Below are 44,192 nucleotides of genomic sequence, written 5' to 3' on the forward strand. Positions count from 1 at the left end.
AGCATGGCGCGACCCTGCGAATGGTTGTGGGCGAGAATGAATACAAGTTCGACAGCGATGCAGTAGGAAGGGGCGCAGAGCGCGCCAGCGGAACAGAGTTGGAGGAAGATGAGGCTACTATGGAGGGACAGCTTGCCGGCGTCCTCCCTGGCGCTCATCAATTCGAGTTTCGCCCTATAGGCGGAGATACGGTGAAGGGAAAAGTCGATACGTCATGGACGTCAGATGACCTAGAGCGCTGGAATCGCGAACTCGTTGGGGTTGATGCCACGATGACCGCGACGGTAAAGCGGGTGTTGCGCCATGGCCAAATTACCCGCGAAAGTTTGACGCTGGTTCGCGTGGATCCCAAGACCGCTGGTAAGCCTGCTCCTGAAAGTGCCTAAGGCGACCCGAGTCACCTGCCGCCACAATCGAAAGACCTTCAGGGTCTACCCGCCACGGCGCGTTCGGATGAAGTTGTCTACCGATGCCGTAGCGCTTGCACCATCTGGCAACCGTGTCAGGAGACACACCTGCAATGCCGGCAGCTTGTTTGAGGGTCAAAGGCCTACTCTGGTCCATGACCGCCTCCCGTGCCAGGCGCTGCGCTAGGCGGCTGTAGCTCATCTCTCCTATGCCCAATGGCGAGAACGGGTCGCGTTTCGCAAGCGTTGCCGGTTGGCTTTGTTGCGAATGCGAGAATGGTGGTCTCAAGGTCTTTTTTTGGGTTTTGTCTTGGTCTCTTCTCTGTCCAGGTCTCCCTCTGGGTCTCAGGTCTCAGGTCTCTGTCTCTATATATCGATAGGGTCTCGGTACCGTATGGAGAGGGTTTCAAAGTCTCACCCTCTCGCTAACGAGGCGACTATTCGCCAACGAGGATGAATTGAACCTCGCGTCCATCGGATTGACCCTCGCCAAGCGGGAGTCGTCGGCAGCCTGGAATTCCGCTTCGACCTTCTCTCTTACGATGTCGCTCTCTATGTTTTCGACGATGCGCCGAGTGCCAACGGCGTGCTTGTCGTTCATCGGCGGATTGTGCCGGAACCATCTATCGACGTAAATTTCGGCGGTTAAGGCATCGAAGGTGACCAACTCGGCGGCTACGAGCATGTCTCGTGCCTCTACATATTTCGGGGTTAGCCAGCCGAGATCCGAGCAGGCGTAACCATCGGGTAGCCGGAAGCAACCAGCGCTGTTTTGGTGTTCGCAAGTGAGGAAGTAGAGATACAGAACCTGAGCGGTGCTGCACTCCAGCCCGGTGAATCTCCCCGACCGCCATACGGCCGGGGAAACTTTGGAGAACTCGCGCCTGCTCATTTCAGGTAGCCCTTGGCCTTGGCCGTCATCAGCGCGGAGGCGACGGCTTCCGCGAAGCTCTCCAAGCACTCAAGGCGCAGCGCCAGCCCTGCCTTGCCAGGGCGCTTGGTGCCGTCGTCCGCCTCGTAATAGACGCGAGTGTTGAACAGTCGTCGACCGTGCATCACGTCGAGTGAGATGCGGACTTCCTCTGTCCGGTTCTTCTCGACAATGGCAATGGGGATTGAATCGCTCATGCCGCTGCCCTCTCTTGGTCAATGACGGTGACCGTCGAGCGCAGGACATAGCGGGCGTGATTCCCCGGAAAGTCGCCTTTGTGCCCTTCGTGGATCGTCTCAACGTACACCCCGGCCTTTCGGAGCTTGTGCACGTATCCGCTCCATCTGGGCGCCGGCTGATCGATGGGAGTGCATCCCCTCTCTCCGGCCTCAATGAGGCGCAGCAAGCACCACGCATCACGACCAATGAACGTCATGGGCTGGCCGTCCGGCTCGATGCGGATTCGAACCGTGAGCTTCGCATCCTTCATCATGCCAGCCTCCCGCCGATCTGTGCGAGTTCGCAAACTACGCGGGCAAGTGTGAGCGAGACGCGGAACCTGGCCGCTATGGCGGCGGCGGCGAATTCCGTTGCAGGAGCCGGGTGAATGCGGTAGTTCTGAGCCGTCACAGCTTTGGAAATACCGCCGCTCTCCGATGCCAGTCGGGGAGCGGTTTGCATTTGTACGTTCATGGCCGCCTCACTTCAAAACCGGGAGTGAGGACACATAGGCTTCAAGCTCAGACACAAGGACAAGCGTCCGCTTCCCATTCTTCCGAGGCGAGAGCTTGCCATCCTTGAAGAGCCTGTAGAGGCCTGAGCGGCTAATCCCGCTCATCTCGACAGCTTCTGGGATATCGACAGAGATTTTCATGGGTGGTTTCTCCTGAAACCAGATTGGCTATCGGCCAATCACGCGACACGGCTGGATGCCATGACGTCCCCTATTGTTCACACGAATGCTTTGGTCTCTAGAAAGCAACCAGAAGAATGATTTGCGGTCGTGTTTGCTCACTTGGGGAGCAAATCACCTTTCGGTTTGCTGCGTCACCTGCTCCCTTTTGCGCGTCTTAGCTTCCTGGCGGATGCGACGGAGCCGAGCGGCGACCGCGCCACTTGTCAGCTCTTTTTCACGGTAATCGGCCGGCGCGAGCTGCAATAGCAGTCGCAGAAAGTCGCTGAATCTCGTGGGCGCCTCCGTGAACGTGTCATAGGCCCCGAACGGCAAGCCAAAATCCCGCGCCCAATCGGTTACCCGGAGCAACATCCGCTGTTGGGCAGTCCAACTGTTTGAGGTCATGCCCTCAGCCGCCCGCTTCTCTATCTCCGAAGATGCCCTGTTCGCGGCAACCCGGAGGGCTTGGGCGAGGTTTTGTAGGACCTCTCGCGTCAACCGAAAACCGAAAGCTACCTCTGGTGGCTGATAGTAGTCGTCGAAGCGCTCCCACTCTGCCGGCTCGTGCTCTGGACGAAGGATTACCAAGTCTCCCCGCTGCGGCCTGATAGGAATAGCCTCCCTTTCTAGGAGCTGGTCCACGATCGAATCGAAGACGTAGGATGCGTCTCCACTCGCTGGTGGCGCTCCATATGCCAACTCCCACAGAGCCACAGCGGCCTGTTCGAGCGGGGCAAGGTTGCCTGCAACATCGCGCCAGGTTTGCCGGGCCAATTCAGTCCGCCTGTCCGACAGGTAGTTGTCGGCAATTTGACTCAGTGCGGCCCGCGCTGCGTCTGGGATCGGCTGACCATAGATAGCCTCAAGCTGTGCATACCCGCCATCCTCATCCAAGGAATAGGTTGGGTCGGGTCCGCTAAAGCTCACCCATGGGAGAGGAGTTTTCGGAATCACTCGCGCACCTCGCGAGCACCTAATAGGGCCGCAGGGAAACCGGGAGGTGCTATCCCCGGCTTGTCGGATGGCCGTCCTATCCCTGCGGTTTCTCTTATCCGCGAAGCTGGCGCACGTTGTCCTCGGCTGGCGGCATCAATGGCACCACCGCGCCGGCAGACAGGGCGTCGAGTGCGTCGATAATTGCGGCTGAATAGTGCGATTCAATCATGGTCGTGCTGGTGTCATGCAACGCCGCAACCAACCGGACAGGGAGGCCGGTTCGAAGCTGCCGGACAATGGACGAATGGCGGAGGGCATAGGGAACGACATCAGCCGGGAGGCCCGCCGCCGTGGTGATTGCCAGCCATGGGCGGGTCAATTCCGTCGCGTTGAGCCACGGCCCCCGTGTATCTCTGATCCACTGCGGCCCCTGGCTGTCGGTTCCCTTGCTCTGCTTGTGTCTCCACCGTTCCAGCAGCGGCTCTTTCGCGCGCCGGCCTGCAACGGCTGGTCGCAACGTCTCCAGCACGTCATCGCCCACTCGTGTCGCAATGTGAGAGGCCTTTTTCGTGCCCCTGCCTTTGCGGCTGGTCGGGACCATCAAGCGGCTTTGCGCCAACTGCACGTCACCAACCATCATGCGGCTGACTTGTGAAAAGCGGGCGCCAGTCGCCGCGAGCACGGCAACCATGCGCAGCAAATCACCGTCCCATCCGTCGCGGGCGTCAATCGTGGCTGTGGCTATGAGCATGCGGCGAATGTCGCCGTCAGGCAGTGCGGACTTGTCCCGTGCGGTGGGCGTTTCTGCGAACTTGGCCGCAAACCCATTCTTGATGATGACGGCGAGTTCTGCCGGGAGCCTTGACCTGTATTTGACCGCAGCGGCATTCAACGCTGCCTTGAAGTCGTTGACGACACGGCGAACGGTAGTTTCCGCAAGGCCCTTAGGGAGAGCAGCGCGCCACCTGACCAGATCCAGTTCGGCCAGGGCGTGGAGAGCAATTTTCGCGACCGGGGCAGACAGGACATGCTTGGTGAGCCGTTGGCGCGCATCGCCCCGCCCGCGTTTGCCCGGCTGCTGCGCCTTTTCCCGCTCGTCGCGAGCCGAGGCATATTCTTCAACGGCGACTTTGACGGTAGGGGCAGGGCCGTCAACCGATGCCAGTTCGTCAGCTCGGGCCAGTGAAACGATGCGCGCCGCCTCGGTCTTGGCCTGTTCATAGCTGAAGCAGTTGACGCCATCGGCCAATAGCTTGCCGTCATCAGCTGTGCCGAATGTCTCCTGCCTATACTTCTGGTCACCCTGATACCAGCGCACAAGCCACTTACCGCCGCGCTTCTGCTTTCGGTAACCCAAGTGGACATCAGCATTGAGCCCGCGCCAGTGCGTTCCCTCGGGGAGCGACTTGCGGGCGTTCTCTGTCGACAGCGCCGCTTCGGTTAGGGTGCGAGGCATGCTGGAAAACCTGTTTCGTCAAATATCTGTCAAATATATACCCGTGGACGGCTCGACACAATGCGGGACGGCGAGCCCGTCAAACATGAACGGGGGCGGAACAGAGAAACAACATAGGGGAACAGCGGGGGACGAATGCCGGAACGAGGGCTTGCATGCGATTGCCCTCTCACGGCGGGAACAGGGGTTCGATTCCCCTTGGGCGTACCAACCTCTCCAAGCACCGTCAGCATTGGTCCGACGCGCAGCCTCGGCTGCCGATTCGCGACGGCACCTGTCAGGAGTGCATGTTTCAGCTGATCTCAATGGACGATGAAAATTGCCGCGCCGAGCCCAAATAATCGGGTTGGCGACGGTGCCGTACAGCGCGCATTCGAGGTTGCGTCGCGCCAGCCTCAGGCCGGCGGGATCTCGACGTTGCGCGGCCGGTCCGGCTGTCCGGGTTCGAGCGGCGCCGGCTCGGTTGCGGTGTCGCGATCGTGGTCGAACTGCCGTGCCTGCGGCAGCGGGTGCAGCCAGTTCTCCCGACGGCCAACCCAGAGCTCGTACTCCGGCGCCAGATCGGTGGGCACGACGTCGAGGCTGCCGATCATGACCTCGGCCTCGCCGTCGTGGACCCAGGTCACGCGGCTGCCGCAGGTGACGCAGAAGCTCCGGTTGCCATATGTGCCTACCTGGCCGGTTTGTTCGTAGGCTGAAACGGGCCAGACCGCATAGGCGGAAAACGCCGAACCGCTGGTCTTGCGGCAGTCCGCGCAATGGCAAATTCCCACCCGCAGGGGCTGGCCGATGACGCGGAACGAAACGGCGCGACAATAGCAGCTGCCAAATCGAGGGGTTTCGTCGATACGGTCGTTCATGGCAGGGTTCCTTTCAGGTTCACCCGATACCTGTCGGCAAAAACGCGTCTGTGAAAAGACGGTTGCATCGGCAGTTCGATGCGCGGCATCGGGGCGGATGCAGACCTGCGGGCAGGGGCGGCTTTCCAGGCGTTCAGCGCCCCAGGCAAAATACTACTTCACTTCCATCCACACCGGCGCGTGGTCGCTGGCCTCGTCGCGGCCGCGGACATCGCGGTCGATGCCGACCGAACGAAGGCGTCTTGCCATCGGCTTGCTGAGCAACAGGTGGTCGAGCCTGAGGCCGGCGTTGCGTTGCCACCGGTTCCGGCGGTAATCCCAGAAGGTGTAGACCGCTTCGTCCGGAAAGGCCTTGCGCACGGCGTCGGTCCAGCCCTGGTCGAGCAGGTGCTGGAAGGCGGCGCGGCTTGCCGGCTGGACGAGCGCGTTGTCGTCGTAGGATCTGGAGGCGTAGACGTCGAGCGGGCCGGGGGCGACGTTGTAGTCGCCGGCGAGCACGACCGGCACGCCGGCGGCCAGCAAGGTCGCCGCATGCGCATTGAGCCGCTCGTGCCAGGAAAGCTTGTAGTCGAATTTGGGCCCGGGCTGCGGATTGCCGTTGGGGGCGTAGAGCGAGGCTATGAGCACGCCGCCGACGGCGGCCTCGATGTAGCGGCTCTGCGTGTCGCCGGGATCGCCCGGCAGTTCCCAGCGGGTGACGACAGGTTCGGCAGCGCGGGCAAGGATGGCAACGCCGTTCCAAGTCGGCTGGCCACGCCACACGGCGCCATAACCGGCCGCTTCGATGGCCGCGCGCGGAAACTGGCTGTCGGCCGCCTTCAGTTCCTGAAGGCAGACGACGTCGGGGCTGGCCTCGTCCAGCCATGCCAGCAGGTTGTCGAGCCGGCGGTTGACGTTGTTGACGTTGAAGGTGGCGATCTTCATCGCGCCGCCATGGACCTCAGGCCTCGAGCCGGGCCGTCCAGGCCGCGACGGTTTCGGCTGTCGTCTTCAGGTGATCGGCGGCCGAGAAGCCCGAGATGCTCTTGCGCGGCTTGAGGTCGTGGTCGCCATCCTCGAGCCAGAGGATTTCGATGGCGTCGGACAGCCCATAGCTTGCCACCTCGTCGCGGGTGCCGAATTCGTCGCGCGTGCCCTGGACGATTAGTGCCGGAGTCCGGAGGCCGGCGAGATGCGCTGTACGCAACTGCGTCGGCTTGGCCGGCGGGTGGAACGGATAGCCGAGGCACAGCAGACCGGCGATCCTGCCGGCATCGCGCATCTCGTCGGCGATCATGCTGGCGACGCGCCCGCCCATCGACTTGCCGCCGATGACCAGCTTTGCCCTGGCGCCGAGTTCGTCGATGGCGGTCCTGAATTCCGGATTGAGCGTTTCCGCGCGCGGCGGCGGCTTGGGGCTGCCGGTGCGCCGTGCCGCCATGTAGCCGAACTCGAAGCGGGCGACACGCAGGCTGGCCGCGGCAAGGGCCGCGGCCGTTGCCGTCATCGAGGCCGAATCCATCGGCGCGCCGGCGCCGTGGGCGAGCAGGATGGTGACGGCTGCGTCCTCCGGACCGTCGAAGAGGAAATGCACCGCCATCTAGCTTGCCGTCCGTTCCTTCAGCCGCAGGTCGGCATACTGGATGCCCTTGGCCGCGGTCTTTGCCCACTCCGAGGTCTGGTCGAGCCTGAGATAGGCTTCCCACCAGCGCCGCGCCTCGGCGAGGTCGCCGGCCTCGTAAGCGAGGTTGGCGAGGTTGAACATGGCGTCGGCATAGGCGGGATCGAGCGCGATCGCCTTTTCGAGGTGGCGGCGCGCTGTGTGTGCCTTGCCTTCGCTGGCGAACAGGCCGGCAAGGTTGAACCAGGCTTCGACGAATTTTGGATCGAGCTTGATCGCCCGCATGTAGCCCTGGATCGCCTCGCTCCCAAGGCCGGCGGAGCGCAGGCAGTTGGCGCGGTTGAAGGCGGCGACACTGTCGCCGGGGTCGGCGGCAAGGCAGCGTGCATAGAGGGCGGCGGCCTCGCCGAAGCGCCCATCTTCTTCAGCGTCTTCGGCCAGCGCGAACAGTTCCTCCAGTTCGGCGTCGCCGGCAGGGCCGAGCGGCAGCAGGCGTTGCCCGTCCAGTTCGGCCAGGTCGGCGCCGAGGCGGGCATAGATCGTGTCCTTGCCGCTGGCATGGAGCGACAGCGCGCTCAACTGCGCCACCGCGCCGGAACGGCGAACCGATCTCGCGATGGCGCTCCAGGTCGAGCCGCCGGCAAGCAGCGAGGCATATTTCCTGGCAAGGATGAGGTCGCGAAAGGCGTAGGGTTCGGCATCGCTCTCGAAGGCGTCGAAGAGCGACAGGAGCTCGAGGTCGCGCGGCGCCAGCTTCGCCTGGTCGAGCAGGGATTGTCGTGTCATGCCGGCGCCCTCGACCCGGTCGAGCAGGCCGAGCGCGCGCAGAAAGCCGTTTTCGCTGAGCACGGGGCGACCGGAAGCGGTGGCAGAATCGTACCGGGCGGCGAGCCTTGCTTCGTCGGATTTGTGCAGCAAAGTGCGCCCGAAGACGACGTGCGTGGTGCGCCGGGTTACGCCATGCTGCAGCTCGCCGCCCTGCCGCGCCACCTCGCGGACGGCGAGGCGGCGGGGGAAGGCTGCAAGCGCACCGATCAGTCCGTAGATACGGCCTTCGTTCACTTCTTGCCCTTGGCCTGCTTGCCGCCGGCGACGGCCGTCAGCTTGGCCGCCGGCTTCTCGGCCGGTTCGGCCTTGGTCTTGCTCCTGGCCGGCGGCTTGGCCTGGCCGAGGCTGGCTTTCAGCGCGTCCATCAGGTTGATGACGTTGCCGCGCTCGGGCGCGGCGGCGATGATCGGCTTGTGACCCTTGAGCTTCTCCTTGATCATGTTCATCAAGGCGATCTCGTAGCGGTCCTCGTAGTTCTTCGGATCGAAGGTCGTCAGCTTCTGCTTGATCAGGGCCTCGGCGAGTTCGAGCATCTCCGGGTCGGGCTTGCCCGCCGTGATGTTGCCGAAATACTCGGCCGTGCCGCGGACCTCGTTGGGATTGCGCAGCGTGCAGACGAACATGCCCTTGTCGCGCGCGCCGATGGTGACCACGCGCTCGCGGCTCGACAGCACCAGCCGGGCAATCGCCAGCTTGCCGGACTTGTGCAGCGCCTCGCGCAGCACGGCAAAGGTTTCCTCGGCCATCGCCCCGTCGGGGGCGAGATAATAGGGCGCGTCCTGGTAGATGACGTCGACGGAATTCTCGTCGACGAAGGCCTCGATGTTCATCGTGTGGTTTGATTCGATCCTGACGCTGTCGAGGTCGGCTTCGTCGATGATGACGTATTTCTTGTCCTCGTATTCGTAGCCCTTGACCAGGTCGGCGCGGTCGACGAGGCCGAGCTCCGGATCGACCGGCTTCATGTTGATCCGGTTGTGGGTGTCCTTGTGCAACTGATTGAAGCTGATGCGGTCGCTCGAACTTGTCGCCGGGTAAAGCCGCACCGGGCAACTGACGAGGCTGAGCTTCAGATATCCCTTCCAACTTGCCCTGGGGGCCATGCTTGTCTCCTACGCGAAACCATAAACAGACTAACGTTTGGCACTGATTGCAGTCGTCAGGTCGCGGGCGTGATCGCCAATGTCCGCCCAGGGATCGCCTGACCTGGCCACGAGGCCGGGAAGCGAAGAATAGTTCAAATCTTCGGGAGCGTCGATGGACTCAAGATCGCTCCAGCCAAGAGGTGTCGAAGCAGGCATGCCGGTGCGTGCGCGAAGAGAATAGGGAGCGGCGGCCGTTGCACTGCGGGCGTTGCGGTGGAAGTCGATGAAAATGCGTTTCTTGCGGTTGTCCTTGCCCATGACGGTGGTGAAAGTCTCTGGCGCGGTGGCGGCGATCCGCGCCGAGATTTCGCCGCTCGCCTGATGGAACGGCTTCCAGCCGAGCTTGCCGGTCGTCGGCACCACGACATGGATGCCGCGCCCTCCGGATGTCTTGACGAAGGGAACGAGGCCGAGCTTTTCCAGCTCGCCGCGGACATGGACGGCCGCCTCCACGACCTCGCGCCAGCCGATGCCTTCGCCGGGGTCGAGGTCGAAGACGACGCGGTCGGGCTTGTCGAGATGCTTGCGCAAGGCGCCCCAGGCGTGGAATTCGACGACGCCGAACTGCGCCAGTGCGAGATAGCCCTTGGCGTCCTCGACCGAGATGTAGCCCTTGGTCTCGCCCTCGGAGTTCCTGGTTTCGAAGGAGGCGATCGTCGGCGGCATGCCGGAAAAGGCGTGGCGCTGGAAGAAGCAATCCTGCGGCCGGCTGCTCGGGCAGCGAAACAGCGACACCGGCCGCCCGATGATGTGGGGCAGCATGAAATCGCCGACCGCAGCGTAATAGACCGCGACATCGAGCTTGGTCGGCCCAGCCTTGCCGAGCACGCGGCGGGTCGGATTGGTGATCGAGATGCCGGCGAGGTCGGCGTCTGAGATCAGCCGCTTGCGTGGCGCGGACGCACTCGCGGTCAGCTCGGCCTCGCGCAGGCCCTTGAACACGGCGTGCCGCAACGCGTTGTCGGTGGTGCGGTTGGCATAGTGGATGTGGGCGTTCAATACCGGACGCACGGGGATGATCTCCTTCGGCGCACCATCGAGCTTGTCGGCGCCTTCGCGCAGGCCTTCCAGCCGGTGCAGCAACGAGTGCAACGTCTCAGAGTCGAAGCCGGTTCCGACCTTGCCGCGATATTGCAGCTCGCCGTCGACCCATTCGCCGAGCGCAAGGGATGCGAGCCCTTCCGCTGCCTGCGAGGTGGTGTAGCCGGCGATGACGAAGTCGCCGGTCTTGAGCGCCTTGGTCTTGGTCCAGCTGTGGCTGCGTCCCGAACTGTAGATTGCCGATGCGCGCTTCGAGACGATGCCCTCCAGGCCCATCTCGCTCGCCTTGTCATAGAGCGCCTTGCCGTCGCCTGCGACGTGGTCGCTGTACTGGAGCGCCGAGCGGCCGTCGACATGGCCGGCAAGCAGCTGTTCGAGCAGGCCCTTGCGCTTGGCGAGCGCGACCCCGGCCAGGTCCCAGCCATTGAGGAACAGCAGGTCGAAGGCATAGAACACCAGCCGCTCGCCGTGGCCGCTGGCCAGCGCGTCCTGAAGTGCCGCGAAGCTGCTGACGCCCTTGTCGTCGAGAACCACGATCTCGCCGTCGATGACGGCTTCGCTGCATGGAAGCGGGGCGAAGGCCCTGGCGAGGCCAGCATAACGCTTGGTCCAGTCGAGGCCGCTGCGGGTGATGAATGTGGCAGCGCCATCCGTCACATGGGCCATGGTGCGGTAGCCGTCGAACTTGATCTCGTGCAGCCAGCCCTCTTCCTTGGACGGCTTGGGCAGCGCGGTGGCGAGCTGGGGCTCGATCCGGGCCGGCATTGCGCCTCGCGCGGCTCCGGCAAGCTTGCCGGGCTTGAGGTCGGCGGGTTTCGACGGCGGCTTTTTCGGCGGCGCGGCCAGTTCCTCGATGAGCCGGCCGGTCTTCACGCTTTCGGGGCGTGCCTGGAGAATGTCGAGCCTGTCGTCGGCTGCGGGGTCATGCTCCTTGAACAGCAGCCAGTTGTGCTTGTCCTCGTCGGGCTTCGGCTTCAGCCGCGCCAGCATCCAGCCGCCGTTCAGCTTTTCGCCCGACAGGCGGAACTTGAAGGCGCCCTTGGCCAGGGCCTTTTCGGCATCCTCCATCGGCGCCCAGACGCCGGTGTCCCAGACGATCATCGGCCCGCCGCCATATTCGCCCTCGGGGATCAGGCCCTCGAAGTCGATGTATTCGACGGGGTGGTCCTCGGTCTGGACGGCAAGCCGCTTGTCGGCCGGGTTGAGCGAAGGGCCGCGCGGCACGGCCCAGCTTTTCAGCACCCCACCCAGTTCGAGGCGCAGGTCGTAGTGATCGGCGGTTGCGTGGTGCTTGTGGACGACGAAGCGGTTGCCGTCGTGGCCGGCCGATGCGCCGGGCGGTTCCCGCGTCCGGGTGAAATCGCGCTTCTGCCGGTAGGTGCGAAGCTTTTCCGCTGCCATGCGCCTATTGCAGGCCGGCTGCGTCGTCGGACGCAGGCTCCAGTTCGAGCTCGCCCGGCGTCGCGCCATGCTGCAGCCTGTCGAGCAACTGGTCGCTGACGTCGTAATAGCGGCCGGAGACCAGCACGCGGGAGATGGGCTGCCCGTCGCCGCGGAACCGCCTGGAACTGACGAAAACCTTCTGCCGGCTCAGCGCATCGGCCACGGCCTTGCGCTTGCTGATCTGGTTGGCAGCCGGTGTACGCATTGGCCCGAGGCTCCATGCACGCTTGCGTGACTATCCTCCAAACCGCGCCGGCGATCAACGTCGCCGCGTTTCCTGCTGCCAAACGCGCCAAGCGGGGCCCAGGCCGGCAACAACGTCGCACCCCCTTCCGGTATGCGCCGCCATTTGCCTAAATGGCTGGACGACGATGGATTTGCCGGATTTGACCAGGAGGCGCAGGACATGATGACCGGACCGATCTGCAAGGCAGCCCGTGCGATCGTGGAGATCACCCGATCGAAACTGGCGCAGGCATCGAACGTCGACGAGCAGGTCATCGAGGCGTTCGAACGCAAGATCTCGACGCCGGACGAGAGCACCGTGCAGGCGCTGCAGGCGGCGCTTGAAAGCCTCGGCGCGACCTTCATCGCCGAAGAGGGCGCGAACGGCGCCGGCGTGCGGCTGAAATTCAGCAGGTCGGTGACCAGGCGACTGTCGGCGCTGGAAGGCGAAGGCGGCGCGGTGGCGAGCGACGACGTTCCGTGACGGCCCTGGCCCTGACGGCCTGGGCGCACGGCACATTCCAGATGACGTCAGCCGCGCGCCTTGTGGCTGGCCGCCGCCTTGGCCTTGCGGGCGTCGGCCTCTTCCTCGGCGCGCAGCAGGGCGATCCGCTCGATCAGCCTTGCCGGTATCGGTTCGGAGAGCGAAAAGCGCAACGTGCCCTTGCCGGCGACATAGGGGGCGACCTCGGCTCCGAGCCTTGCGACGAGACGCTCGGTGACCGGGTAGAGCGAATAGTGCTCCTTCCAGCCGGAGAAGTAGATCACCCGGCCGGCGTCCAGCTTGTAGGCAGGAATCTGGTAGGAAATGACTTCTTCGGCGCCGGGCAAGGCATCGCGGATGATCTTGCGCAGGCGTTCGAGGATAGGCTGGACGGCTTGCGGCTGTGCCGCGATGTATTCGTCGACGGACTTGAAATCGGTCTTGGCCATCAGTTTTTCCGGTCTCCCAGTCCCGCCTTCGGCTGACGACGGGCACTTCGATTGCGTTTGCGGATTACAGCCGGAAACCTGGCCGCTGGCAAATGGTTGAACCGGGCGACCCGAAATGCGAAAAGGGGCGCGCAACGGGGCAGACGCCATCCTAACGCCGTTCGACCACCAGCAGCCTTCGGAAGCGCATCGCGGGGAGACCTCCGTGCTGATGCGGCTGATGGTGCTCGTGCTGACATGGGCGTTGCTGCTGTTGCCATCGAGCTTCGGTGCGTCGCCTGTGCCGACCCTGGACCGGGCGGGCAAGCAGGCCGTCGTCCGCGACGGCAATGTGGTGCTGTCGCTGTCGAGCTACGATCGCGGCCAGAGCGCCCTGCGCAGTTCCGATCCGGTACAGTCCGGCAAGTCCTCCGGCGGTGCCGGCAAGGCGCTGTTCGAGACCGGCATCCGGCTTCGGCAACCGGAGCAGCAGCGCCTGGTTTCGAGCCGGCGCCTCGATACGGCCGAGCCGACAGAGAAGTTTGCAGCGTTTTCGGCACGGGCGCCGCCGCAAGGCGCCTGACGACCTTTCGCCAATTCTCCGCAGTGACGTCCAGACGCTCCCGGTCGACCGGGTCGGCGTCGGCATCGCTGCATGCAAACTTCGCCCGAAAAGGGAAATCCAATGAACGAAAACAAGACACCAGCCGCCAACGCCGCCGATTCCGCCGGAAGCAAGGAGGCCCTGCGCGGCTGGATCGTGCTGGGCCTGCTTGTCGCCGTCGTGCTGGCGGCGGGCTATTTCTACACGCACTGAAACCGGACCGCCGAACCTGCCGCTCCGGCGGCAGGTTCAAATTCTAGGGGTTCTCCTCCACTGGCGGATCGTCCTGTGGCGGCAGGAGGCGGGAAAACTCGACGCCGTCGATGACGAGCAATCGCGGCTCGGGCGCCTCGGCGACGCGCTCGACGCCATCGCTGCAGGAATAGACCGGCCAGCCCGCATCCGTGCACAGGATCTCGACGAACCAGTTGCCGAGCCGGTCGGTCAGGCCGATGCGCAAGGCGCCGTCGCGCAGGCGGCGGGCGTGCGAACCGTTCGGGGCCGTCCATGTCCAGGGCCCGCCAAGCGGCGGGCGGGCGAACAGGATGAAGGGATAGACGCTGGGCGGCAGGTCCTCATGCGCGGCGGCACCGCGGTAGCGCATCATCGCGGTGGCATAGTCGGCGGCAATCGCCGGCCAGCGCGCGTATAGCGCTGCCATGCCGTGCTGGTGCGTGTCGCCGAGCAGGTTTCGCCCACGCATGGCCTCTGCCCGGGCCGCCGGCGATGCGGCGAGGGCGACGACGACCGCGGCGACGAGCGTGGCGAGACGTTGCGTCATGCGTCCTGGCTTCATGGACATGCCGAGCGGCATTGTCTGCGCGGAACGGCGCAGGATCAATGGGGCGATCGACACCGTGCCCGATCACGAAATGCGTCGGGGAGAATGCGTCGGCCCGCACGCTCCGGACGCCGAAGCGCCGGATTGCAGGACGGATGATGTCGGGGAGCCGTGCCGGGGCTACTCTCACCGTCTCCCGAAAGCGGTGGCCGCTTTCGGGACCAGGTGCCCAGCGATGACGCGCCTGGGGTCAGGCAGCGTTTCTTGTCCGGAACCGCGGTATGCTTGCCAGCAGCAGATCCTCGTCGCGCACGCCGCTTCTGTAAAGCTTGAGGAGTGTCCTCGCTATTTCGCTTGCCCAGATGGAGCTCGGGTCTTCGCCGCGCTCGACGCAAATCTGGTCGAACACCTGCTGAAGAAGGGCGAGATCCTTGGGGTAGATCGGGGAGTTAGGCTGTGTGAAAATTACGTGCTCCATAGTCTTCTCCCATATGGTGCTTGTTCTTTTGACTTATGCTTGCTGCTGGTTTGTTGCCTGCTTGCTGTCGCGGTCAGTCAAGCCGAGCGCGAACGATGCGCCAGTCACGCGATCTATCTCCGACGCCGACGCATAACGTGTGCGAACCGAGACCGGCATCGGGGCGTATCGTGGAAGTGTCTGCCGCAGGCGACTGCATCGAAATGCCTCCTTGAGGCAAAGGTTGCATGCTACCGCATTTCATTCAGGGGCAGGAACTCTGCGCCACAACCTGCATCCTGTCGAGTCACCCTGGGTTGCACCGAGATTGCAGGCCCGGGGCGGGTTTCAACCACGAAAGGAGCCCACCGCAGAGGGAGCGGTGGGCCCTTTCGGAGCGTGGCTGAAAGGAAAAGGCCACGCTCGGTGTGCCTGAACTGAACTCGGAACCGGGCGAATGGTTCCGCGAAGGACCCCTTTCGTTACAGCCTGTCATCGTCGTTGAACGGCAGCATTCACCAATCGTTCACCATCGCGCCCGCACCTTCCTCCTGCGCAGTGTATCGAGTGCGCGTCTTCGGCAACGCCCGGCGGGCTGCACAACCCTTCTGCCCGCCGGTGCGTCGCAAGCCCTAAAACTCCTGCTCTTCCGGCCCGCCATTGGCGGCACGTCATCGCCACCGGCATCGTCGATGCCGAAATCGATTCCGCTTTGCAGGCCGATGCGTTAGCCTGTGGGCATCGTTCCGGCGGACGAAGCCGGACCTAGAGAAGAAGGCATGAACCCTTGGCTGAAATGACCATCATCGTCGAGTTCGAGACCGTGGACGGCGCGGAGGAACAGTTCCTCGACCTGATCTCGGAACATGCGCGCGCCACGTTGCAGGAAGAGCCGGGGTGCCTGCGCTTCGAGGTGATCAAGCCGGTCGAGCGCGACGGCACGCCGATCCCCAACAAGGTGATGGTCAACGAGCTCTATGCCGACGAATCGGCGGTCGCGACGCATGAGCGCAACCCGCGCATGCCCGACGTGCAGGCGGCACTGTCGCCGCTGCTCAAGTCGCGCCGGCTGATCCTTGCCGCGTCGCTCGGCCTGACCGATCCCAATGGCGGCATGCGGCCGGAAGAACTCAACGCCGCCAACGACGACTAGATATCCGCCAGGTCATGCGAATTAAGGTTAGTCGATCGTTAATGCTTCTGCTGCAAGGTTAATTGCGGCGAGCTGCGGGGGAGCAGCATCGCCCTTGCATGCAGGACTGACGGGATGCGGAAAAATCTTGGGTCGGACGCCAGCGATCCGGCCAGCGAGCCGACCGATGGCGTGGCGCGGCCGATGAGAACCGGAAATGCGCGGCCCGTCGAGGACCTGCCCTATGCAGATCTCGAGCGCACCATCGATTCGATGAACATGGGCGTGGTGCTCGTCGACGCCGCGCTCAGCGTCCAGTTCATCAACAAGGCCTTCTACGGCATCTGGAACGTGACCGCCGAACAGGTCGCCGCGGGCTGCCCGTTCCGCGCGCTGATGGACGTCAACCGCCACAACGGCGTCTATGCCATCGCCGACGCCGAATGGGAAAACTACGTTGCCGCGCGGCAGGACGAGATCCTGGCCGGCGATGTCGCGCCCCGCGAGTTCCGCCGCGCCGACGGGCGCACCATCATCTATTCGGTGACGGCCCTTTCGGGCGGCAAGCGGCTCGTCTCCTATTATGACGTCAGCGAGATGAAACGCCGCGAGGTCGAGGCCGTCGAGGCACGCCACCGGCTCGCCGAGGTGCTGGAATCCTTGCCCGCCGGCGTCGTCATCTACGACCGCGACGACCGGTTCGTGCTCGCCAACCACAAGCTCAAGAGCGCGTTGCCGGCCATCGGCGAGGCCATGGCCGAGGGCAGAACGCTGCGCGACAGCCTAGTGCTGGCGCAGCGCGCCGGCTACTACCGCGATACTGGCGAGCCCGAGCTCGACGCCCTGTACGATGCCGATCCGGAAGCCTGGATCGAAGGCATGATCGGCCGCTATCACACCAGCCATGCCGAGCGCGAGCGGCGCAATCCGGACGGGCGCTGGTACCAGGTGTTCGACCAGCGCCTCGCCGACGGCACCTTCATCGGTGTGCGCGTCGACATCACCGAACTCAAGCAGCGCGAGCGCGCGCTGCAGGATTCGATGCGCGAGAACGAGGTTTTCCGCAGCCTGATCGACAATGTGCCGGTGTCGATCTACGCCAAGCACGACGACCTCAGGCTGATGTATGTCAACCAGGGTTGGTGCGAGCTGACCGGCTTTTCGAAACAGGAGGCGATCGGCAAGACCGACGCCGAGATCTTCGGTCCCGAAGGCGAACCCTTCATGGAGGCCGATCGCGAAGTGATGCGCAGCGGCGCGACGGTGGAGGTCGAGGAGACGGCGACGGATACCGATGGTTCGACCCGCCACCAGTTTGCCCGCAAGAGCGCGATGGTGGCGTCGGACGGCTCGCTCTACCTGATAGGCTCGACCACCAACATCACCGAACTCAAGCAGCGCGAAGCCGAGCTCGAGGAAGCGCAGCGCCGCGCCGTGCTGGCCGACCGGGCCAAGTCGGAGTTCCTGGCCAATATGAGCCACGAGATCCGCACGCCGATGAACGGCGTGCTCGGCATGGCGGAGCTGCTGGCCAAGTCCGATCTTGATCCGAAGCAGAAGACGTTCACCGACATCATCGTCAAGTCGGGCAATGCGCTGCTGACGATCATCAACGACATCCTCGATTTCTCGAAGATCGACGCCGGGCAACTGGTGCTCGACCCGATCCCGTTCAACCTGGCCGAGGCCATCGAGGACGTCGCGACGCTGATGTCGACGCGGGCCAAGGAGAAGGACCTCGAACTGATCGTGCGGCTGCAGCCCGACCTCCGGCATCTCTATGTCGGCGATGTCGGGCGCATCAGGCAGATCATCACCAACCTGCTCGGCAATGCCGTCAAGTTCACCGATTCCGGCCACGTGCTGGTCGATGTCACCGGCCGCAGCGAAGGCGACGCGACGAAGCTGCATATCGCGGTGACCGACACCGGCATCGGCATTCCCGAGGCCAAGCTCAAGCTGGTGTTCGAGAAGTTCAGCCAGGTCGATGCGTCCTCGACGCGCCGGCATGAAGGCACCGGGCTTGGCCTCGCCATCACGTCGCGGCTCGTCGACATGATGGGCGGCGAGATCGGCGTCGACAGCGCCGAAGGTGCGGGCTCGACATTCTGGTTCACGCTGACGCTGCCCGATGCCGGGCGGCTGGAAAGCCGGCCGGCGGCGCTGATCGACGTGACCGGCGCGCGCGTGATGATCGTCGACGACAACGCCGTCAACCGGACGATCCTGACCGAGCAGATGGTGTCGTGGGGCTTTGATTCCTGCGCGGCGCGCAGCGGCGACGAGGGCTTGCGCGTGCTGACCGCGGCGCAGGCGATGGGCGTCAACGTCGACTGCATCGTGCTCGACTACCAGATGCCTGGCATGACCGGCGCGGAGATGGCACGCATCGTGCGCCATACGCCCGGCCTCAGCGACACGCCGATCGTCATGCTGACCTCGGTCGACCAGTCGTTGTCGGGGCCTGCCCACCGCGACCTCGCCATCGATGCGCAACTGATCAAGCCGGCGCGATCGTCGGCGCTGCTCGAGGCGCTTGTCGGCAGCATCCAGCGTCGCCGGGCGCCGAACCTGACGCCGGTGCAGGTGGCCGATGCGCAGATGCCGGCCAGGGACGCCAACGGCCAGGCGGCCAGTGTGACGCGCCTGCGCGGCGGGCAGCGGCCGGCCGGCGAGGGCGGGCTCGACATACTCGTCGCCGAGGACAACGAAGTGAACCAGATGGTGTTCAGCCAGATCCTGGCCGAGACCGAGCTGTCGTTCGAGATCGTCGGCAACGGCCGGCGCGCGGTGACGGCTTTCGGCGAACGCCGTCCGCGGATGATCCTGATGGACGTGTCGATGCCCGAGATGAACGGGCTCGAGGCGACGAGCGAAATCCGCAAGCTCGAACGCGGAACGGGCACGCGCGTGCCGATCATCGGCGTGACCGCACATGCGCTGAAGGGCGACAAGGAACGCTGCCTGGAAGCCGGCATGGACGACTACCTGCCCAAGCCGATCAGCCCGCGTGCGCTGCTCGAAAAGATCGAGCGTTGGTCGTGGCGCGACGAGGAGCGCCGCGGCGCCGTCTAGGTGTCGAGGTGATGCCGGCCTGAACTGAATCTGCAGCATCCGCCAGGCCTCGACTTTCAAGACTGTGGAAATGTGACAGCCCGAAGCGGCAAAGCGCGGCCTGCCGTTGGGTAGACGGCTTGCTTTCGGCACCGGTCTGTTGTTTGCCTCGCGCCGGCAAAGGACCGCGTCGGCCAAGCCTTGGCGGCATTGCACAGCGACCGTTACAGGGGTGACACGAAACTGTCATGCAACTGTAATAGAGGGGGGTTATTGGCTCACCGGGCGCCGAAGAAAGGCGTCATACGAGATCCTCCAACAGGAGCAGGCCCCAATGAAAAAAGCTCTTCTCACTGCGTCGGCGGCTGCCTTCGCGATTGCCGCCTCGGTAGGCTACGCCTCGGCCCGCGACCAGATCCAGGTTGCCGGTTCCTCGACCGTTCTGCCCTATGCCAAGATCGTTGCCGAGCAGTTCGGCGAAACCTTCTCGAACTTCAAGACCCCGGTGGTCGAGTCCGGCGGTTCGGGCGCCGGCATCAAGGAATTCTGCAAGGGCGTCGGCGAAAACACCATCGACATCGCCAACTCGTCGCGCGCCATCAAGAAGGACGAGGTGCAGTCCTGCATCGACGCCGGCGTCAAGGACATCCAGGAAGTCAAGATCGGCTATGACGGCATCGTCTTTGCGACCGACGTCAACGGCCCGGACTGGGCGCTGACCGCCGAAGACATCTACAAGGCGCTGGCCGCCAAGATCGTCGTCGACGGCAAGCTGGTCGAGAACCCGAACACCAAGTGGAACCAGGTCAACCCGAACCTGCCCGACTGGGACATCGCCGCCTACATCCCCGGCGAAAAGCACGGCACCCGCGAAGTCTTCGAAGAGAAGCTGCTGATCGCCGGCTGCAAGGCACTCGGCGGCGTCGAAGCTGCCAAGGCTGCCGGCCTCGACGAAAAGGCGGCTGACGCTTCGTGCAAGGCCGTGCGCAAGGACGGCAAGGCTGTCGACATCGATGGCGACTACTCCGAGACGCTGGCCCGCATCGACTCGAACAAGACCGGCGTCGGCGTGTTCGGCCTGGCCTTCTACGAAAACAACGCCGACAAGCTGAAGGTCGCCACCGTCGGCGGCATCACGCCTTCGGTCGAGACCATCGCCAAGGGCGAATATCCGGTGTCGCGTCCGCTGTACTTCTACGTCAAGAAGGCGCATCTCGGCGTCATTCCGGGCCTGAAGGAATATGTCGAGTTCTTCCTCGACGACCAGATGGTCGGCCCGGAAAGCCCGCTCGCCGACTACGGCCTGGTTGCCGCTCCGGACACAGAACGCGCTGCCCAGCGCGACGCGTTCACCGCCGGCAAGACCATGTAATTTGTGAACTGCCACGGGGCGGCGGAAAAATCCGCTGCCCCGTGGAATATTTTGCCGACTGTCCCGTTCGGCACAGAGAACCGAATTCACCGAGGCCGGCCCATGTCTTTCCTGCTCGTCTTCGCCATCGTACTCGCAATCGGGCTGATCGCATTCGCGGTCGGCCGGCAAAGGGCGCGCGCGCAGGACGACGGTACGGTCAAGCCGCACTCGCGGGCGCATTACCACGGCTGGTTGGCGTTCCTGACCGGCGTCATCCCGGCCGTCCTGTTCCTGGCTGCGTGGGACATCGGCGCCAGCGCCTATCTGAACAGCCACATCCATGCCGCCCTGCCTGCCGACGTCGCCGACGGAACGGTGGCGCATGAAGACCTCGCGGCGGGCCTGGTCAAAAGCCTTGCCAGCGGCATGCGCCGGCTCGACAGCCAGACGCTTGCCGCATTGCCCCAGACTTTCGCCGAATTGCAGCCGATGCTCGCCGCAAAGGGCGTGGCGCTGGCGCCCGACACGCAGGACTACATGATCCCGATCGCCGCGGACGCCAACCGCGTCTCCGATCGCCTCGACATGATCGTCGCGGTCGTTTCGATCGGGCTGGTCCTGATCGGTTCGGTCTACGGCCTCAGCCGCATCACGCCGCGCGGCAGGGCACGCAACCACGTCGAGAAGGTGATGCTGTGGAGCCTGCTCGGCGCCTCGACGCTGGCCATCCTGACGACGATCGGCATCGTGCTGTCGATGCTGTTCCAGACGATAGCGTTCTTCGAGAAGATCCCGCTGACCAACTTCTTCTTCGGGACGGTCTGGGACCCGCGTTTCGCAGCCGCCGGTTCCGGTGGCGCGGAGGGCCAGTTCGGCCTGATCCCGCTGCTTGCCGGCACGCTCTACATCGCCTTCGTGGCACTGCTGGTCGCAGTGCCGATCGGCCTGATGTCGGCGGTCTACATGTCGGAATACGCGGCACCCAAGGTGCGGGCCGTGGTCAAGCCGGCGCTCGAGCTGCTCGCCGGCATCCCGACCATCGTCTACGGTATCTTCGCGCTCGTCACGCTCGGGCCGTTCCTGCGCGACATCAGCGCGGCGCTCGCCGGCGGCACACCGTTCATCCAGGCGCAGTCGATCCTGACCGCCGGCCTGGTGATGGGCGTCATGCTGATCCCGGTCGTCTCCTCGCTCTCCGACGACATCATCACCGCCGTGCCCCGCGCCATGCGCGACGGCTCGCTCGGCCTCGGCGCCACGCGCTCTGAAACGATCAAGCGCGTCATCCTCCCAGCCGCGCTGCCGGGCATCGTCGGCGCCATCCTGCTGACCGCCTCGCGGGCCATCGGCGAAACGATGATCGTGGTGCTGGCGGCGGGCGTGGCGGCGAACCTGACGCTCAACCCGTTCGAGGCGATGACCACCATCACCGTCAAGATCGTCAACCAGCTGACCGGCGACCTCGAGTTCAACACGCCGCAGACGCTTGTCGCCTTCGCGCTCGGCATCACGCTCTTCGCGCTGACGCTGGTGATGAACATCGTCGCGCTTTACATCGTCCGGAAGTACCGGGAGCAGTACGAATGACCGATATCTCGCTCGACACGCTTGCTTCGCCCGCGGCTCGTCCGCGCCGCGACATTGGCCTCAAGAGGCGCTATGCCGCCGAACGCCGCTTCCGTCTCTACGGCGTGCTGGCGATCGCCGTCGGCCTGGCCTTCCTGGCGGTCATGCTGACCACGATCGTCTCCAAGGGCTACACCGCCTTCTGGCAGACGACGGTGACGCTGGCGGTCCATTTCGACGAAAAGATCATCGATCCCGAGAACAAGCGGGCGACCGATCCAAACGTGCTGATCACGGCGAACTATCCCAAGCTGGCCGAGGCTGCGCTGATCGAAAAGCTCGGTATCGACCCGAGCGACCGCGCCACCGTGCGCAAGCTCAAGGGCTTCCTGTCGGACGGCTCCCGCGTCCAGCTGCGCGCCATCGTCGCCGCCGATCCATCGGTCATCGGCACGACGCGCAACGTGGACATCCTGGCCGCGGCCAATCTCGACTCGGCCTACAAGGGCCAGATCGACCTCAACGTGCCGGAAAGCCGCCGCAAGGTGTCGGACCAGCAGGTCGAGTGGATGAACAAGCTCAAGGCCGAAGGCGTGATGGCCGAGCACTTCAACACCGGGCTGTTCAGCTACGGCGCGTCGAGCCGGCCGGAGACTTCGGGCGTCGGCGTTGCCCTGATCGGCTCGTTCTACATGATGGTGATCGTGCTTTTGCTGGCGCTGCCGATCGGCGTCGCGGCCTCGATCTATCTCGAGGAATTCGCCAAGAAGAGCCGCTTCACCGACCTGATCGAGGTCAACATCAACAACCTGGCCGCCGTGCCGTCGATCGTCTTCGGCCTGCTCGGCCTCGCCGTGTTCATCAACTTCCTCGGCCTGCCGCGCTCGGCCTCCTTCGTCGGCGGCCTGGTGCTGACGCTGATGACGCTGCCGACCATCATCATCGCGACGCGCGCAGCCCTTGCCGCCGTGCCGCCGTCGATCCGCTCGGCAGCACTCGGCCTCGGCGCGTCGAAGATGCAGATGGTGTTCCAGCACATCCTGCCGCTGGCCGCCCCCGGCATCCTGACCGGCACGATCATCGGCCTGGCGCGTGCGCTCGGCGAGACGGCACCGCTGCTTTTGATCGGCATGGTTGCCTTCGTGGCCGACTATCCCAAGACGCCTTTCGACCCGGCGACGGCCCTGCCGGTGCAGATCTACATGTGGGCGAACGAGGCCGAGCGTGCCTTCGTCGAGCGCATGTCGGGCGCAATCATCATCCTTCTGATCTTCCTGATGGCCATGAACATCGTCGCCATCGTCCTCCGCCGCCGCTTCGAGCGTCGCTGGTAGGGCATGGACAAGGAGCATCCTGCTATGAACATCATGACCGAGAAATCCCTCGAAGACGCGGTGAATGCCGAGATGAACAGACCCAACGAACCCATCAAGATGCGTGGCGACCAGGTCACCGTTCACTATGGCGACAAGCAGGCGCTGTTCGGCGTCAACCTCGACGTCCGGCAGAACCAGGTGACGGCGCTGATCGGCCCTTCGGGCTGCGGCAAGTCGACCTTCCTGCGCTGCCTCAACCGCATGAACGACACCATCGACAGCGCGCGTGTCGGCGGCAAGATCACCCTCGACAGCGAAGACATCTACGATCCCAAGATCGACGTCGTCGAGCTGCGCGCCCGCGTCGGCATGGTGTTCCAGAAGCCAAATCCGTTTCCCAAGTCGATCTACGAGAACGTCGCCTACGGCCCGCGCATCCACGGCCTCGCCAAGAACAAGGCCGAGCTAGACGAGATCGTCGAGAAGAGCCTGCAGAAGGCGGCGCTTTGGAACGAAGCCAAGGACCGTCTCAACGAGCCGGGCACCGGTCTTTCAGGCGGCCAGCAGCAGCGCCTGTGCATCGCCCGCGCCATCGCGGTTGCGCCCGAGGTGATCCTGATGGACGAGCCGTGCTCGGCGCTCGACCCGATCGCCACCGCCAAGGTGGAGGAGCTGATCGACGAGCTGCGCGAGAACTACACCATCGTCATCGTGACGCACTCGATGCAGCAGGCGGCGCGCGTGTCGCAGCGCACGGCGATGTTCCATCTCGGCTACCTGGTCGAGGAAGGGCCGACGGACAAGATGTTCACCAACCCTGACGACAAGCGGACGCAGGACTACATCACCGGCCGTTTCGGCTGAGCGATAGCAGCTCCGACCAGCACCAGACGAGGAACACATCATGGGCGAGCACACAGTCCGGTCCTTCGACGAAGAATTGAAACATGTCGACCAGGTCATCCGCGACATGGGCGACCTGGCCGGCGCAATGGTGGCAGGTGCGATCCGCGCGCTGCTTTCGTCGGACCAGGCGTTGGCGCAGAACGTCGTCGCCGACGACACGATCATGGATGCCAAGCAGCGCGAACTCGACAACAGCGCGATCACGCTGATCGCCAAGCGCCAGCCGATGGCGCAGGATCTTCGCGCGGTGGTCGGCGCCATCCGCATGGCCGGCGATCTCGAACGCATCGGCGACCTGGCCAAGAACATCGCCAAGCGTGTCGGCGCCGTCGGCCAGTCGCCGACGCCGCGCAACCTTTCGCACTCCATCGACGCGATGGCGCAGCTGGTACTCGGCCAGGTCCGGGGCGTGGTCGATCTCTATGTCGCGCGCCAGGCCGAAGGCCTGAAGGAACTGCGCGCCGACGACCAGAAGATCGACATCCAGTACACTGCAGTGTTTCGCGAACTGCTGACGTACATGATGGAAGATCCGCGCAACATCACCGCCTGCACGCATCTGCTGTTCTGCGCCAAGAACCTCGAGCGCATCGGCGACCATGTCACCAACGTCGCCGAGAACGCCTATTTCGTGGTCACCGGCACGCAGTTGCCGCTCAACCGCCCGAAGGTGGACGAGACCACGACGGCCGTGTCGGCCTGAAGACTTCCGAAACCGCATGCGTTTGGCGCGGGGGCGCTGCATAGCTTAAATCAACGCACGGGCCCGACAGGGCCGTGCGCCAGGACAAGGTACAGGCGATGATCGCTCCAAAGGTCATGGTCGTTGAAGACGAAGAGCCGCTGGGCGTGCTGCTTCGCTACAATCTCGAATCCGAAGGTTACCAGGTCGAGGTGGTCACCCGTGGCGACGAGGCGGAAATCCGTCTCCAGGAAAACGTGCCGGATCTTTTGGTGCTCGACTGGATGGTGCCGGCGCTGTCCGGCATCGAACTGTGCCGCAGGCTGAGGATGCGGCCGGAAACCGAGCGGCTGCCGATCATCATGCTGACGGCGCGTGGCGAGGAGAGCGACCGGGTGCGCGGCCTGTCGACAGGTGCCGACGACTATCTGGTCAAGCCGTTCTCGACGCCGGAGTTCATGGCACGGGTCAAGGCGCTGCTGCGCCGGGCGAAGCCCGAGGTGCTGTCGTCCATCCTCAAGGTCGGCGACATCATGCTCGACCGCGAGTCGCACCGGGTCTACCGCAAGAAAAGCGAGATCAAGCTCGGGCCGACCGAGTTCCGCCTGCTCGAATTCATGATGCGGCATCCGGGGCGGGTGTTCTCGCGGAGCCAACTGCTCGACAATGTCTGGGGCGAGACGATCTACATCGACGAGCGCACGGTCGACGTGCATGTCGGGCGCCTGCGCAAGGCGGTCAACACCGGGCGCATGCCCGACGTGATCCGCACCATTCGCGGCGCCGGCTACGCCATCCGCGAGGACTAGCAGTCGGCGTCGCCGTTCGTGCCCATCGCTGCGCCGGCAAGGTGGTAGCCCGGCCGCATGGCGCCAGATCATGACGGTTCGTCTGCGTCGCGATGCCTGGTTCGCCGCCATTGCAAAAAACCTTCTGGCGACAGGATAGTTGTTCTGAAAGAACAACTGGTGATCCGTGATGCTGATGAGAATCTTTCTCAGAAACGGTAGTTTAAAAGGCCATAGATGACGTTTTCGTGATGTCATCGATATCAAAAATTGTCCATTTTCATGCTAGCTGGCGCCTCGTGCGCAACTTTGTCTCGGCCATTGTTCTGGTGCTGGTCACCATGCTTTACGGACTGCCCTTAGAGCGGGCAGCGGCCACAGGCATGAACATTGGCGAACTGCCGGGGACAACCGCACAGGCGGAAGCTGCCGCCGGGCACAACGCGTGCCTGCCGTCGCCGGAGCACTGCGCCGGCGAGACTTCCGACGAACGCGGACCTAGCACGCATTGCCTGGGCGACTGCCCTGCGTGGCAGGCGCGTATCGAGCTTGCCACGCCGATCCGCACGACGCTTAGGAAGCTGCTTCCAGATTCCATGCCGCGTCGCGTGGCGAACGTATCGCTCCTTCGGCCTCCCATCGCCGCCTGATTTCCGACCGTTCGGCCCTCGCACCGGCGAGGCCGCCCGAAATCAGTTGCGATGAGGAGACGGATGATCTTCCCGAAGAATTCTTGCGCCTGGGCCAGGCCCGAGCGCGTCCGCCATATCGGCGTCACGGGCCGGCGTTGCCGCCAGCCCGCCAGGCGCCGGCGCGCCTCATCAGCGGCAACCGCGACATGATGAGCGCCCGCACGCATGAGCCGTCACCGGTCGGTGGACCGGTGCCGAGCGGCTGCGTGCACGTGATCAACGACCGCGTCATCGACCTCCCTGACGGCGTGTCGCCCGAAATACAGGAAATGGTTCCAGGAGACTGCCAATGACTACGGATACTTTTGAAACGAACGCCGCGGACGCCGCGCCGGTGCCAGGAGGTGGCTCCGCATTGAGCCGCCGGCGGTTTCTCGTCGGCGTAGCCGGGCTGGGGACGCTTGGCGTGTCCGGCTGCGTCAGCACCCAGCAAGCGGCCGTGCCGGCCGCAGTCGCGCCGGTCAAGAAGGCACCGCCGGTCATCGACAGCAATGCCCTGGCGCTGTACGGCCCGCTGCCGAACGAGAAGTTCCCCATTGCTGCAATCGACCTGACCAAGGTGCCGAGCAAGTTCTACCGGCAACAGGTCGACTACGTCACCGAGGAACCGGTCGGAACGCTGGTCGTCGACACGGACAATTTCTACCTCTACCTCGTCCAGCCGGACGGCAAGGCCATGCGTTACGGCGTCGGGCTCGGCCGGGCCGGCTTCACCTGGGCGGGAAGGGGCCGCATCGGCTGGAAACAGGAATGGCCGAAATGGACGCCGCCGGACGAGATGATCGCGCGCCAGCCGAGCCTCGCCCGGTGGGGCGCCGACAGGGGCGGCATGCCACCCGGCCTGACAAATCCGCTGGGGTCGCGGGCGCTCTACGTGTTCCAGGGCAAGGTCGATACGCTCTATCGCGTTCATGGAACGCCGGAATACTGGACCGTCGGCAAGGCGGTCTCGAGCGGCTGCGTCCGCCTGATGAACCAGGACATCATCGACCTGTATGAACGGGTGCCGAGCCAGTCTCCGATCCTCGTGCTGGGCGATCCGACCCAACCCCATTCGCATGAGGTCGCCGGCAGCGCTCCGCAAGCCGCGGGCTGATGCAGCGGCCATCCCGACAGGTTCCCGCCGGACGGCGTGCGAAGCGCCGTCCGGCCAAGCTGGAGCAGAGACGACATGAGTGACCGCATCATCGACCTCGCGCCGCCAGGGCCATGGCATGGCGGTGCCGTTCTCAAGGGAGTGGCCATGGCCATCCTGAGCTTTGCCGCGCTGGGCACCGTCTCGGCGCTCTGGGACAATCCGCTGTTTGTCCGGATGACCCCCATCGCGGGATGGGAACTGCCTGCCTTGGCGGTCCTGTCGGCGCTCTCGGGGCTCTACGTTGCCGTGCGACGCCCCTTCTGTTCGGCCCGCCGGGCGGGCGCCGGCGGCGTGGCGGGCTTCATCGGCATCGCATGCCCGACCTGCAACAAACTGCTCATGCTGCTGTTCGGAGGCGAATTGCTGATGACCTGGTTCGACCCGATCCGGCCATTGATTGCAGCACTTGGCATTGCGCTTCTTGCCATTGCGTCATGGCATGAAATGCGGGCTCGCCGCGCGGACCATGCAGACGCAACGCAATTGGAGTTTCCGAAGTGACCGTCCCCGCCGCGCGCGCCGACCGGCCCGTTGCCTTTGCCTGGCGCCGGACGCTGCTGCGCCATGTCGTGGTCATCGGCCTTTCGGCGGCGCTGGTCTACGCGTTCGCCCTCGTGCACGGGCAGTGGAGCCCGATGCACAGATGGAATCGCGCATTCGCGGACGCATCGCTGGCGATGCTGGCGATCACCATGTCGATCGGGCCAGTCTCGCGCCTGTGGCCCTTCTTGCTGCGAATAGTCGCCTATCGGCGCGAGACCGGCGTCCATGCGACGCTTCTGGCGACTGTGCATACGGTGGTCATCCTCGGCGGTTGGGTCGAGTGGGATCTTGCGCGGCTCTTCGGCCTCGAAATCGTGCCGCAGACGGGCGAGTATGTGATGTTCCAGCATGGCTTCGGCCTTGCCAACGTGCTCGGCATTGCCGCGCTGGCCTATGCGCTCATGCTCATGCTGACCTCGAACGACCGCTCGATCCGGCTGCTTGGTTCCCCGGTGTGGAAGTTCCTGCAGAACGGCGCAGCGGTGCTGTGGGGGCTGGCCGTGCTGCACACGGGCTATTTCCTGTTCATGCACTTCCTGAGTTTCCATCGCCAGACGCCCGAGCCGAACCCGCTGCAATGGCCGTTCGTGACGGCGGTGCTGTCGGTGCTCTTGCTGCGCGCTGCGGCCTTCCTTTCAACCTGGAGCAGGAAGAGAAACAGCGCCCGCTGACGGCTAGAGTGTTTCCGCTTTTCTTCGAAACGCGAAAACGCTCTATGCTCTTGTTTTTGCGCAATTCCGGACGGAAAACCGCTGCACACTTTTCCTGGAATTGCTCTAGGCGACGTCGGTCGCAGGCTGTCGCGACGCCGGGCCTGCGGCGAAGATTTCCTGGTCGACATGGAGCAGGGCGCGCATCATCGCGCCCTCGCGCTTGAGCGGAACCTCGTTGGGCTCGGTGTCGAACGAGATCGCCTTCGAGTGCAGGCCGCCGGCGGTCTTGGCGATGGCCGACAGCACATGCGGCTCCATCAGGTCGAACGCCGTGGCGCCGACACCGACGAAGGCGAGCGGTGCTGGATCGAACAGGGCGAACATCGAGCCGAGGCCGAAGCCGATGGCCTCGCCCGCCTTGCGGAAGGCTTCGCGCTCGGGACCGTCATGGTCGCGGGCCGCATCGGCGAGAGCGGTGATGTCGTCGTCGGAGAGGTCGGCCAGCGGCTCGGCATTCTCGTCGCCCAGCCTGGCGTTGCGCCAGATGGCATAGTTGCCGGCATAGGCCTCGATGCAGCCGCGGCGACCGCAGCGGCAGAGCGCGCCGTCGGGGCGGTGGATCATATGGCCGAATTCGGCGCCGGACGACTGGGTGCCGGTAAACAACTCGCCCTTGATGACGAGGCCCATGCCGATGCCGTGCGACAGGAGGATGGCGATGAAGTCGTCGCGATAGCGGAGGGGATCGCGCCAGCGCAGGGCCTCGGCGATCATGTTGCAGTCGTTCTCCACCGTCACCGGCACGCCGAACTCCTGTTCGAGGCGATCGGCGAAGGGGATGTCGTCGTGCCGGGTGATCGGCGACCACAGCAGCTTGCGCGAGCCGGAATCGGTGATGCCCTGGACCGCGATCGCAATGCGCAGGACGGGCCCGGCGGAGGTGTCGGCGCCGTCGATCAGGCGCCGGATCATGGCGATGCATTCGCTGACCAGCGCCTCGGCGGGCATGCGCTGGGTGACCAGCCGCCGGGTGTCCTCGGCCATGGTGTTGCCGGCATAGTCGATGACCGCGGCCGAAAGGCTGTTGAGCGAAAGCACGACGGCAACGATGGACGCCGCCCTGGGTTCGAGCGCCAGCGCGACCTGCGGCCGGCCGCGCTTCATGGCGGCCGGTTCGAAGCCCTTGGCTTCGGCAAGGATGCCCTCGGCGATGAGGTCGGAGGAGATGGTCGATATCGTGGAATGGCTGAGGCCGGTGGTCGCTGCAATCTCCGTGCGCGAAGGCTGGCTGGCGCGGCGAACTGCGGATATAACCATAGCTCGATTGCGTCGTCTCAGATCGTCGTGACGTATGCCGACCGACATGTGCTCGTCTTCCTCCCGGCGAAGCGCTGCCTTGTTATGCGGCAGTCCCTATCGCGCCAAGCCATTGTGACAGAGCGGAGGGCAAATGTCTTTATTTATTTCGAGCTCCGAAAAAAATACCAGGGCGCTGCGAAACCATGTTGACAGCGACAGGCGGTTGAGTCACTATTTTTTCGAGGCTCGAAAAAAAGAGCTTCTCCAAGGGCTATCGCGAAGCAGGCGCGCCCGTTGGGCGCAGGGAGGAAATCATGAAGAAGTTTACCACCGCCATCCTGGCGGGCGTCGCCATGTCGCTGTCGCTTGCGGCAGTTGCCGAGGCGAAGGACAAGGTCGTCGGCGTGTCGTGGTCGAACTTCCAGGAAGAACGCTGGAAGACCGACGAAGCCGCCATGAAGGCCGCCATTGAGGCTGCCGGCGACAAGTACATCTCAGCTGACGCGCAGTCGTCGCCGGCCAAGCAGCTGACGGACGTCGAAAGCCTGATCTCGCAGGGCGCCAACGCGCTGATCATCCTGGCGCAGGACGCCAGCGCCATCGGTCCGGCCGTCGACAAGGCCGTCGCCGAAGGCATCCCGGTTGTCGGCTACGACCGCCTGATCGAAAACAAGGACGCCTTCTACCTGACCTTCGACAATAAGGAAGTCGGGCGCATGCAGGCCAAGGGCGTGTTCGCCGCCAAGCCTGAAGGCAACTACGTCTTCATCAAGGGCAGCGGTGCCGATCCGAACGCCGACTTCCTGTTCGCCGGCCAGATGGAAGTGCTCAAGGAAGCCGTCGACGCCGGCAAGATCAAGAATGTCGGCGAGGCCTATACCGACGGCTGGCTGCCGGCCAATGCCCAGAAGAACATGGAGCAGTTCCTGACCGCCAACGACAACAAGATCGACGCGGTCGTGGCTTCGAACGACGGCACCGCCGGCGGCGCGATCGCAGCCCTCCAGGCGCAGGGCCTTGCCGGCTCGGTGCCGGTGTCGGGCCAGGACGGCGACCATGCTGCGCTGAACCGCATCGCGCTCGGCACGCAGACCGTGTCGGTGTGGAAGGACGCGCGCGAACTCGGCAAGAACGCCGCCGAAATCGCCTCGCAGCTCGCCGACGGCAAGAAGATGGAAGAGATCGCCAACGTCACCAAGTTCAAGACGCCAGGCGGCCTCGAGCTGAACTCGGTGTTCCTGACGCCGGTTCCAATCACCAAGGACAACCTCAACGTCGTCATCGACGCCGGCTGGGTTGGCAAGGACGTGGTCTGCCAGGGCGTGGCCGCCGGTTCGGTCGCTGCCTGCAACTGAGGATCGGCTTCATCCGATCGGTCAAACGCCGCGGCTTGCCGCGGCGTTTTTCAAAAGCGCCCGCTTCATGACATGGCGGATTGACCCTATCATGCGCACACCGGCTGCCGCTTAGACGGCCATCCGGTCGGGAGGTAACAATGACAGACACGACAACCAACGCGCCGGCCGACCGAGCGCGAACGACCGAACTCAGCCTTGTCGGACGCTTTCTCCGCGACACGGAGATCGACACCCGCATGCTCGGCATGATCGGCGCGCTGCTGCTGATCTGGGTCGGGCTTCACATCCTCTCGGGCGGGCTGTTCCTGACGCCGCGCAACCTTTGGAACCTGTCGGTCCAGTCGGCCTCGGTGGCGATCATGGCGACGGGCATGGTCCTGGTCATCGTGACCCGCAACATCGACCTGTCGGTCGGTTCGGTGCAGGGCTTCATCGGCATGGTGATGGGCGTGACACAGGCCGAGTTCCTGCCGCGCATCATCGGCCTGCCGCTCGGCGACCCGTGGATCTGGGTCATCGCGCTGTGCGTCGGCCTCGCCATGGGCCTTGTCATCGGCGCCTTCCAGGGCTTCCTGATCGCCTATCTCGCCATTCCGGCCTTCATCGTCACGCTGGGCGGGCTGCTGGTGTGGCGCGGTGCTGCCTGGTGGGTCACGTCGGGGCGCACGGTCGCGCCGCTCGACCCGACCTTCCAACTGATGGGCGGCGGTCCGGCCGGTTCCATCGGGGCGACTGCCAGCTGGATCATCGCGGTCGTCGCCTGTGTCGCGGTGGTGGTGATGCTGCTCAACGGGCGCCGCCAGCGCCAGCGCTTCAAGTTCCCGCTGCGTCCCGTCTGGGCCGAAGTGTTCCTCGGGACAGTCACCTGCGGCGCCATCCTCGGCGCGATCTGGGTCGCCAATTCGTACCCCTGGCCGATCGGCATCGTGCGCAGATACGCCGAGGCCAATGGCATCACCATCCCCGAGGGCGGCCTGTTCATCGCCCACGGCATCGCCATTCCCGTCCTGATCGCCGTCGCCATCGGCGTCATCATGACCTTCATCACCACCCGCACGCGCTTCGGCCGTTATGTCTTCGCCATCGGCGGCAATCCGGAGGCGGCTGAACTCGCCGGCATCAACACCCGCTGGGTGACGATGAAGATCTTCATGATCATGGGCCTGCTGACGGCGATCAGCGCCGCCATCTCGTCGGCGCGCCAGAACGCCTCGACCAACGTCATGGGCACGCTCGACGAGCTTTTGGTCATCGCCGCGGCGGTCATCGGCGGCACGTCGCTTGCGGGCGGCTCGGGTACGGTGGCCGGCGCCATGCTCGGCGCGCTTTTGATGCAATCGCTGCAGTCGGGCATGGTGCTGCTGGGCCTCGACACGCCATTGCAGAACATCGTTGTCGGCCTGGTGCTGGTCGTGGCCGTGTGGCTCGACACGCTCTACCGCAAGCGCGTCTAACGAAATCCGGGAGCCAAGATCATGGAACAGACCCGTATCCCGCTCGTCGACCTCAGGAACATTTCCATCGCCTTCGGTGGCATTCGCGCCGTCGACGATGCCTCGGTCGATCTCTATCCCGGCGAGGTGGTGGCGCTGCTTGGCCACAACGGTGCCGGCAAGTCGACGCTGATCAAGATCCTGTCGGGTGCCTACAAGCGCGACAGCGGCGCGATCTTCGTCCGCGGCGAGGAGGCATCGATCTCCAACCCGCGCGACGCCAAGAAATACGGCATCGAGACGATCTACCAGACACTGGCGCTGGCCGACAATGTCGATGCCGCCGCCAACCTCTTCCTCGGACGCGAGATCATGACCGCCTACGGCACGCTCGACGACGTCGCCATGGAGGCCGAGGCACGCAAGGTGATGGGCCGGCTCAACCCGCGCTTCCAGCGCTTCAAGGAGCCGGTGAGCAAGCTGTCGGGCGGCCAGCGCCAATCGGTGGCGATTGCGCGGGCCATCCTGTTCAACGCCCGCATCCTGATCATGGACGAGCCGACGGCAGCGCTCGGGCCCCAGGAGACGGCCCAGGTCGGCGAATTGGTCAAGCAGCTCAAGGCCGATGGCATCGGCATCTTCCTGATCAGCCACGACATCCACGACGTGTTCGACCTTGCCGACCGCGTCTGCGTGATGAAGAACGGCCAGGTGGTGGGCACCGCCCGCACCCAGGACGTGACCAAGGACGAGGTGCTCGGCATGATCATCCTCGGCAAGTGCCCGCCCGGGGCGATTCCTGGGCCTGGCGCGATGCAAATCGCAGCCTGAGTTCCGCGCCAACCGGCGGAGCCTGCTCACCACCTCAAGGTGTGATCGCGAAAAGCAGTTTCGACTTTTCGCGATCATGCTTTAATGAGCGAGGAGTGAGACGAGCCGGCCAGAATTGAGAAAGTACTTTCCAAGCCTGATCTTTGTTGGCGTCACGCTGGTGAGCCTGACGATGGCGGGGCTCGTCTATCTCGCCACCATCGAGGCGGCTCGCATCAAGTTCCAGTCGGTGGCCGACGACGCCCTCAACCGCATCGAGGGTCGGATCGAGTTCGACCTCGCCCTGCTGCATGCAACGCAGGCGATGTTTGCCGCCCAGAAGGGCAACATCTCGCGCGACGAGTTTCGCGCCTTTTTCACCTCGCTCGGCGTTGCCAAGGGTTTTTCCGGCCTGCGCGGCATCGGTTTCCTCCGCTTTGCCGAGGCCAGCCAGGACGACGCGATCACCCGCGATCTGAAGGCCGGCTATGGCATCGACCGCAAGCCGTTCCCTCAAACCAGCCTGAACTGGCGCGCGCCGGTGGTGTTGTTCGAGCCGATGAGCAAGGCCAGCCTCGACGCGATGGGTTTCGACATGGCCACCGATTCCCTGCGCCGCCCGGCAATCGAGGCGGCGATGGCGGCCAAGGGCGATCCGCGCGGGACAGGGCGCGTCCTGCTCGGTCAAAGCAAGGACGGCGTGCGGGAACCGGGCATTCTGGTGTTTGCGCGTGTCGACCGGCCCGAGGGGGAAGGGGCGGCACCGGCCGGTTTCCTCTATGTCGCGTTCCGTACCGCGGAGCTGTTCCAGGCAGCACTCGGCAAGGCGCCGTTGCTGCCTGTGGCGGTGGAGGTGTTCGACGGGACGCGGGATGACGACAGCTTGCTGTTTCGCTCGCAGGCGCGGCCCGACACCGGCTATGCCGAGGCTTTTTCGGTGACGCGCGAGACCACGGTGGCGGGACGCAAGTGGATCGTCAATTTCCGTCCCAGCACGGCCTTCGAGCCTCCGTCGCCGCGCGCCGCGCCGCTGATGCTCGGGCTGTTCGGACTGGTGCTCGCTGCCGCCATCGCGCTGGTGGCGCGCTATCAGCAGCGCGCCTACCAGGTGGCGGCGCAACTGCATGAGACGACGGAAAAGAGCCTGCTCGAGAAGGAACTGATGCTTCAGGAAATGAAGCATCGCATCAAGAACTCGATCGCCCGGGTGCTGGCCATGGCGCGCCAGACGGCATCGGGCGCCAAGGACATCGAGGAGTTCTCCGCGTCGTTTTCGGCGCGGCTGCAGGCGATGGCGGCGTCCCAGGACATGCTGACGCGCTCGCGCTGGCAGAAAGCCGACCTCGGCGAATTGCTGCGCACCGAACTGGGCCAGGTGTTCGGCAAGGAACTGCCCGAAGGCGTGATCGCCGGGCAGGCCGTCGAGCTCGACGAAACGACGACGCAGGCGCTGGGGCTGACCTTCCACGAGCTGGCGACCAACGCGCTGAAATATGGCGACGGCGACAGTTCCGTGGGCGGGCTGAAGGTGGCCTGGCGCCTGTCCGGCAAGGGAAAGGGGCGGCGGTTGCTGCTCAGCTGGACCGAACGCAACGTCAATGGCGTGACCAAACCAGAAAAGGTCGGCTTCGGCACCAAGCTGATCGACATGAACATCACGCGCGAACTGGATGGCAGGATCGAGCGGACCTATGGCGCTGACGGCCTGAAGGTCGAGATCGACATTCCCTATCGCGGCTGAGCGGGCTGTTCGGGCAAAGAAAAGCCCGCCGACGGGCAGAGCCGTCGCCGGGCGATTTGGTCGTGCCGCAGGCTTAGCGGCAGCGCGCGGTGTAAATCTGGCCGCGGCTGTTGCGGTATTCGCAATAGCCGTTGCGCAGGTTGCGGACCAGAAGGCCGGAGGCCGCGCCGACGGCACCGCCGATGACCGCACCCCTGCCGCCGCCGATCAAGGCGCCGGCGACCGCACCAACGCCCGTGCCGGTAACAACGTCACGTTCGGTGGTCGTGCAGCCGGAGATTGCAACGACGGCTACAAGCGCAAGAATAACTTTCTTCATTCAATCAGTCCTCTCACTTTAACATCGTCCCGTTGGACACTTAGCGCATCGCCTCGACATGCGGAATCATTTTTCGAGGCCATACGTAAATTCAAGCGGTTAGGGGTGGCAAGCGCGCGCACATGACAAGGATTGCGGCGTGGGCCGCGGCTATGCGCGCTGCGATTCGGTCAGTGAAGGTACGCTTCCCCCGGTTGAGCCGGCTCGGAAGCGGCAATGACGCTGGTGACGGAAAGAGAAGCGTCGAGCGTGCCGTTCGGCAGCACATTCCAGGTCAGCTGGTTGTAATCATCCTCAAGCGCGGGGTCGACTTCGAGGCATTTGGCAAGGATGCGCGGATACTGCGGCGCGAGGATGCCGATGGCCTTGGGCAGTTCGGCCTGGCAATCCTCGAAAACCTCGAACAACGGTGTCGGCGCCGGGATTTCCCGGCAGCCGGAGAGATCCTGCGAGCAGGAAACGACAAAAAGAAGTGCTGCGATGTGTTCCATGGCAAATCACCTTCGCCAAGAAACGAGGAGACGGGGCCAAAGGTTCCGCCGCAAAACATAGCTCGATCGATTGAAACCGACCGATCGAGCCGACTCAATCCAGCTGGAAATTGGCCCTGGGCATAACGAGCCGATATTCCAGCCTGTCGGGGCCGATCTCGAGCTTGGCACTGCCGTCGAGCGCGGCCGGGACGACCCGCTCGAGCGCCACGCTGCCGAAGCGCTTCTTGCGCACCTCGCCGTCGGGAACCGCGCCGATCGCCTCGATCCAGCAGACTGTGACTTGCATCGCGCCGTGGGCGTCCGCCGCCGAGCGGGCGGTCACCTCGACGTAGCCGTCAGTGCGGGCGAGGGCGCCATAGCTTGCCGAGTTGACGGCCAGTTCGTGCACGGCCAGGCCAATGTGCAAGGCGGCGTTTGGATTGAGGTAGGGGTCGTCGCCGGAGATGCGCAGGGTGCGCCCGGTGTCGATGCTGCAGCGCGCGACCTGGCCGATCACCAGTTCGCGGAAGCCGGCGCCGCGCCAGTCGGACGACGTGACCAAATCCTGCGACGAGGCAATGGACTGGAGCCGGCCGCGGAAGCGTTCGAGAAAACCGTCGATGGAGTCGGAATAGTGGCCGGTCTGGCTGGCGATGCTCTGGATGATGGCGAGCAGGTTCTTGGAGCGGTGGCTGACTTCGCGCAACAGCGCGGTCAATGCCTGTTCGCGCCGTTTCTGCTCGGTGGTTTCGATGACCGTAACGACCACGCCCTGGACCTGGCCCTGCGGCGAGCGGTCGGCGTCGATGCAGACGTCGTACCAGCGCATGCCGGAGGATTTGTCGGCCAGGCTGATTTCGAGGCCGCCGGAATTGCCGGTGGCGAGGGCGTTCTTCTTGGCGGCGACCAGGCGGTCGGCCTGCTGCGGCGGCAGCAGGTTGCCGTCGGTTCCATGTCCCCCGATGACGTCCTGCCATGGCGGCTGGAGATTGTGCGACCACACGGTCCGCAGCTTGCGATCCTGGTAGAGGACGGCAATTCCGGCATTGCGGGAGGCATGCAAAAAGGCGGCGTCCAGTCTCGAGCTTTTTCCCATTGCTGGTGAGGGATTGGCCATGGACGAGCCGCCTTCGTTGGTTCCTCGGCCTTGCGGTGACGCGATGCGGGCATTCCGGTACGGCTGAAACGGTACCGCCGGGCAACGCTTCTTTGAGGAGCGCTACCCGGCGGCGCTGGACTCCGACTGAGGGGGCCGGCTTCCAGTTTCGGGAGGGTTCTTCATCTTGACGAGCGTGTCGGCGACATCATGCGCGCCTGAACAGACCTGCGATCAGCGAGATCACCAGGAAGGCGAGGAAGATGAAGAACAGAATCTGAGCGATGCCGGCAGACGTTCCGGCGATGCCGCCGAAGCCAAGGGCGCCGGCGATGATCGCAACGACAAGGAATACGAGCGCCCAATAAAGCATGATCTATCTCCTTCAAATGATGAATGAAAAACGTGCCGCCCCAAGGTTGGTTCCCTGGGGCGGTTGTAAAAAGCGCTATGCCGCAGCCTTTGCCTGCCTGTCAAAGAACAATGCCTGGCTGATCAGAGCCTTGACCATTTCGGGGTTGAACGGCTTGGTGACGAGGAACGCCGGCTCGGGGCGTTCGCCGGTCAGCAGGCGTTCGGGAAAGGCGGTGATGAAGATCACCGGCAGCGGCCGTGCCGCCAGCATCTCGTTTACGGCCTCGATGCCGGAACTGCCGTCGGCGAGCTGGATGTCGGCGAGGATCATCTGCGGCCGCGTGCGCTTGAACAGCGCGGCTGCCTCGGCGTGGGTGCGCGCCGTTCCGACGACGCGATGGCCGAGGCTTTCCACCATCTCCTCGATGTCCATGGCAATCAGCGGCTCGTCCTCGATGATCAGGATGTCGGTTGCGACCTGGCGCGAAATCTCGCCGCTCGCCTCCTGCAGCAACAGGGCGAACTCTTCCTGGTCGGTATCGAGCACCTCGGCCGCCTCGACGTCGTTGAAACCTTCGACGGCGACAAGAAGGAAGGCCTGGCGCGGGCGCGGGGCGATCGCCGACAGGTTGGCCGCGGCGCGTTTTTCCCATGCCAAAGGCGACTGCTCCTGCGGGACCCGGATCGAAACGGAGGTGAACAGTCGGGCAAAGACCTTGTAGAGCGCGATGCGGTCATTGGAGGCGGACGGGAACACGTCAATGTCGTCGATCAGCGCTTCGAGCATCGCGGCCACCAATGCGTCACCACTTGCCTGGGAGCCTGAAACCGCACGCGAGAAGCGACGGAGATAGGGCAGGTGCGGTGCAATTCTCGTGGATAGGGTCATGTTAGACGTTTCCCTCATGTGACGCTGTCATATCTTCATGGAAGCGAGGCACAACGCGTTGCCTGTGCAAAAGTTCCTCTCTCGTGGAACCTATCCGCATTTGGGGAGTTGGGTGCAAAATTCGGGAAACCGGACAAGGTAGTTGCGCGCCGTCATATCGGGAGCGGGACGTCTGACGGTGCAAAAGGGCAAAGCAAGCATATGACCAGGCAGACCAGTGGCGTCAGCAACGCCGGGCCGATTCATCGCCGCGACGGCGAACCTCTCGGGGCCAATTCCGAAATCGGCAGAAAACTCAAACAATATTACGATGACCTGGTGTCCGACGACGTGCCGGATCGTTTCGCACAGTTGCTCAGCCAGCTGGAAGAAGCTGAACCCGCACAGCAGAAGGACTGAGCAGGCATGGCAGCATCCCTTGGTTTCAAAGGCGACTTGCTCGCGGCGATCCCTGGCCTGCGGGCCTTTGCCATGTCGCTGTCGCAGAACGCCGACAGGGCGGACGACCTTGTCCAGGAAACGCTGGTCAAGGCGTGGGACAAGCAGTCGAGCTTTCAGCCCGGCACCAACCTGAAGGCCTGGCTGTTCACCATCCTGCGCAACGAGTTCTACTCGCAGATGCGCAAGCGCGGACGCGAGGTGCAGGACAGCGACGGCCTGCTGACGGCGCGGCTCGCGGTGCATCCGAGCCAGCCCGGCCGGCTCGACCTCGACGATTTCCGCAAGGCGCTGGAGCAGCTTCCCGAAGACCAGCGCGAAGCGATCATCCTGATCGGCGCGTCGGGTTTCTCCTACGAAGAGGCGGCGGACATCTGCGGTTGCGCCGTGGGCACGATCAAGAGCCGCGTCAGCCGCGCCCGCAACAGGCTGCAGGAGATCCTCGACATTTCGGGCGAAGCCGACTACGGGCCGGACGCGATCGCCGCCCAGGTCATGGGCTCAACCGTCAGCTGACGCCGAGAGCTTGCGGATGCTCGCGGTGACGGCCTCGACGAGGTCTTCGCCGGAGTAGGGCTTGCTGACCAGCCGGACATCCGGGAAGCCGGCAAAGAGTTCGTCCAGCTGGTCGTATCCCGAGGCGAAGACGAAAGGAACGCCGGCGGCCTGGATGCTGCGTGCAAAGTCGAGCGTCGGCTCGCCGTCCAGCATGACGTCGATGATGGCGACGTCATAGGGCATCGCGGCCAGTTGGGCTTCGCGCAGGTTGGCGGCGAGGATGACGTCCTCGGCGCCGTGGTCGCGGCAGAGCTGGTCGACATCGAGCGCGATCAACGCCTCGTCTTCAAGCACAAGGATACGCAGTCCTGAAAGCGGGGCTGGCACGTGGCTGACACTCCATGGAATCGCAGCCGAAGATGGCGGTAGTCGCAGCCTGTGTCATTTAAAAAAGACATGGTCGGGACGCTCCGGAACCTTTATCCGGCCGCGGCGTTGCCGAGCACAATCAGGAGGTTGCATGACAGGGCGGGGTGACTCAACCGAGGTGACGCGGCAGGTTCCGTGCGAGAGCTGCCCGTTGCGGCAGATGCCGGCGTTCAGGGAATTCGAGAAGCCGGAACTGGCTTTCGTCAGCAGCTTCAAGCGGGGCGAACTGGCGGTGGACAAGGGTGCAACGCTTTTGTCGGAAGGCAGCAACAGCGCGCATCTTTTCACGGTGCTGTCGGGCTGGGGCTTTCGCTACAAGCTGCTGGAGGACGGGCGGCGGCAGATCCTGAACTACGTGCTGCCGGGCGACATGATCGGGCTTCAGGGAAGCCTGATGGGCGAGATGCAGCACTCGGTCGAAGCACTCTCACCCATGCTGCTGTGCATGTTCGAACGCGACAGGCTGATGGCGCTCTATCGCGATTATCCTGGTCTCGCCTACGACATCACATGGATCGCCGCGCGCGAGGAGCGCATGCTCGACGAGGCCTTGCTCAGCATCGGGCGCCGCTCGGCTTTGGAGCGGGCCGCCTATCTTCTCGCCTTCATCGCGAGCCGGGCACGCAAGGTCGGCATGAACGGCAAGGGCAAGGTCGATATTCCAATCACGCAACAACATGTTGCCGACACGCTCGGTCTCTCGCTGGTCCACACCAACAAGACGATCCGAAAGCTGATCGATCGCAAGCTGGTGCAATGGCGCGACGGCGGATGCACCGTGCTCGACATCGACGGGCTGATGGCGCTGGCCGACTGGGGCGGCCTTGCCGAGCAGGTGCGTCCGCTGCTCTAGCGGCTGGTCCAACACTGACGAGACCGCCGCCGCGCCGATCTGTCTTCGCTGCCTGGCCAAACGGTGCCGCCGTCCGATGCGTCTTATGCCGACATCGGCACAAGACGCATCGTGCCTTTGGCTCAAAGCCCCAGGAATTCGAAAGGTGCGGTTTCCTTGAACTGATCGTTGGCCATGCCCGCGTAGATATGCGCCTGGTTGGGGCCGAGGTCGAGTTTCATCACCTTGCCGGTCTCCGCGGTGAAATCAAGCCTGGTGAGGTCGACCCAGAAGACATTCGGGGTCAGCGCCGACTCGAAGAAATAGAGCTTGCGCTTGTGGTCGGATACGGTGCGCCAGCGCGTCGAGGATATGTTGGGCTGATCCGGCGTGGTGATGCCAAAAGGAACCGACACGTTGCGGATCACGCTGAAGGCGCTTGCGATCGCTTCGACCGGGTCTTTGCTCTTCGGGATCGCGTTCACATAGAAGGAGGCGCGCGTGAAGCGGTCGGAAGCGCGATTGGTGCCAGGCAGCATGACCGTGCCGCCGATCTGTTTCCAGTATTCGTTCAGCGCAAGCTGCTTTTCGAAGACCGGGGAGTTTGTCATCACCTGATAATCGCGGCTGTGGTGAATGACCTGCTTGCCGTCGATATACTCGATGATGGCACTGTCGCCCTTGGCATCCGAGAGCGAGAGATGCAGGGTCGCAAGCCTCTCTTCGCCAGGAACACTGTCGGTGACGACGGTGAAGGGTTCGTTGGCCAGCGTATCGACCGCTTCCTGCACGGTCGCAAAATTGTCGAGTACATATTGCGCCCACGCCGCGATCGTCAGGCCTGGCTTCTTGCCGTCGTATTCCGGGTAGGAGGATTCCACCAGCCATAGCACGTTGGCGACAAGGCCAGCCTCGTTCATGCCATCGGTTGTCGAGATGTCATAGCCGGTTGCTATGACGCTGCCATGTTTCGACGTCCACTCGACCGAATTCGGCCCGGCCTCTCCGGACCGCTTCATGCCACGCGGGAACACCCACAAATTGGTGCCGACATCGAGCTTCCAGTCCATGGAACGCGCGGTGATAACTTCATCGTTCGCACCATGATAGACGAAGCGCGTGCAAGCTTCAGCCGCCGGCACAACCAGCATGGTCGTTGCCATGAGCGCAGCGGTGCAGACAGCGGCGAATGAACGTTTTTTCAAGATCATGGCTTCTCTTGCCCTCAATTTCCGGTCGACTGCTCGACTACTATCAGGCCGGCCGCCTATTGGAAGCCAGCCGACTTGATGAGTTGATTGATCTTCGCCGGATTGGCATAGAACGATTGAACGCGTGAGAGGGGACGAATCTTGTTGTTTCGCTTTGGTCCGAGATATCAGCACCTGGCCCATGGCAAGGGCTGCGCCTGCCACAGCCCGCAAGCGCAGCAGCTGCTTGCACGCCTCGATACGGGGCTGTCGCGCCGTTCGGTGCTGAAGGGGGTTGCAGCAAGCCTTGCCGCCCCTGTCCTCGGCATCGTCAGCCCTGCCTTCGCGCAAACCGCGACAAAGCCGATCCTGCTGACGAACGTGAGCATCTTCGACGGCACGAATGGCAAGCGCGTCGAGGGCCAGGGCGTGCTGATTGAAGGCAAGCTCATCAAGGCCCTGGTCGCATCCGCGGATACGGTCGCCGATGCCGACGTGATCGACTGCGGCGGACGCACGCTGATGCCGGGCATGATCGACGCGCATTGGCATTCGATCCTTGCCGGCATCTCCCAGATGGTGGCGATGACCGCCGATATCCCCTATGTCCATCTCGTCGCCGCCCAAGAGGCCGAGCGCACCGTGTTGCGTGGCTTCACCACGGTCAGGGATGTGGGAGGGCCATCGTTTGCCCTCAAGCGCGCCATCGACGAGGGGCGCATTGCGGGACCACGCATCTATCCCTCCGGCGCCATGATTTCGCAGACGTCCGGGCACGGCGACTTTCGCATGCGCACGGATTTGCCGCGTACGCCGCAGAGCGATCTCAGCACTGCGGAGCAAGCAGGCATTTCGGCGATCGCCGACGGTGAGGCGGAAGTGCTTCGCCGGGTACGCGAGCAGCTGATGCTCGGAGCCAGCCAGATCAAGATCATGGGCGGCGGTGGAGTGGCCTCGTCCTACGATCCTGTCGATGCCCTGCAATATTCGGAAGCCGAGATGAAGGCGGCGGTGGGCGCAGCCGCGGATTGGGGCACATATGTCTGCATCCATGCCTACACGGCTGCCGCCGTGCAGCGGGCGCTCGCCTGCGGGGTGAAATCGATCGAGCACGGCCAACTGGCCGACGACGAGACGGTCAAGCGCATAGCGGATGCGGGCGCGTGGTGGAGCATCCAACCCTTTCTTGCCGACGAGGATGCCAACACCTATGCCTCGGCGGAGCAGCGGGCGCAGCAGCAGCAGATCGCCGAGGGCACAGCCAGGGCGGTCGAACTGGGGCGCAAGCACGGGGTCAACATGGCACTCGGCACCGACATCTTGTTCAACCCGAAGGGAACCGCGACGCAAGGGCGGCAACTCGCCAAGTTTGCCCGCTGGTACGACAATGCGGACGTCTTGCGCCTCCTGACCAGCGGCAATGCCGAACTTGCGGCTCTGTCGGGTCCGCGCAATCCCTATCCGGCAAGGCTCGGCCGCATCGAGGCCGGAGCCTATGCCGACATTCTCGTCGTCGACGGCAATCCGCTCGAAGACATCTCGTTGATCGCCGATCCGGACCGGACGATGACGCTCGTCATGAAGGATGGGCGCATTCACAAGAACACGCTTTCGGCCTGACAGAGGAAAGAGCCTTGAACCGATTTGCCATCATCGTCGCCCTGTCTCTCTGTGGCTTGCAGGCGGCACACGCCGCCGACACCGTCCTCGACCTTCCGGAAGAGCCGGCACCTGAGGTGACCGAGCGCCCGCTGCGGACGCTGCAGATCACGCCCTACATGTGGGCCGCCGGCCTTGAGGGCAACATCTCGCCGTTCCAGCGCGGCCCGACGATGCACGTCGAAAAATCGTTCTCCGACGTCATGGACGATCTCAATTTCGGCGGCTTCGTCAATGTGTGGGGACGCTATGACCGCTTCGTCTTCTCGGGCGACGTGATGTATGTCGACACATCGGACGGACACGGTTCCGGTCCGTTGCCGGCGATGCAGATTCCGGGCCTGGGCGTGCCGATCCCGGCGGGCGCGAACGTCGATGCCAAGGTCGACAGCAAGCAGTTCATGGCCACGCTTCAGGGCGGCTACCGCGTCATCGACACGCCGCAATTCACTCTCGACGCGCTCGGCGGCGTACGCTTCTGGCACATTTCAAACGACGTCACGGTTACTGCGAGTCACGCCCTCATTGGCAGCCGCTCCGCCAGCCATGGCGAAAGCTTCGGCTGGGTGGATCCCGTGGTGGGGCTGCGCGCATTCGTGCCCGTGACGGAAAAGCTGTCTCTGCAGGGGCAGGCCGATATCGGCGGCTTCGGTGCGGGCTCCGACTTCACCTGGTCAGTGCTTGGAACGGCCAACTACGTCGTCACCGACCGTCTTTCCGTGTCAGCAGGGTACAAGGTGCTCGATGTCGACTATGACAGCGGCGGCCATGTCTACGACACGCGCCTAAGCGGTCCGGTTCTGGGCGCAACGTGGCGTTTCTAGATGTTCCACCGACTTAGACCGGCTCGCACCGACTGCGCGGGTTTGCCGGCGCAGCCTATGGTTTCGGCTGCCGGCTTAAGCCCTCAACGGCCAATGCCGGGACGCGACATCTAGAGCGTTTCCTATCTTGAGCGAATCGTAGGATTCCCAAAGAAGGTGGTTTGTGATTCAAGATGCTGGCTGGGTGGAGGCCAGCATCTGATGA

The 44,192-nt window shown here is 64.1% G+C and carries 50 protein-coding genes (1 of these 50 cut by a window edge); 26 read left to right on the top strand and 24 right to left on the bottom strand.

What is annotated here, in order from left to right; translation table 11 throughout:
* Nucleotides 1-386, top strand: the 3' portion of a protein-coding gene (locus GGR00_RS23445) for a hypothetical protein (RefSeq protein WP_184701499.1). Its footprint begins 574 nt before the window's first position; the window shows 386 of its 960 coding nt (coding positions 575-960); its start codon lies off the left edge, out of view; it ends in the stop codon at nt 384-386.
* 427 nt (nt 387-813) lie between these two features.
* Here GGR00_RS23445 and GGR00_RS23450 read toward each other — a convergent pair whose 3' ends face one another.
* The 13 genes from GGR00_RS23450 to GGR00_RS23510 form a co-directional block, all read right to left on the bottom strand.
* Complete coding sequence (locus tag GGR00_RS23450) at nt 814-1,299, bottom strand: hypothetical protein (RefSeq protein ID WP_184701501.1); 486 nt, start codon at nt 1,297-1,299, stop codon at nt 814-816.
* Nucleotides 1,296-1,535 (bottom strand): transcriptional coactivator p15/PC4 family protein, encoded by a 240-nt coding sequence (locus GGR00_RS23455; protein ID WP_184701503.1) that lies wholly within the window; start codon nt 1,533-1,535, stop codon nt 1,296-1,298. Before GGR00_RS23455 ends, GGR00_RS23450 begins: the two co-directional genes overlap by 4 nt.
* Nucleotides 1,532-1,831 (bottom strand): winged helix domain-containing protein, encoded by a 300-nt coding sequence (locus GGR00_RS23460; protein ID WP_377864737.1) that lies wholly within the window; start codon nt 1,829-1,831, stop codon nt 1,532-1,534. The genes GGR00_RS23455 and GGR00_RS23460 overlap by 4 nt, the downstream gene beginning before the upstream one ends.
* Before the next feature lie 207 nt (nt 1,832-2,038).
* Nucleotides 2,039-2,212, bottom strand: coding sequence for a helix-turn-helix domain-containing protein (locus tag GGR00_RS23465; protein ID WP_184701505.1), 174 nt, complete (start codon nt 2,210-2,212; stop codon nt 2,039-2,041).
* 153 nt (nt 2,213-2,365) lie between these two features.
* Nucleotides 2,366-3,127: a hypothetical protein gene (locus tag GGR00_RS23470; RefSeq protein ID WP_184701507.1), complete on the bottom strand. Its 762-nt coding sequence runs from the start codon at nt 3,125-3,127 to the stop codon at nt 2,366-2,368.
* 154 nt (nt 3,128-3,281) lie between these two features.
* Entirely contained in the window at nt 3,282-4,625 is a 1,344-nt protein-coding gene (locus GGR00_RS23475) for a tyrosine-type recombinase/integrase (protein ID WP_184701509.1), read from the bottom strand.
* 395 nt (nt 4,626-5,020) lie between these two features.
* Nucleotides 5,021-5,485 (bottom strand): GFA family protein, encoded by a 465-nt coding sequence (locus GGR00_RS23480; protein WP_184701511.1) that lies wholly within the window; start codon nt 5,483-5,485, stop codon nt 5,021-5,023.
* 153 nt (nt 5,486-5,638) lie between these two features.
* Nucleotides 5,639-6,409, bottom strand: a complete 771-nt coding sequence (locus tag GGR00_RS23485) for an exodeoxyribonuclease III (RefSeq protein WP_184701513.1) — start codon at nt 6,407-6,409, stop codon at nt 5,639-5,641.
* 16 nt (nt 6,410-6,425) lie between these two features.
* Nucleotides 6,426-7,064 carry an alpha/beta hydrolase family protein gene (locus GGR00_RS23490; protein ID WP_184701515.1) on the bottom strand — a complete coding sequence of 213 codons (639 nt, stop codon included), beginning with the start codon at nt 7,062-7,064 and terminating at the stop codon, nt 6,426-6,428.
* On the bottom strand, nt 7,065-8,147 hold the full coding sequence (locus GGR00_RS23495) for a tetratricopeptide repeat protein (protein ID WP_184701517.1): 1,083 nt from the start codon (nt 8,145-8,147) through the stop codon (nt 7,065-7,067). It lies immediately after the preceding gene.
* Nucleotides 8,144-9,016, bottom strand: a complete 873-nt coding sequence (ku, locus tag GGR00_RS23500) for a non-homologous end joining protein Ku (RefSeq protein WP_055974241.1) — start codon at nt 9,014-9,016, stop codon at nt 8,144-8,146. Before ku ends, GGR00_RS23495 begins: the two co-directional genes overlap by 4 nt.
* Nucleotides 9,017-9,046: 30 nt before the next feature.
* Nucleotides 9,047-11,500, bottom strand: a complete 2,454-nt coding sequence (gene ligD / locus GGR00_RS23505; protein ID WP_184701518.1) for a DNA ligase D — start codon at nt 11,498-11,500, stop codon at nt 9,047-9,049.
* Nucleotides 11,501-11,504: 4 nt separating this feature from the next.
* Nucleotides 11,505-11,747, bottom strand: a complete 243-nt coding sequence (locus tag GGR00_RS23510; RefSeq protein WP_184701520.1) for a hypothetical protein — start codon at nt 11,745-11,747, stop codon at nt 11,505-11,507.
* A gap of 201 nt (nt 11,748-11,948) precedes the next feature.
* Between GGR00_RS23510 and GGR00_RS23515 the strand changes: the two genes are divergently transcribed.
* Entirely contained in the window at nt 11,949-12,251 is a 303-nt protein-coding gene (locus GGR00_RS23515; protein WP_184701522.1) for a helix-turn-helix domain-containing protein, read from the top strand.
* A 47-nt stretch (nt 12,252-12,298) separates the two neighbouring features.
* Here the strand turns inward: GGR00_RS23515 and GGR00_RS23520 are convergent, their stop codons facing one another.
* Complete coding sequence (locus tag GGR00_RS23520) at nt 12,299-12,700, bottom strand: iron chaperone (RefSeq protein WP_184701524.1); 402 nt, start codon at nt 12,698-12,700, stop codon at nt 12,299-12,301.
* 115 nt (nt 12,701-12,815) lie between these two features.
* Between GGR00_RS23520 and GGR00_RS23525 the strand changes: the two genes are divergently transcribed.
* Nucleotides 12,816-13,262 (top strand): hypothetical protein, encoded by a 447-nt coding sequence (locus GGR00_RS23525; RefSeq protein ID WP_184701526.1) that lies wholly within the window; start codon nt 12,816-12,818, stop codon nt 13,260-13,262.
* 102 nt (nt 13,263-13,364) lie between these two features.
* Nucleotides 13,365-13,496 (top strand): hypothetical protein, encoded by a 132-nt coding sequence (locus tag GGR00_RS28540; RefSeq protein WP_280137946.1) that lies wholly within the window; start codon nt 13,365-13,367, stop codon nt 13,494-13,496.
* Between the two features lie 43 nt (nt 13,497-13,539).
* Here GGR00_RS28540 and GGR00_RS23530 read toward each other — a convergent pair whose 3' ends face one another.
* Nucleotides 13,540-14,064, bottom strand: coding sequence for a hypothetical protein (locus GGR00_RS23530; protein ID WP_156381196.1), 525 nt, complete (start codon nt 14,062-14,064; stop codon nt 13,540-13,542).
* Nucleotides 14,065-14,314: 250 nt separating this feature from the next.
* Nucleotides 14,315-14,542, bottom strand: a complete 228-nt coding sequence (locus tag GGR00_RS23535) for a hypothetical protein (protein ID WP_184701528.1) — start codon at nt 14,540-14,542, stop codon at nt 14,315-14,317.
* Nucleotides 14,543-15,317: 775 nt separating this feature from the next.
* On the opposite strand from GGR00_RS23535, the gene GGR00_RS23540 reads away from it, so the two are divergent.
* The 13 genes from GGR00_RS23540 to GGR00_RS23600 all read left to right on the top strand — a co-directional run bounded on the left by GGR00_RS23540 (nt 15,318) and on the right by GGR00_RS23600 (nt 28,363).
* The gene (locus GGR00_RS23540; protein ID WP_184701560.1) at nt 15,318-15,674 is read left to right on the top strand and encodes a putative quinol monooxygenase; all 357 of its coding nucleotides are present in this window, start codon (nt 15,318-15,320) and stop codon (nt 15,672-15,674) included.
* 114 nt (nt 15,675-15,788) lie between these two features.
* Entirely contained in the window at nt 15,789-18,728 is a 2,940-nt protein-coding gene (locus tag GGR00_RS23545; protein ID WP_184701530.1) for a response regulator, read from the top strand.
* Between the two features lie 313 nt (nt 18,729-19,041).
* Complete coding sequence (locus GGR00_RS23550) at nt 19,042-20,079, top strand: PstS family phosphate ABC transporter substrate-binding protein (protein WP_184701532.1); 1,038 nt, start codon at nt 19,042-19,044, stop codon at nt 20,077-20,079.
* A 102-nt stretch (nt 20,080-20,181) separates the two neighbouring features.
* On the top strand, nt 20,182-21,648 hold the full coding sequence (gene pstC / locus GGR00_RS23555) for a phosphate ABC transporter permease subunit PstC (protein ID WP_184701534.1): 1,467 nt from the start codon (nt 20,182-20,184) through the stop codon (nt 21,646-21,648).
* Nucleotides 21,645-22,961, top strand: a complete 1,317-nt coding sequence (gene pstA, locus GGR00_RS23560; protein WP_055974212.1) for a phosphate ABC transporter permease PstA — start codon at nt 21,645-21,647, stop codon at nt 22,959-22,961. Before pstC ends, pstA begins: the two co-directional genes overlap by 4 nt.
* A 24-nt stretch (nt 22,962-22,985) precedes the next feature.
* The gene (gene pstB / locus GGR00_RS23565) at nt 22,986-23,807 is read left to right on the top strand and encodes a phosphate ABC transporter ATP-binding protein PstB (RefSeq protein ID WP_055975377.1); all 822 of its coding nucleotides are present in this window, start codon (nt 22,986-22,988) and stop codon (nt 23,805-23,807) included.
* A 40-nt stretch (nt 23,808-23,847) separates the two neighbouring features.
* Nucleotides 23,848-24,552 (top strand): phosphate signaling complex protein PhoU, encoded by a 705-nt coding sequence (phoU, locus tag GGR00_RS23570; RefSeq protein ID WP_055974209.1) that lies wholly within the window; start codon nt 23,848-23,850, stop codon nt 24,550-24,552.
* Nucleotides 24,553-24,650: 98 nt separating this feature from the next.
* Nucleotides 24,651-25,340, top strand: coding sequence for a phosphate regulon transcriptional regulator PhoB (gene phoB, locus GGR00_RS23575; protein ID WP_055975374.1), 690 nt, complete (start codon nt 24,651-24,653; stop codon nt 25,338-25,340).
* A 230-nt stretch (nt 25,341-25,570) separates the two neighbouring features.
* Nucleotides 25,571-25,969: a hypothetical protein gene (locus GGR00_RS23580; RefSeq protein ID WP_184701536.1), complete on the top strand. Its 399-nt coding sequence runs from the start codon at nt 25,571-25,573 to the stop codon at nt 25,967-25,969.
* 137 nt (nt 25,970-26,106) lie between these two features.
* Nucleotides 26,107-26,304: a hypothetical protein gene (locus GGR00_RS23585; protein ID WP_184701538.1), complete on the top strand. Its 198-nt coding sequence runs from the start codon at nt 26,107-26,109 to the stop codon at nt 26,302-26,304.
* A complete protein-coding gene (locus GGR00_RS23590; RefSeq protein WP_184701540.1) occupies nt 26,301-27,107 on the top strand; it encodes a L,D-transpeptidase in 807 nt (268 codons plus the stop codon). Before GGR00_RS23585 ends, GGR00_RS23590 begins: the two co-directional genes overlap by 4 nt.
* A gap of 147 nt (nt 27,108-27,254) precedes the next feature.
* Nucleotides 27,255-27,650, top strand: a complete 396-nt coding sequence (locus tag GGR00_RS23595; RefSeq protein WP_184701542.1) for a hypothetical protein — start codon at nt 27,255-27,257, stop codon at nt 27,648-27,650.
* Complete coding sequence (locus tag GGR00_RS23600) at nt 27,647-28,363, top strand: ferric reductase-like transmembrane domain-containing protein (protein WP_210315117.1); 717 nt, start codon at nt 27,647-27,649, stop codon at nt 28,361-28,363. The genes GGR00_RS23595 and GGR00_RS23600 overlap by 4 nt, the downstream gene beginning before the upstream one ends.
* A gap of 105 nt (nt 28,364-28,468) precedes the next feature.
* On the opposite strand, the gene GGR00_RS23605 is transcribed toward GGR00_RS23600, so the two are convergent.
* Nucleotides 28,469-29,710 (bottom strand): ROK family protein, encoded by a 1,242-nt coding sequence (locus tag GGR00_RS23605; RefSeq protein WP_184701544.1) that lies wholly within the window; start codon nt 29,708-29,710, stop codon nt 28,469-28,471.
* 248 nt (nt 29,711-29,958) lie between these two features.
* Between GGR00_RS23605 and xylF the strand changes: the two genes are divergently transcribed.
* The 4 genes from xylF (at nt 29,959) to GGR00_RS23625 (ending at nt 34,986) form a co-directional block, all read left to right on the top strand.
* The gene (xylF, locus tag GGR00_RS23610; RefSeq protein ID WP_184701546.1) at nt 29,959-30,999 is read left to right on the top strand and encodes a D-xylose ABC transporter substrate-binding protein; all 1,041 of its coding nucleotides are present in this window, start codon (nt 29,959-29,961) and stop codon (nt 30,997-30,999) included.
* Nucleotides 31,000-31,139: 140 nt separating this feature from the next.
* Nucleotides 31,140-32,456: a sugar ABC transporter permease gene (locus tag GGR00_RS23615; RefSeq protein WP_055974187.1), complete on the top strand. Its 1,317-nt coding sequence runs from the start codon at nt 31,140-31,142 to the stop codon at nt 32,454-32,456.
* 21 nt (nt 32,457-32,477) lie between these two features.
* Nucleotides 32,478-33,266 (top strand): ATP-binding cassette domain-containing protein, encoded by a 789-nt coding sequence (locus tag GGR00_RS23620; protein ID WP_055974184.1) that lies wholly within the window; start codon nt 32,478-32,480, stop codon nt 33,264-33,266.
* A 115-nt stretch (nt 33,267-33,381) separates the two neighbouring features.
* Nucleotides 33,382-34,986, top strand: coding sequence for a CHASE domain-containing protein (locus tag GGR00_RS23625; RefSeq protein WP_184701548.1), 1,605 nt, complete (start codon nt 33,382-33,384; stop codon nt 34,984-34,986).
* Nucleotides 34,987-35,059: 73 nt separating this feature from the next.
* Here GGR00_RS23625 and GGR00_RS23630 read toward each other — a convergent pair whose 3' ends face one another.
* The 5 genes from GGR00_RS23630 to GGR00_RS23650 form a co-directional block, all read right to left on the bottom strand.
* Nucleotides 35,060-35,305 (bottom strand): YMGG-like glycine zipper-containing protein, encoded by a 246-nt coding sequence (locus GGR00_RS23630; RefSeq protein ID WP_055974179.1) that lies wholly within the window; start codon nt 35,303-35,305, stop codon nt 35,060-35,062.
* A 170-nt stretch (nt 35,306-35,475) separates the two neighbouring features.
* Entirely contained in the window at nt 35,476-35,796 is a 321-nt protein-coding gene (locus GGR00_RS23635; RefSeq protein ID WP_055974176.1) for a hypothetical protein, read from the bottom strand.
* A 94-nt stretch (nt 35,797-35,890) separates the two neighbouring features.
* Entirely contained in the window at nt 35,891-36,841 is a 951-nt protein-coding gene (locus GGR00_RS23640; RefSeq protein ID WP_343065627.1) for a sensor histidine kinase, read from the bottom strand.
* 241 nt (nt 36,842-37,082) lie between these two features.
* Nucleotides 37,083-37,247 (bottom strand): DUF1328 domain-containing protein, encoded by a 165-nt coding sequence (locus GGR00_RS23645; RefSeq protein WP_018429836.1) that lies wholly within the window; start codon nt 37,245-37,247, stop codon nt 37,083-37,085.
* A 75-nt stretch (nt 37,248-37,322) separates the two neighbouring features.
* Nucleotides 37,323-38,117 (bottom strand): response regulator, encoded by a 795-nt coding sequence (locus tag GGR00_RS23650; protein WP_055974171.1) that lies wholly within the window; start codon nt 38,115-38,117, stop codon nt 37,323-37,325.
* 201 nt (nt 38,118-38,318) lie between these two features.
* Here GGR00_RS23650 and GGR00_RS23655 point away from each other — a divergent pair, with 201 nt between their 5' ends.
* Together GGR00_RS23655 and GGR00_RS23660 are read left to right on the top strand one after the other, a co-directional pair.
* On the top strand, nt 38,319-38,516 hold the full coding sequence (locus GGR00_RS23655; RefSeq protein ID WP_184701550.1) for a NepR family anti-sigma factor: 198 nt from the start codon (nt 38,319-38,321) through the stop codon (nt 38,514-38,516).
* Between the two features lie 6 nt (nt 38,517-38,522).
* Nucleotides 38,523-39,071: a sigma-70 family RNA polymerase sigma factor gene (locus GGR00_RS23660; RefSeq protein ID WP_055974166.1), complete on the top strand. Its 549-nt coding sequence runs from the start codon at nt 38,523-38,525 to the stop codon at nt 39,069-39,071.
* Here GGR00_RS23660 and GGR00_RS23665 read toward each other — a convergent pair.
* The gene (locus tag GGR00_RS23665; protein ID WP_055974163.1) at nt 39,057-39,440 is read right to left on the bottom strand and encodes a response regulator; all 384 of its coding nucleotides are present in this window, start codon (nt 39,438-39,440) and stop codon (nt 39,057-39,059) included. The genes GGR00_RS23660 and GGR00_RS23665 overlap by 15 nt on opposite strands.
* A gap of 133 nt (nt 39,441-39,573) precedes the next feature.
* Between GGR00_RS23665 and GGR00_RS23670 the strand changes: the two genes are divergently transcribed.
* On the top strand, nt 39,574-40,335 hold the full coding sequence (locus GGR00_RS23670; RefSeq protein ID WP_184701552.1) for a Crp/Fnr family transcriptional regulator: 762 nt from the start codon (nt 39,574-39,576) through the stop codon (nt 40,333-40,335).
* 122 nt (nt 40,336-40,457) lie between these two features.
* On the opposite strand, the gene GGR00_RS23675 is transcribed toward GGR00_RS23670, so the two are convergent.
* Nucleotides 40,458-41,525 carry a linear amide C-N hydrolase gene (locus GGR00_RS23675; protein WP_184701564.1) on the bottom strand — a complete coding sequence of 356 codons (1,068 nt, stop codon included), beginning with the start codon at nt 41,523-41,525 and terminating at the stop codon, nt 40,458-40,460.
* 141 nt (nt 41,526-41,666) lie between these two features.
* Here GGR00_RS23675 and GGR00_RS23680 point away from each other — a divergent pair, with 141 nt between their 5' ends.
* Nucleotides 41,667-43,124 (top strand): metal-dependent hydrolase family protein, encoded by a 1,458-nt coding sequence (locus GGR00_RS23680; protein ID WP_343065628.1) that lies wholly within the window; start codon nt 41,667-41,669, stop codon nt 43,122-43,124.
* Between the two features lie 14 nt (nt 43,125-43,138).
* Nucleotides 43,139-43,987: a porin family protein gene (locus GGR00_RS23685; RefSeq protein ID WP_246441577.1), complete on the top strand. Its 849-nt coding sequence runs from the start codon at nt 43,139-43,141 to the stop codon at nt 43,985-43,987.
* The last annotated feature ends 205 nt before the right edge of the window (nt 43,988-44,192 follow it).

Origin of the sequence: Aminobacter aganoensis, assembly GCF_014206975.1 — a bacterium.
Classification (GTDB): domain Bacteria; phylum Pseudomonadota; class Alphaproteobacteria; order Rhizobiales; family Rhizobiaceae; genus Aminobacter; species Aminobacter aganoensis.

Excerpts from the sequence above, each read along its gene's own strand:
- GGR00_RS23535 (WP_184701528.1), bottom strand. The coding sequence starts at position 14,542 with ATGGAGCACGTAATTTTCACACAGCCTAACTCCCCGATCTACCCCAAG.
- pstA (WP_055974212.1), top strand. The coding sequence starts at position 21,645 with ATGACCGATATCTCGCTCGACACGCTTGCTTCGCCCGCGGCTCGTCCG.
- GGR00_RS23475 (WP_184701509.1), bottom strand. The coding sequence starts at position 4,625 with ATGCCTCGCACCCTAACCGAAGCGGCGCTGTCGACAGAGAACGCCCGC.
- GGR00_RS23605 (WP_184701544.1), bottom strand. The coding sequence starts at position 29,710 with ATGTCGGTCGGCATACGTCACGACGATCTGAGACGACGCAATCGAGCT.
- GGR00_RS23530 (WP_156381196.1), bottom strand. The coding sequence starts at position 14,064 with ATGACGCAACGTCTCGCCACGCTCGTCGCCGCGGTCGTCGTCGCCCTC.
- GGR00_RS23520 (WP_184701524.1), bottom strand. The coding sequence starts at position 12,700 with ATGGCCAAGACCGATTTCAAGTCCGTCGACGAATACATCGCGGCACAG.
- GGR00_RS23650 (WP_055974171.1), bottom strand. The coding sequence starts at position 38,117 with ATGACCCTATCCACGAGAATTGCACCGCACCTGCCCTATCTCCGTCGC.
- GGR00_RS23480 (WP_184701511.1), bottom strand. The coding sequence starts at position 5,485 with ATGAACGACCGTATCGACGAAACCCCTCGATTTGGCAGCTGCTATTGT.
- GGR00_RS23660 (WP_055974166.1), top strand. The coding sequence starts at position 38,523 with ATGGCAGCATCCCTTGGTTTCAAAGGCGACTTGCTCGCGGCGATCCCT.
- phoU (WP_055974209.1), top strand. The coding sequence starts at position 23,848 with ATGGGCGAGCACACAGTCCGGTCCTTCGACGAAGAATTGAAACATGTC.
- GGR00_RS23645 (WP_018429836.1), bottom strand. The coding sequence starts at position 37,247 with ATGCTTTATTGGGCGCTCGTATTCCTTGTCGTTGCGATCATCGCCGGC.
- phoB (WP_055975374.1), top strand. The coding sequence starts at position 24,651 with ATGATCGCTCCAAAGGTCATGGTCGTTGAAGACGAAGAGCCGCTGGGC.
- GGR00_RS23635 (WP_055974176.1), bottom strand. The coding sequence starts at position 35,796 with ATGGAACACATCGCAGCACTTCTTTTTGTCGTTTCCTGCTCGCAGGAT.
- GGR00_RS28540 (WP_280137946.1), top strand. The coding sequence starts at position 13,365 with ATGAACGAAAACAAGACACCAGCCGCCAACGCCGCCGATTCCGCCGGA.
- GGR00_RS23620 (WP_055974184.1), top strand. The coding sequence starts at position 32,478 with ATGGAACAGACCCGTATCCCGCTCGTCGACCTCAGGAACATTTCCATC.
- GGR00_RS23545 (WP_184701530.1), top strand. The coding sequence starts at position 15,789 with ATGCGGAAAAATCTTGGGTCGGACGCCAGCGATCCGGCCAGCGAGCCG.
- GGR00_RS23510 (WP_184701520.1), bottom strand. The coding sequence starts at position 11,747 with ATGCGTACACCGGCTGCCAACCAGATCAGCAAGCGCAAGGCCGTGGCC.
- GGR00_RS23670 (WP_184701552.1), top strand. The coding sequence starts at position 39,574 with ATGACAGGGCGGGGTGACTCAACCGAGGTGACGCGGCAGGTTCCGTGC.
- GGR00_RS23465 (WP_184701505.1), bottom strand. The coding sequence starts at position 2,212 with ATGAAAATCTCTGTCGATATCCCAGAAGCTGTCGAGATGAGCGGGATT.
- GGR00_RS23580 (WP_184701536.1), top strand. The coding sequence starts at position 25,571 with ATGTCATCGATATCAAAAATTGTCCATTTTCATGCTAGCTGGCGCCTC.
- GGR00_RS23455 (WP_184701503.1), bottom strand. The coding sequence starts at position 1,535 with ATGAGCGATTCAATCCCCATTGCCATTGTCGAGAAGAACCGGACAGAG.
- GGR00_RS23630 (WP_055974179.1), bottom strand. The coding sequence starts at position 35,305 with ATGAAGAAAGTTATTCTTGCGCTTGTAGCCGTCGTTGCAATCTCCGGC.
- GGR00_RS23450 (WP_184701501.1), bottom strand. The coding sequence starts at position 1,299 with ATGAGCAGGCGCGAGTTCTCCAAAGTTTCCCCGGCCGTATGGCGGTCG.
- GGR00_RS23595 (WP_184701542.1), top strand. The coding sequence starts at position 27,255 with ATGGCCATCCTGAGCTTTGCCGCGCTGGGCACCGTCTCGGCGCTCTGG.
- GGR00_RS23460 (WP_377864737.1), bottom strand. The coding sequence starts at position 1,831 with ATGATGAAGGATGCGAAGCTCACGGTTCGAATCCGCATCGAGCCGGAC.
- GGR00_RS23675 (WP_184701564.1), bottom strand. The coding sequence starts at position 41,525 with ATGATCTTGAAAAAACGTTCATTCGCCGCTGTCTGCACCGCTGCGCTC.
- ku (WP_055974241.1), bottom strand. The coding sequence starts at position 9,016 with ATGGCCCCCAGGGCAAGTTGGAAGGGATATCTGAAGCTCAGCCTCGTC.
- GGR00_RS23515 (WP_184701522.1), top strand. The coding sequence starts at position 11,949 with ATGATGACCGGACCGATCTGCAAGGCAGCCCGTGCGATCGTGGAGATC.
- GGR00_RS23615 (WP_055974187.1), top strand. The coding sequence starts at position 31,140 with ATGACAGACACGACAACCAACGCGCCGGCCGACCGAGCGCGAACGACC.
- GGR00_RS23590 (WP_184701540.1), top strand. The coding sequence starts at position 26,301 with ATGACTACGGATACTTTTGAAACGAACGCCGCGGACGCCGCGCCGGTG.
- pstB (WP_055975377.1), top strand. The coding sequence starts at position 22,986 with ATGAACATCATGACCGAGAAATCCCTCGAAGACGCGGTGAATGCCGAG.
- GGR00_RS23550 (WP_184701532.1), top strand. The coding sequence starts at position 19,042 with ATGAAAAAAGCTCTTCTCACTGCGTCGGCGGCTGCCTTCGCGATTGCC.
- GGR00_RS23490 (WP_184701515.1), bottom strand. The coding sequence starts at position 7,064 with ATGGCGGTGCATTTCCTCTTCGACGGTCCGGAGGACGCAGCCGTCACC.
- GGR00_RS23485 (WP_184701513.1), bottom strand. The coding sequence starts at position 6,409 with ATGAAGATCGCCACCTTCAACGTCAACAACGTCAACCGCCGGCTCGAC.
- ligD (WP_184701518.1), bottom strand. The coding sequence starts at position 11,500 with ATGGCAGCGGAAAAGCTTCGCACCTACCGGCAGAAGCGCGATTTCACC.
- GGR00_RS23525 (WP_184701526.1), top strand. The coding sequence starts at position 12,816 with ATGCGAAAAGGGGCGCGCAACGGGGCAGACGCCATCCTAACGCCGTTC.
- pstC (WP_184701534.1), top strand. The coding sequence starts at position 20,182 with ATGTCTTTCCTGCTCGTCTTCGCCATCGTACTCGCAATCGGGCTGATC.
- xylF (WP_184701546.1), top strand. The coding sequence starts at position 29,959 with ATGAAGAAGTTTACCACCGCCATCCTGGCGGGCGTCGCCATGTCGCTG.
- GGR00_RS23540 (WP_184701560.1), top strand. The coding sequence starts at position 15,318 with ATGACCATCATCGTCGAGTTCGAGACCGTGGACGGCGCGGAGGAACAG.
- GGR00_RS23655 (WP_184701550.1), top strand. The coding sequence starts at position 38,319 with ATGACCAGGCAGACCAGTGGCGTCAGCAACGCCGGGCCGATTCATCGC.